Source organism: Ruegeria sp. CJ9 (assembly GCF_056536625.1).
The window spans coordinates 1-57,671 of sequence record NZ_JBQFPY010000013.1; the positions used below are offsets into that span (position 1 = coordinate 1).

Annotated in this window: 47 protein-coding genes and 1 pseudogene (1 of these 48 running past the window's edge); 16 read left to right on the forward strand and 32 right to left on the reverse strand. The window is 54.7% G+C overall.

Annotation, left to right across the window (positions count from 1 at the left end):
• Positions 1–188: 188 nt before the first annotated feature.
• From ACR0AJ_RS19545 to ACR0AJ_RS19590, 10 genes are all read right to left on the reverse strand, one after another.
• Positions 189–1,343 carry a Gfo/Idh/MocA family protein gene (locus ACR0AJ_RS19545; protein WP_217360554.1) on the reverse strand — a complete coding sequence of 385 codons (1,155 nt, stop codon included), beginning with the start codon at positions 1,341–1,343 and terminating at the stop codon, positions 189–191.
• Positions 1,343–2,398 (reverse strand): sugar phosphate isomerase/epimerase family protein, encoded by a 1,056-nt coding sequence (locus ACR0AJ_RS19550; protein WP_170352000.1) that lies wholly within the window; start codon positions 2,396–2,398, stop codon positions 1,343–1,345. Before ACR0AJ_RS19550 ends, ACR0AJ_RS19545 begins: the two co-directional genes overlap by 1 nt.
• A 27-nt stretch (positions 2,399–2,425) precedes the next feature.
• A complete protein-coding gene (locus tag ACR0AJ_RS19555) occupies positions 2,426–3,484 on the reverse strand; it encodes a LacI family DNA-binding transcriptional regulator (RefSeq protein WP_170351999.1) in 1,059 nt (352 codons plus the stop codon).
• Between the two features lie 7 nt (positions 3,485–3,491).
• Positions 3,492–5,114 carry a dihydroxyacetone kinase subunit DhaK gene (locus tag ACR0AJ_RS19560; protein WP_170351998.1) on the reverse strand — a complete coding sequence of 541 codons (1,623 nt, stop codon included), beginning with the start codon at positions 5,112–5,114 and terminating at the stop codon, positions 3,492–3,494.
• A gap of 11 nt (positions 5,115–5,125) precedes the next feature.
• Positions 5,126–6,118 carry an ABC transporter ATP-binding protein gene (locus ACR0AJ_RS19565; protein ID WP_170351997.1) on the reverse strand — a complete coding sequence of 331 codons (993 nt, stop codon included), beginning with the start codon at positions 6,116–6,118 and terminating at the stop codon, positions 5,126–5,128.
• Positions 6,111–7,208, reverse strand: a complete 1,098-nt coding sequence (locus tag ACR0AJ_RS19570) for an ABC transporter ATP-binding protein (RefSeq protein WP_170351996.1) — start codon at positions 7,206–7,208, stop codon at positions 6,111–6,113. The genes ACR0AJ_RS19565 and ACR0AJ_RS19570 overlap by 8 nt, the downstream gene beginning before the upstream one ends.
• Before the next feature lie 2 nt (positions 7,209–7,210).
• A complete protein-coding gene (locus tag ACR0AJ_RS19575) occupies positions 7,211–7,399 on the reverse strand; it encodes a hypothetical protein (RefSeq protein ID WP_010442360.1) in 189 nt (62 codons plus the stop codon).
• Complete coding sequence (locus tag ACR0AJ_RS19580; protein WP_170351995.1) at positions 7,396–8,334, reverse strand: carbohydrate ABC transporter permease; 939 nt, start codon at positions 8,332–8,334, stop codon at positions 7,396–7,398. Before ACR0AJ_RS19580 ends, ACR0AJ_RS19575 begins: the two co-directional genes overlap by 4 nt.
• Entirely contained in the window at positions 8,331–9,278 is a 948-nt protein-coding gene (locus ACR0AJ_RS19585; RefSeq protein WP_170332156.1) for a carbohydrate ABC transporter permease, read from the reverse strand. Before ACR0AJ_RS19585 ends, ACR0AJ_RS19580 begins: the two co-directional genes overlap by 4 nt.
• A 79-nt stretch (positions 9,279–9,357) precedes the next feature.
• Entirely contained in the window at positions 9,358–10,677 is a 1,320-nt protein-coding gene (locus tag ACR0AJ_RS19590) for an ABC transporter substrate-binding protein (RefSeq protein ID WP_170351994.1), read from the reverse strand.
• Between the two features lie 387 nt (positions 10,678–11,064).
• On the opposite strand from ACR0AJ_RS19590, the gene ACR0AJ_RS19595 reads away from it, so the two are divergent.
• The 4 genes from ACR0AJ_RS19595 (at position 11,065) to ACR0AJ_RS19610 (ending at position 15,780) form a co-directional block, all read left to right on the forward strand.
• Complete coding sequence (locus ACR0AJ_RS19595) at positions 11,065–11,844, forward strand: MOSC domain-containing protein (RefSeq protein ID WP_170351993.1); 780 nt, start codon at positions 11,065–11,067, stop codon at positions 11,842–11,844.
• Between the two features lie 231 nt (positions 11,845–12,075).
• Complete coding sequence (xylB, locus tag ACR0AJ_RS19600) at positions 12,076–13,533, forward strand: xylulokinase (protein ID WP_480741685.1); 1,458 nt, start codon at positions 12,076–12,078, stop codon at positions 13,531–13,533.
• A complete protein-coding gene (locus ACR0AJ_RS19605) occupies positions 13,530–14,477 on the forward strand; it encodes an aldose epimerase family protein (RefSeq protein ID WP_480741687.1) in 948 nt (315 codons plus the stop codon). The genes xylB and ACR0AJ_RS19605 overlap by 4 nt, the downstream gene beginning before the upstream one ends.
• A gap of 1 nt (position 14,478) precedes the next feature.
• Entirely contained in the window at positions 14,479–15,780 is a 1,302-nt protein-coding gene (locus tag ACR0AJ_RS19610; RefSeq protein ID WP_480741689.1) for a cytochrome-c peroxidase, read from the forward strand.
• Here the strand turns inward: ACR0AJ_RS19610 and ACR0AJ_RS19615 are convergent, their stop codons facing one another.
• Together ACR0AJ_RS19615 and ACR0AJ_RS19620 are read right to left on the reverse strand one after the other, a co-directional pair.
• Positions 15,781–17,292, reverse strand: a complete 1,512-nt coding sequence (locus tag ACR0AJ_RS19615) for a CRTAC1 family protein (protein WP_480741691.1) — start codon at positions 17,290–17,292, stop codon at positions 15,781–15,783.
• Positions 17,282–18,499 (reverse strand): ROK family transcriptional regulator, encoded by a 1,218-nt coding sequence (locus ACR0AJ_RS19620; protein WP_226689166.1) that lies wholly within the window; start codon positions 18,497–18,499, stop codon positions 17,282–17,284. The genes ACR0AJ_RS19615 and ACR0AJ_RS19620 overlap by 11 nt, the downstream gene beginning before the upstream one ends.
• Positions 18,500–18,650: 151 nt before the next feature.
• On the opposite strand from ACR0AJ_RS19620, the gene xylF reads away from it, so the two are divergent.
• From xylF to xylA, 4 genes are all read left to right on the forward strand, one after another.
• Entirely contained in the window at positions 18,651–19,670 is a 1,020-nt protein-coding gene (gene xylF / locus ACR0AJ_RS19625; protein ID WP_155150139.1) for a D-xylose ABC transporter substrate-binding protein, read from the forward strand.
• A gap of 63 nt (positions 19,671–19,733) precedes the next feature.
• Positions 19,734–21,032, forward strand: coding sequence for a sugar ABC transporter permease (locus ACR0AJ_RS19630; RefSeq protein ID WP_480649263.1), 1,299 nt, complete (start codon positions 19,734–19,736; stop codon positions 21,030–21,032).
• Entirely contained in the window at positions 21,032–21,835 is an 804-nt protein-coding gene (locus tag ACR0AJ_RS19635) for an ATP-binding cassette domain-containing protein (RefSeq protein WP_170351985.1), read from the forward strand. Before ACR0AJ_RS19630 ends, ACR0AJ_RS19635 begins: the two co-directional genes overlap by 1 nt.
• 9 nt (positions 21,836–21,844) lie before the next feature.
• Positions 21,845–23,152, forward strand: a complete 1,308-nt coding sequence (xylA, locus tag ACR0AJ_RS19640; protein ID WP_170379767.1) for a xylose isomerase — start codon at positions 21,845–21,847, stop codon at positions 23,150–23,152.
• Between the two features lie 974 nt (positions 23,153–24,126).
• Here the strand turns inward: xylA and ACR0AJ_RS19645 are convergent.
• From ACR0AJ_RS19645 to ACR0AJ_RS19660, 4 genes and pseudogenes are all read right to left on the reverse strand, one after another.
• Positions 24,127–25,305, reverse strand: a complete 1,179-nt coding sequence (locus ACR0AJ_RS19645; RefSeq protein WP_480649261.1) for an acyl-CoA dehydrogenase family protein — start codon at positions 25,303–25,305, stop codon at positions 24,127–24,129.
• A gap of 192 nt (positions 25,306–25,497) precedes the next feature.
• Positions 25,498–26,517: an AraC family transcriptional regulator gene (locus tag ACR0AJ_RS19650; RefSeq protein WP_170351982.1), complete on the reverse strand. Its 1,020-nt coding sequence runs from the start codon at positions 26,515–26,517 to the stop codon at positions 25,498–25,500.
• 128 nt (positions 26,518–26,645) lie between these two features.
• Positions 26,646–27,431 (reverse strand): annotated as a pseudogene (locus ACR0AJ_RS19655) (acetyl-CoA C-acyltransferase); the annotation flags it as partial.
• 35 nt (positions 27,432–27,466) lie between these two features.
• Positions 27,467–27,676: an enoyl-CoA hydratase/isomerase family protein gene (locus ACR0AJ_RS19660; RefSeq protein ID WP_254440287.1), complete on the reverse strand. Its 210-nt coding sequence runs from the start codon at positions 27,674–27,676 to the stop codon at positions 27,467–27,469.
• 1,670 nt (positions 27,677–29,346) lie between these two features.
• On the opposite strand from ACR0AJ_RS19660, the gene ACR0AJ_RS19665 reads away from it, so the two are divergent.
• The 3 genes from ACR0AJ_RS19665 (at position 29,347) to ACR0AJ_RS19675 (ending at position 32,285) form a co-directional block, all read left to right on the forward strand.
• The gene (locus ACR0AJ_RS19665; protein ID WP_480741693.1) at positions 29,347–30,909 is read left to right on the forward strand and encodes an arylsulfatase; all 1,563 of its coding nucleotides are present in this window, start codon (positions 29,347–29,349) and stop codon (positions 30,907–30,909) included.
• Between the two features lie 127 nt (positions 30,910–31,036).
• Positions 31,037–31,411, forward strand: a complete 375-nt coding sequence (locus tag ACR0AJ_RS19670; RefSeq protein WP_170379775.1) for a DUF4345 domain-containing protein — start codon at positions 31,037–31,039, stop codon at positions 31,409–31,411.
• A 16-nt stretch (positions 31,412–31,427) separates the two neighbouring features.
• A complete protein-coding gene (locus ACR0AJ_RS19675) occupies positions 31,428–32,285 on the forward strand; it encodes a DUF302 domain-containing protein (RefSeq protein ID WP_170414467.1) in 858 nt (285 codons plus the stop codon).
• Positions 32,286–32,447: 162 nt separating this feature from the next.
• Here the strand turns inward: ACR0AJ_RS19675 and ACR0AJ_RS19680 are convergent, their stop codons facing one another.
• A complete protein-coding gene (locus ACR0AJ_RS19680) occupies positions 32,448–33,314 on the reverse strand; it encodes a LysR family transcriptional regulator (protein ID WP_480741695.1) in 867 nt (288 codons plus the stop codon).
• A gap of 95 nt (positions 33,315–33,409) precedes the next feature.
• Between ACR0AJ_RS19680 and ACR0AJ_RS19685 the strand changes: the two genes are divergently transcribed.
• Positions 33,410–34,717, forward strand: a complete 1,308-nt coding sequence (locus ACR0AJ_RS19685; RefSeq protein ID WP_170362755.1) for a serine hydroxymethyltransferase — start codon at positions 33,410–33,412, stop codon at positions 34,715–34,717.
• Between the two features lie 339 nt (positions 34,718–35,056).
• Here ACR0AJ_RS19685 and pcaF read toward each other — a convergent pair whose 3' ends face one another.
• Positions 35,057–36,259: a 3-oxoadipyl-CoA thiolase gene (gene pcaF, locus ACR0AJ_RS19690; protein ID WP_480664400.1), complete on the reverse strand. Its 1,203-nt coding sequence runs from the start codon at positions 36,257–36,259 to the stop codon at positions 35,057–35,059.
• A gap of 378 nt (positions 36,260–36,637) precedes the next feature.
• A complete protein-coding gene (locus ACR0AJ_RS19695; protein ID WP_480741697.1) occupies positions 36,638–38,062 on the reverse strand; it encodes a phage head spike fiber domain-containing protein in 1,425 nt (474 codons plus the stop codon).
• A gap of 597 nt (positions 38,063–38,659) precedes the next feature.
• Here ACR0AJ_RS19695 and ACR0AJ_RS19700 point away from each other — a divergent pair.
• Positions 38,660–40,744 carry a GumC family protein gene (locus ACR0AJ_RS19700; protein WP_480649251.1) on the forward strand — a complete coding sequence of 695 codons (2,085 nt, stop codon included), beginning with the start codon at positions 38,660–38,662 and terminating at the stop codon, positions 40,742–40,744.
• Positions 40,745–40,932: 188 nt separating this feature from the next.
• The gene (locus ACR0AJ_RS19705; RefSeq protein ID WP_480649249.1) at positions 40,933–41,694 is read left to right on the forward strand and encodes a glycosyltransferase family 2 protein; all 762 of its coding nucleotides are present in this window, start codon (positions 40,933–40,935) and stop codon (positions 41,692–41,694) included.
• Between the two features lie 200 nt (positions 41,695–41,894).
• Here ACR0AJ_RS19705 and ACR0AJ_RS19710 read toward each other — a convergent pair whose 3' ends face one another.
• From ACR0AJ_RS19710 to ACR0AJ_RS19735, 6 genes are all read right to left on the reverse strand, one after another.
• Positions 41,895–43,721: a BCCT family transporter gene (locus tag ACR0AJ_RS19710; RefSeq protein WP_170351972.1), complete on the reverse strand. Its 1,827-nt coding sequence runs from the start codon at positions 43,719–43,721 to the stop codon at positions 41,895–41,897.
• Between the two features lie 121 nt (positions 43,722–43,842).
• Complete coding sequence (locus ACR0AJ_RS19715) at positions 43,843–44,850, reverse strand: Ldh family oxidoreductase (protein ID WP_480741712.1); 1,008 nt, start codon at positions 44,848–44,850, stop codon at positions 43,843–43,845.
• A gap of 52 nt (positions 44,851–44,902) precedes the next feature.
• Positions 44,903–45,553, reverse strand: a complete 651-nt coding sequence (locus ACR0AJ_RS19720; RefSeq protein WP_480649247.1) for a DUF3726 domain-containing protein — start codon at positions 45,551–45,553, stop codon at positions 44,903–44,905.
• Complete coding sequence (locus tag ACR0AJ_RS19725) at positions 45,550–47,241, reverse strand: hypothetical protein (protein WP_170351970.1); 1,692 nt, start codon at positions 47,239–47,241, stop codon at positions 45,550–45,552. Before ACR0AJ_RS19725 ends, ACR0AJ_RS19720 begins: the two co-directional genes overlap by 4 nt.
• Positions 47,242–47,255: 14 nt before the next feature.
• Positions 47,256–48,233: a membrane dipeptidase gene (locus tag ACR0AJ_RS19730; RefSeq protein WP_480741700.1), complete on the reverse strand. Its 978-nt coding sequence runs from the start codon at positions 48,231–48,233 to the stop codon at positions 47,256–47,258.
• The gene (locus ACR0AJ_RS19735) at positions 48,233–49,684 is read right to left on the reverse strand and encodes an aldehyde dehydrogenase family protein (protein WP_480741701.1); all 1,452 of its coding nucleotides are present in this window, start codon (positions 49,682–49,684) and stop codon (positions 48,233–48,235) included. The genes ACR0AJ_RS19730 and ACR0AJ_RS19735 overlap by 1 nt, the downstream gene beginning before the upstream one ends.
• A 107-nt stretch (positions 49,685–49,791) precedes the next feature.
• On the opposite strand from ACR0AJ_RS19735, the gene ACR0AJ_RS19740 reads away from it, so the two are divergent.
• The gene (locus ACR0AJ_RS19740) at positions 49,792–50,694 is read left to right on the forward strand and encodes a LysR family transcriptional regulator (RefSeq protein ID WP_170551290.1); all 903 of its coding nucleotides are present in this window, start codon (positions 49,792–49,794) and stop codon (positions 50,692–50,694) included.
• Positions 50,695–50,749: 55 nt separating this feature from the next.
• Positions 50,750–50,887 carry a hypothetical protein gene (locus ACR0AJ_RS19745; protein ID WP_170351966.1) on the forward strand — a complete coding sequence of 46 codons (138 nt, stop codon included), beginning with the start codon at positions 50,750–50,752 and terminating at the stop codon, positions 50,885–50,887.
• A 91-nt stretch (positions 50,888–50,978) separates the two neighbouring features.
• Here ACR0AJ_RS19745 and ACR0AJ_RS19750 read toward each other — a convergent pair whose 3' ends face one another.
• The 7 genes from ACR0AJ_RS19750 to ACR0AJ_RS19780 form a co-directional block, all read right to left on the reverse strand.
• Complete coding sequence (locus ACR0AJ_RS19750) at positions 50,979–51,971, reverse strand: MBL fold metallo-hydrolase (protein WP_170507851.1); 993 nt, start codon at positions 51,969–51,971, stop codon at positions 50,979–50,981.
• Between the two features lie 121 nt (positions 51,972–52,092).
• Complete coding sequence (locus tag ACR0AJ_RS19755; protein WP_480649236.1) at positions 52,093–53,046, reverse strand: LuxR C-terminal-related transcriptional regulator; 954 nt, start codon at positions 53,044–53,046, stop codon at positions 52,093–52,095.
• Between the two features lie 136 nt (positions 53,047–53,182).
• Positions 53,183–54,676 (reverse strand): mannitol dehydrogenase family protein, encoded by a 1,494-nt coding sequence (locus ACR0AJ_RS19760; RefSeq protein ID WP_480741704.1) that lies wholly within the window; start codon positions 54,674–54,676, stop codon positions 53,183–53,185.
• A complete protein-coding gene (locus tag ACR0AJ_RS19765; RefSeq protein ID WP_480741706.1) occupies positions 54,676–55,449 on the reverse strand; it encodes an L-iditol 2-dehydrogenase in 774 nt (257 codons plus the stop codon). Before ACR0AJ_RS19765 ends, ACR0AJ_RS19760 begins: the two co-directional genes overlap by 1 nt.
• The gene (locus tag ACR0AJ_RS19770; RefSeq protein WP_480649232.1) at positions 55,446–56,450 is read right to left on the reverse strand and encodes an ABC transporter ATP-binding protein; all 1,005 of its coding nucleotides are present in this window, start codon (positions 56,448–56,450) and stop codon (positions 55,446–55,448) included. Before ACR0AJ_RS19770 ends, ACR0AJ_RS19765 begins: the two co-directional genes overlap by 4 nt.
• A 12-nt stretch (positions 56,451–56,462) precedes the next feature.
• Positions 56,463–57,293, reverse strand: a complete 831-nt coding sequence (locus ACR0AJ_RS19775) for a carbohydrate ABC transporter permease (protein WP_170351960.1) — start codon at positions 57,291–57,293, stop codon at positions 56,463–56,465.
• A 13-nt stretch (positions 57,294–57,306) separates the two neighbouring features.
• On the reverse strand, positions 57,307–57,671 hold the 3' portion of the coding sequence (locus tag ACR0AJ_RS19780) for a carbohydrate ABC transporter permease (protein ID WP_170351959.1). 502 nt of this gene lie beyond the right edge of the window; the window shows 365 of its 867 coding nt (coding positions 503–867); its start codon lies beyond the right edge, outside the window; its stop codon occupies positions 57,307–57,309.

A 57,671-nucleotide genomic window follows, 5' to 3' on the forward strand; every position in this document is an offset into this window, starting at 1 on the left:
AGACGCGCCATCTGCGCATCCGTCAGCCAGAAAAGATCAGACATGGTCACCGCTCGATTTTCGAACCGTGAATCACGCAGCCAAGCGGAAATCAATGGGTCCTGACCCTAGAGGTTGGGTGCGCTTCGGTTTTTGGCAGATAGCCGTGCTGCCTTCCAAGATTTCTGCCTTATGCCCACAATCAGATTTTAAGTTAAGCTGACCCAAGCCGCATTCCTTGAAGAGCTTTGCACGCATGCGGCCACAAATTTAACACCATTGAGTCCGTCATGAACCGTTGGATAAACAACCGACCCGTCAGGTGAAATCCCATTTCGGAAGGCTTGGATTGCCTCTGCGGCCTCTCCATAGATATTCGCGAACCCCTCAAGATATCCCTCGGGATGTCCCGGAGGAACTCTACTCAACCGATTGGCTGCGTCACCAGCACCAGCACCATTTCGGGTTATCAAACGCTTGGGTTCGTTGTATGGCGTAAACCAAAGATAATTGGGATCTTCCTGGGCCCACTCCAGCCCACCTTTTTCGCCGTAGACCCGCAAACGAAGTGCGTTTTCATTGCCGGGAGCCACCTGAGACGACCACAGCATACCGCGCGCTCCACCTTCAAATCGAAGCAAAACGTGCGCGTTGTCATCGACTTTGCGCCCCGGCACAAAGGCCTGCAAGTCCGCCGCCAAGCTTTCCGCCTTCAGCCCGGTTACAAAGCAAGCGAGGTTGTAAGCATGAGTCCCGATGTCACCGGTTGATCCACCCGCGCCCGAGCGTTCGGGATCGGTTCGCCACTCAGCCTGTTTGAAATCCTGCTGCTCGGTCAGCCAGTCCTGGGGGTATTCAACCTGAACCACGCGGATCTTGCCGATATCTCCGTTAGCGACCATTTCACGTGCCTGCCGGACCATTGGATAGCCCGTATAGTTATGGGTCAGAATGAATAGGGCATTCGCGCTTTCCGCTGCTTTGACCAGCTTTTTTGCATCGGCAAGGGTCGAGGTGAGTGGCTTGTCACAAATTACATGAATACCGCGTTTCAGGAACTCGCGCGCGGCTGCATAGTGAACGTGATTTGGCGTGACAATTGAGACCGCCTCAATCCCGGATTTTAGTCGGGCTTCCCTTATCGCCATTTGTTTGAAATCTCCATAGACCCGTTCGAGCCCCAACGCCCGACCACTTTCAAGAGATTTCTCTGGCGTCGAAGACAAAGCACCGGCAACCAATTCAAACTTGTCGTCCAGTCGCGCCGCTATTCGATGAACGCCACCTATGAAGGCGTCGTTCCCGCCGCCAACCATGCCAAGTCGAATGCGGCCCGAGGTTTCTTCATTGCGTCCTGTGACCATCATTCAATCCCCAGCATTTTACGATTGGCTGCTTCGTCTGCGCCACCATCAGCGAAATCATCAAAGGCTTTCTCGGTAACACGGATAATGTGATCTGACACAAACTTAGCGCCTTCACGCGCTCCATCCTCGGGGTGTTTGAGGCAGCATTCCCATTCGACAACTGCCCAACCATCAAAGTCATTCGCCGCCATTTTTGAAAAGACCGCCCCGAAATCCACTTGGCCATCACCAAGCGACCGGAAGCGCCCGGCACGATCGACCCAGCTTTGATACCCGGAATAAACACCCTGCCGGCCGGTCGGGTTAAACTCGGCATCTTTGACATGGAACATCCGGATCCGATCTTTGTAGATGTCGATATTGTCCAGATAGTCGAGGCATTGCAGCACGTAGTGCGACGGGTCGTACAACATGCAAGCGCGTGGGTGATTGCCTGTCCGTTCAAGAAACATCTCGTACGTCACGCCGTCGTGGAGGTCCTCACCTGGGTGAATTTCGTAACAGACGTCAACGCCGCATTCTTCGGCATGATCTAGTATTGGCACCCAACGACGAGCAAGCTCCTCGAATGCCGTTTCGATCAAGCCAGCAGGGCGCTGCGGCCAAGGATAGACATAGGGCCATGCCAATGCGCCTGAGAATGTCGCATGCGCTGTAATACCCAAGTTTTTCGAAGCAGATAGCGCTTTTTTAACTTGGTCTACCGCCCATTCTTGCCGGGCTTTCGGGTTTCCTCTGACGCTTTCGGCTGCAAAACCATCAAACGCGCTGTCATAGGCCGGGTGAACGGCCACAAGTTGGCCCTGAAGGTGGGTTGAAAGTTCAGTGACTTCGACGCCATTTTCCTTGGCTTTGCCTTTGAAGTCATCGCAATAACTGGCGCTGGATGCGGCTTGTTCCAGGTCGAACAACCGGTCATCCCAACTAGGAACCTGAACGCCCTTGTATCCACAGTCAGCCGCCCATTTAGTGATCGCGTCCCACGAATTGAACGGCGCTTCGTCCCCCGCGAATTGCGCAAGAAACAATGCTGGACCTTTGATTGTTTTCATAAAATTTCCTCCCCAAAACCTGAGCCTCTATGGCGGTAAATTTTCCTTCAGATAGATATCGATACGGATACGTTCCTGTGCTTTGTTGAACGGAACCTTGTCCGAAGTTGCGCGTAATAGACGGACGGCAGAACGAACAATGTGCCCGGTATCTTGCGAGATTAAGGCGTCAAATGTGCCAAGCCTGAGCGCCTCACGACTGAGCGGAGTAAGCTCATGAGCTATGATCACCAGATCTTTGCTGAGTTTGTTCTCTGAAAGAAATTGAATCAGGCCCGCATTGCCCGCTGCTGACGAGTATATTCCGACCAGATCCGGATAGATTTCAAAGATTTCGGGCATCATCCTGTAAATCAGATCCGGGTCATCCCGACCCTCGACAGACGCTACGACTTCCAGGTTCGGAAATTCCTCAGCCACAACAAGGTCAAAGCCTTGACGACGCTCCAGATGGTCACGCGCCAAACGGGATCCTGTAAGAACCAAGACCTTGCCTTCACGATGGACAAATCTTCCCATCAGCTGAGCGGCGGTTCGTCCTGCCGAAACGTTATCAATTCCGACAAAGTGGTCTCGCTCAGAACTTGGCAAGTCAGACACCAAGGCAACAACCGGAACGCCTTTGTCCCTGAGCCTTTTTACAGCGTCGCGGACAGAAGGCGTTTCGGGCCCGAAAACGGCGACTCCGTCAACGTCCAAACTGTCGACAGCATCTAAAATGTTGACGATATCTTGCGGCTCGAACGGAGCAACGTTCTTTACTGCAACGCGCGTCCGTTGGATAAATTGGTCACGTGTTTGTTCAGCGATCTGACTGCTTATTGCCTCCACAAACTCGTTGTCCGTGTCTGGTAAAACAAAGAGGAAATTGTAGACGCGGTTTCGCGCCAGGTTGGCTGCGGCGGTGTCGCGCACATACCCCAGCTGATCAATCGCCTTCTGTACTTTCTGTACAGTCACTGCTCGCACGCCGGGGCGCCTGTTCAAGACCCGATCAACGGTCGCCAGGCTGACACCCGCCACGCGAGCGATGTCATTAACGGTTGGCTTTTTCACCAATTCTATTTTTTGTTTTTGATCTTCCACGTGTTCTTCAGCCCTCAATCTCCCGTGCCAAGCCTTCAAACAACAAAGCAACAGCTTCAGCGCCGGGATCGTTATGTCCAACTAGGTTTTCTTCGGGAACATAGGCCGCGCGGCCCGCCTTCGCACGACGAATATTTGCGGTGTTGTTCGCGCCTTCGCGGGCAGCTTTGGCTGCATGCGTCAAACCAGATGGCAGCGCGGCAAGTGCTGGTGCCAGGGCGTCAATCATTGTCCTGTCACCGACCTTGGCACCCCCAACCTGGCTGACGCGATTCAGGCCTTCGACCAGAGACTTCGATACCGAAGCCCCGCTCGCACAAGCATCACCAGCTGCGTTGAAGAAAATTGCGAGTATCACGCCAGAAGAACCACCCATTGTCTGGCTTAACTCATTTCCTAATGCCGGAAACAGTTGCGTCAGATCAGCAAGCGGCATGCGGTCAAGGCTACCTTGCAATGCTCTTGCGGCCGTCGCCAATGTGCTTCCTGTATCGCCATCTCCGGATTTCGCGTCCAGCTCGTTCAGGTTCTTCTCTGCGTTGATGAGCAGTTCAGACAACCGGGTGATCGTTTCCCTTGTGGCGGGATTGTTCGAAGGAATTGGATCGATAGGAGTCAGCCCATCAGGCAGAGGTGCGACTTTTATCGGGTCGATAGAATTGACGCCGGGCCAAGCCGCCAGGTCAACAGGCGCTTTAAGCGCCGATAAATCGTCCTGATCTACCGTCAGAATGGAAACAGAAAATCCATGCATATCCAGCGATGTCATCATTGGGGCCGGGCCTATGATGTGATGGGCAATACCAGTTTCGGACAAGGCATGCGTGAGGACAGCCATTTCCAACGGCGTTGTAGAACCCAGGTTGTTGACCAACGCCACACAACCCCCGGACCCCACCCGTTGTTTCAGCTTCTCCACAACTGTGGACATGGCCGATACAGCATTTGAGAATTCGACTTGCTGTACACCGGGCTCGCCATGGATACCCAAGCCAAGCTCTGCTTTTCCGGGGGCGATCCTGTCTTCTTTCGGAGATCCCGGAACGGTACAGGTGTCCAGGCTCATACCGATGCTGACGACCTTGGCTATGGTGCGTCTTGCTGCGGCGGTGACGGTGTCCAGATCAGCACCACTTTCTGCAAGCGCTCCGGCTATTTTGTGCACGAACAACGTACCTGCCACGCCACGTGGTTGCGGAAGGTCGGGCAGGGCGATGTCATCATCAACGACGACCATCTCTACCTTGCGACCCAATGCACGGGCGCGTTCAGCCGCTAGTCCAAAGTTCAGCCGGTCACCGGTGTAATTCTTGACGATCAGCAGGCACCCAGCTTCACCCGTGACCGCAAGAATGCCCGCCAAAACCGCTTCGACTGATGGGGATGCAAAGACTTCCCCGCAGACCGCGGCCGTAAGCATACCAGCACCAACAAAGCCCGCATGGGCGGGTTCGTGGCCAGACCCTCCACCAGAAACCAAGGCGACTTTCGACCTGTCCCAATCCGACCGGTAGACAACCTTGATATGCGGGTATCCGTCCAATCGGGTAAGTTGCCCTCCGGAGGAGGCTAGAAGACCATCAATGGCCTCTGTCACCAGGGTTTCTTTTGTGTTGAGGAACTGGGCCATGCTTTTGCTCCTTAATTCACTCGCGCGCCGGACGCGTCAAAATACAATGGGTTGTGTGGGCGGATTTTTATAGATTTTCCAGATGGATAGTCCTGATGGACATCAATCAAGGTCACAACCGGGTGACCGTTTAAGTCCAGGTGCAACCGCGTTTGATCCCCAAGATGTTCAGCGCGTATCACACGCGCTTCACTGCCTTCGCCTTCAATGATGTTTTCCGGGCGCAGGCCAATCTGCGGGCCTTTGTGATCGCCTCCGAACAACTCGGACGGCAAGATGTTGATCCGAGGCAGACCCAACCGGCTGGCTACGTAAACACTGCCCGGGTTTTCATAAATGTCCCGGGGTGTTCCGTACTGCACCAACCGGCCGTTTTCCAAAACCCCGATATGTGTCGCCATTGTCATGGCTTCGACCTGATCATGGGTCACGTACAGCAAAGTCGATCCCAGATCTGCCTGAATTCTCTTCAGTTCTACCCGCAAATCCGCCCGTAGCTTGGCGTCCAGAGAGCTGAGCGGTTCGTCCATCAGAAATATCTGGGGGTCGCGCACAAGCGCCCGTCCAATTGAAACGCGCTGCATTTCACCGCCAGACAATTCAGTGGCTTTGTTGTCCATTTTGTGCGGGATCTGGAGGATCTCAGCGACTTCGTTTACCTTCCTCGTGATCTCATCCTCTGGTGTTTTCAGGATCGGCGACCGCAGAGGGAAAGACAGGTTTTCCCGCACTGTCATATGCGGGTACAGCGAGTATTGCTGGAAGACCATTGCTACATCGCGCTGAGCGGGAGTGTCTATTCCAACGTCACGCCCGGCGATGCGCACTGTTCCTGAGTCCAGTTTCTCAAGCCCTGAAATCAATCTCAGTGTTGTTGTTTTTCCCGCGCCAGTCGGACCCAACAACACCACAAAGGCACCGTTGGGGATCGTCATTGAGATATCATCCACCGCTGTGACGTTGCCGAATGACTTCGAGATGTTCTCCAAAACGACTTCAGCCATTGCTTAGTACCTCGTCGTTCAGAGCGGACCTCAACGCGCGCCCGGTAGATTTTTCAAACAAAGTTACTGCGGGGGAGCGGAACTCCAATCCCACTGTCTCACCGGGACTGACGACCTCGCGTGCATCAATGCGGGCTTTCAGTTCTCCGTTCGGACTTTGCAATGTTACGATCTGGGTGGTTCCAAGGTATTCTGCGGCCAGAACCTTGGCCCTGTATTCGCTCGCATCCGACAGAAAAACATGTTCGGGGCGAACGCCAAAAACCAAGTCACCTTCCGCCCCTTCCATCAATCTCGGTACGGCTTCGTCATGGCCGTTCAGTCGAACCGTTTCCGAGCCGGGTTCGACCTTTCCCTGAAACGGCAGGAAGTTCATCGAAGGAGACCCGATAAAATCCGCCACAAACATCGTCGCCGGTTTGTCGTAGATTTCCTGAGGTGTGCCAAATTGCTCGATCACAGCATTATTCATCACCACGATCTTGTCGCCCATTTGCATGGCTTCCAGCTGATCATGCGTGACGTACACAGTGGTCGCCCCCATGCGATCATGAAGCGCACGCAACTCTTCGGCCATGTGTTCCCGAAACTCAGCATCCAAGGCACCAAGGGGTTCGTCCATCATGAACGCCTTGGGCTCCCGAACAATCGCGCGACCCAGCGCTACGCGCTGTCTATCGCCACCTGAAAGTCCACCCACTGGGCTATCGAGTATGTCGTTGATCCCCAGAATTCCCGCGACTTCCTCTACTTTGGCTTTGACAGCAGCACGCGGCATGCCCTGCGATATCAGGGGGTAGCTGATATTCTTGCGCACGTTCATGTGGGGATACAGCGCGAACATCTGGAACACGAAGGCAATGTCCCGTTCTGATGGCGGCCGCTGGCTGATCTCTTCACCGTCCAGATAGATTTCACCCGACGTTGGAAGCTCCAACCCTGCAATCATCCGCAGTGTCGTCGTCTTTCCGCAGCCAGATGGCCCGAGCAGCATGAAAAACTCACCATCCTCAATCGTGAACGAGCTTTCGCGGACAGCCGTGAAGTCGCCGAACATCTTCTTTACGTTTTTGACTACGATCTGGGCCATTTCTACTCCGGGAAATGGCTGACGATGATGAACATGACGGTTCCGATCAGCGTGACGATGAAAGAGTAGGTGAAGGCCCAAAGGACAAAGGGCTGCATCAGCATAAAGACACCCAGTGCGATAAGGATGGTTGCGACCATCTCCCATGGGCCGCGGCGGAGCCGCATCAATCCGGTTAGAAAGTCGCTCATTTGCGCACGGCTCCGAATGTGATCCCACGCAGCAAATGTTTGCGCATCAGGATGGTGAAAATCATGACGGGGATGAGGAAGATCGTTGCACCGGCCGCCACGGCAGGCCAGTCCAGACCGCCGATACCGATAATGGTCGGGATGAACGGTGGTGCAGTCTGTGCGTTCGCGGATGTCAGCAGCACGGCAAACGCGTACTCATTCCAGGCGAAGATCAGGCAAAAGATTGCTGTTGAGGCTATGCCGGTCGCGGCTTGCGGCAGCACCACTTTGTAGAATGCCTGAAACCTCGTGTAGCCATCTATGAGGGCGGCCTCTTCGTACTCTCTTGGGATTTCGTCGATGAAACCCTTCAGCAACCAGACCGCCAGGGAAATATTCACACCCGTATACAGCAGGATCATTCCCAGATGCGTGTCGCTCAGCCCAAGGTTTCTGAACATCAGGAAGATTGGGATGGCAACAGCGACCGGGGGCATCATCCTTGTACTGAGGATGAAGAACAGCAGGTCGTCCTTTAGTGGGACTTTGAACCTGCTGAACGCGTAGGCGGCCAGCGTGCCAAGAAAGATACTCAAGAACGTCGAGCCGAATCCGATGATAACTGAATTCATAAAGCGCTCACCGAATTTGGATGGTCCGACAATCACCATGTCGTATTGGCGCACGATCTCATCGGCCCAGTTCTGCGGTGGGTTCGCTTCCAGAAATTCCTGCGTCTGCCGCGTGCGTGTGGTGAAGAGATTGACGTAGCCTTCAAGCGTTGGGTCAAAGACAACCTTGGGCGGGTAGCTGATCGCATCGGCTGGAGACTTGAAGCCAGTTAGCAAAATCCAAACCAGCGGGATCATCGTGATCAGCGCGTAAGTAATAACCAAGAAGCCTGCGATCCACTTGGACCGGTTCGAAGGTTCAGTGACGGAAAAATTACTCATCTCTGTTTCACCTTGTTCAGGGCTTTGACGTAGATCGACGCAAGGCCGAACACGGTGACGAAAAGGATGATCGCATAGGCCGAGGCATAGCCCGTACGCCACTTTTCAAAAGCCTCCCGCTTGAGATTGATTGAAGTGAGTTCCGTAACAGAACCGGGCCCTCCACCGGTTAGCTGAACCACTAGGTCGAACATCTTGAAGTTCTCGATCCCTCTAAACAGCACGGCCAGCATCAGGAACGGCAACACCATCGGGATGGTGATCGTAAAGAACTGCCGCAGCTTACTGGCTCGGTCGATCTCAGCTGCCTCGTAGATGTAGTCGGGAATGCTGCGCAGACCGGCCAGACAGATCAGCATCACGAAGGGGGTCCACATCCAGGTGTCGACAATCACGATTGCCCACGGGGCCAACGTGACCGATCCCAGCATTTCAAAGCTCGATGGGTCCTTGCCGGTAAACCAGGACACGATGTAGTTAAACAGGCCGATTTGAGGTTGATACAGGAACTTCCAGAAGTTCCCGACGACTGCAGGAGACAGCATCATCGGCAGCACGATAATCGTGGTCCAAAGATCGTTGCCCTTAAATTTCTTGTTGATCAGCCATGCCAGAGTAAACCCGATCAGGACCTGGAAAAAAATTGTCCAGAACAGGAAATGCGCCGTCGCCTGCATATTCAGCCATGTGTCCGAGTCTGTCAGGATACGCTCGTAATTCCTGAGCCCGACATCTTTGACTTCACGCCCGATCCGGTTGGCCTTGTAGTTGGTAAAGCTTAGTTGGATGGTCCAGATCAACGGAAAGATGTTGATCGCCAGCAATAAGAAAATCGTTGGTGAGATGAATATCCAGGCGATCGCGCGGTCGGATAACCCTCGGATTTTTCGCGCAACTCGCTCGGGCGTTGCCTGCGCAACGCGATCTACGGTCCTGTCAGACATCTCTTTGCCAGTTCTTTTTGGTTTCGGACACACGGGTGAAGGTGGAGCGGGATAGCACCCGCTCCTAGCTGCCTCCAGACTACAGCTTGCCTTCGTCTTCGAAGACTTCCGTCCAATCTTCGATCAGAAGATCTAGCGCTTCTTGAGCTGTGCCTTGGTCGGCAACCACGTAGTCGTGGATACGCTTCTGCATTGCCAGCAGCAGTTCCGCATAGGCGGGCTCTTGCCAGAAATCCTGAACTCCAGCCATTGCTTCCAGAAAGTCACCGGCAAACGGTTGGCTGTCTACGAAACCAGGATCTTCCAGAACCGAGTTATGTGCCGAATAGCCTCCAAGTTCCCACCATTTGGCCTGAACTTCCGGCTGTGCAAACCACTTAATGTACTCAAGTGCGGCGTCCTGTTTGTCAGAGTAGCTGACGACAGAAATACCTTGTCCGCCGAGTGTCGAGCCTGGCTGATTTTGTGGTGGGTTCACGAAGAAGTCGATCTTGTCACCACCTGTATTGGGATCGGCATATAGACCAGGGAAGAACGCAAACCAGTTCATAGCCATAGCGACCTGACCGGACTTAAATGCATCCAAGCTCTCACCCATGTAGGAGTTGGTATATCCAGGAGGCGTCGCCGTTTTGTAGAATTCTTTATAGAACTCCAGCGCCTCAACCGCTTCCGGTGAGTTTACTGCGCCTTCCATATCATATGAGCCCGGGGTGTTTTCGTATTTGAAGCCCCAAGGATACAGTGCTCCGGTCACACCCATGGTGATCCCTTCCGAGCCGCGCTCGGTAAAGATTGCTGCCCCATAGACGGTCTTGCCGTCGATCTCACGACCTTGGAAGAACTGCGCGATCTGCAATAGTTCTTTTTGAGACTCGGGCTCGCGTAAATCCTGACCAGTTGCTTCTTTGTATGCGGCTTGAATTTCGGGGTTTTCGAACCAGTCCTTGCGATAGAACCAGCCATTTGCGTCACCCATCGCAGGCAGCGCGTAGTAATTTGGTGTACCCTTGGGCCAGGTTGAATAAGCGTAAACTGTGGCAGGTGCGAAGTCGTCCATGCTGATGCCTTCAGCGTCGAAAAAGTCGTTCAGTTGGACATAATGACCGTTTTCGGCGCCGCCGCCGATCCATTGGCTGTCACCAATCAGCAGGTCGCAGAGCTTACCTCCAGAGTTCAGTTCATTCAGCATCCGGTCCGCAAAATTTGGCCAGGGAACAAATTCGAAGTTCATCGAGTGGCCGGATTCTGCTTCAAATTCTTTTGATAGCTCAACAAGCGCGTTGGCCGGGTCCCATGCAGCCCAACAGAGTGTCAGATCTTCAGCATTTGCCTTGGTAGAAAGAGTAGTAGCGGCAAAGACTATTGCGCTGGCTGAGGCCAGTTTTGTGTAAGTCATCCATTCCTCCCTTTTTTGCGCCGTCAATCGAGGATGTGCGAATCGCGGCATACATCCAAGGCTATTTGAGGTACGCACCTCAAGTCCAGATATTTTTGAGGTTCGTACCTCAAGAGACCAGTAGAGATCGCAAATTTTGTTTCTTAGCTATTGATTCCTAGAGAAATTGTTCTTTGAACTTGATGCGCATGTATTTTTGGCAGCGAAGTATTGAATGGTCATATCGACTTAAATGGGCGCAGCCGTCATGCGGCCAACAGGTTCAGAGAACCCGCTTCTGAAGCGTTCAATGATTATTTGGTCGATACCTTTGAGAATTCGAGATAGCGTCAAACAGCGCGGACAACTCGGGACCGTGCATAACTCTTTTTGGTTAGGTGTTGACGTATGAGCAATCCCTCCATCGTCCGATTGAACCGCTACCCTATTAAAGGCTTGAGTTCCGAGCCTATGCGAACTGTGACGCTGCGAGCAGGAGAGGGCATTCCGGGCGATCGCCTGTTCGGATTTGCTCGCTACAACTCCGGTTTCGACATGCAGAACCCAATGCCACTGCCGAAAGATCGTTTTGTCGTTTTGTTGAACGAGGCTGCACTGGCAGGCATTCAGACCGGTTTTGAAATTGAATCTCAGGCACTTGAGATCAATGCGAACGGAAAGACACGACGCTTTGATATGCGAGAGTCTGAAGATCGGGAGAAGGCGGCAGAGTTCCTTTCTTCAGAGATCGACTTAAAAGATCCAGAGCTGCCAAAGTTTGTTTCTTCTACTCCTCATAGGTTTACAGATGTATCTGTCGTATCGCCGCAAATGATGAACGCGATATCCGTTTTGAATCTGGCCTCTGTGAAAAAGTTGGGCGAACAACTGAACGCAGAAATTCACCCGGCGCGCTTCCGAGCGAATATTGAGATAGACGGATTACCTTCGTTTGCTGAGCTGGATGCAGTTGGATCAGTTTTAAGATTTGGCGATGTCGAGTTGAAGATACTCTCACGTACGAAAAGGTGTGCAGCAACTGAAGTGAACCCGAAAACGGCCGAGCGCGACTTGAAATTACCCTACCTTATTCGGAAATTGATGGGCCATATGGATATGGGCGTCTATGTCGAAGTGGTTAGTGGTGGAACGCTAACGGTCGGTCAAACCGGGAAAATACTCGCTTAAACCTTGCCTCCTGCCAAAGTGGCTTTTCTAAGAGGTTTGAGCCATGTTCGGTCAGACGATTAAACTCAACTCTTGCTCTGACTTTCTTTTGGCTATCCGGGGTATCGAAGGACGTCGCATTCGAGCGTTCTGATCCAGAAACGATTGGAAGGCACTCCTTTGACGGAGCCTTGACAAGATCTCTGTTTCAAATAATTTTAGTCATTAAAATATTTAGACAGGTGGTGCTCAATGTATCTGGGCTTAGATTTGGGAACGTCAGGTCTCCGCGGGATTCTGGTAGATGACTCAGGACACGTTGTCGGTGATGCCGAAGTCAGCATTTCCACCTCGACGCCCAAGCCTGGCTGGTCTGAGCAGGATCCTTTGGATTGGACCAACGCTTGCGACGAGGTTGTTGGGAAGCTTCGCGTCGGCAACCAGCAAGCATTCTCAAAATTGCGAGGTATTGGCCTAAGCGGACACATGCACGGCGCTACACTACTGGATTCTGATGGCGAAATATTGAGGCCCTGTATTCTTTGGAACGATACACGGTCAGCTGATGAGGCGAGGATACTGGATCAATCGCCAGAGATGCGCGCAATATCGGGAAACATCGTATTCCCCGGGTTTACGGCGCCGAAACTCGAGTGGTTGCGCAGCCACGAGCCGGATGTGTTTTCAAAGGTAGACAAGGTGCTGCTGCCGAAAGATTATTTGCGGTTTTGGCTTACTGGCGAATATATCTCAGACATGTCTGACAGCGCAGGAACATCCTGGCTTGACGTTGACACTCGGCAGTGGTCCGAAAGGGCGCTGGCCATAGGTCACATGCGTGTCGAGCAGATGCCGCGCTTGGTCGAAGGTAGTGATCCGGGTGGAGAGTTGAAGGTCCGTTTGAGGCAGGAGTGGGGGCTTTCGAATCCGGTTGTCGTGGCTGGAGGTGCTGGCGACAATGCTGCCGCAGCTTGCGGGATCGGGAGCATCAACGACGGCATCGGTTTTGTCTCACTCGGAACGTCTGGCGTGTTGCTTGTTGCGCGGGAAGCCTATGCTCCTGATCCGGAAACAGCCGTACACTGTTTTTGTCATGCGGTTCCTGATCGGTGGATACAAATGGGTGTCATGCTTTCTGCAACGAACAGCATGAACTGGCTTGCTCGCAATCTAGGCGAACCCGTGGAAAGACTTGCTGCAGCTATGCCAGGAGAATTAAATGGACCTTCTGCGATCACCTTCCTGCCATATCTGTCAGGAGAACGGACGCCGCATAACAATAGCCATATTCGAGGCGCGTTTTTGGGCGTGGACATCTCGTCGGAATCCGCTGAGTTGACCCAGTCCGTAATGGAGGGTGTTTCTTTCGGAATGAGAGATTGCCTGGAAGCACTGAAGAGCACCGGAACCCAGCCAAATAGCCTTATGGCAGTTGGAGGAGGTGCTCGATCTCGGTTCTGGCTGGAAACCTTGGCTACTGTTTTGCAAGTTCCGCTGGAATTGCCAAAAGGCAGCGAATTCGGTGCCGCAATGGGCGCTGCACGACTCGCGATATGTGCTGCCAACGGCGCTGAACCGGCGCAAGTCATGACGCCGCCGGAAATTCAGGAACGCATTGAACCACGCGGCGATCTGATTGACGCCTACGAAAACGAATACCGGAGATACAAGCAATTCTATCAGGCGCTTGCGCCGCTGGCAGTAAGATGAAACCAGAAACGGGTAAAGCCTCTGGCATTGAAAATGCTATTCTCATCGATGGAAACATGCGTGTTTCGATCCTGAACTATGGGGCTATTACGCAGGGTTGGTGGTACAAGGACGTCCCGCTCATCCTTGGGTTCGAGGACCCAAATGAGTATCTCGCCGATACGCGTTACCTGGGCGCTATTGTTGGGCGCGTTGCCAACCGGATCAGAGGCGCGACGTTTGAATTGGATGGTGCCAGTTTTGAACTGAACGCCAATGAGGGCAAAAACACCCTGCATGGCGGCGACGATGGGCTGTCTAAACAGTTCTGGGAATTCGAACAGATTGCACAGAATGAGGCCCTGTTGAGTTACGTTTCTCGCGATGGGGAGAGCGGCTTTCCAGGGGAAATCAGGTTCGAGGTCAGGATCTGCCTACAGGGTTCACGCTTGGTCTATTCAGTAGCTGCACAACCTGACCGGCCGACGCCGATAAGCATTGCGCAACACAACTACTACACTTTGGGTGCCGCAGAAGGCGTAGACCAGCATACGCTTAAACTAACTTCAAATCGGTATCTGGACATCGACGATCAGGGTATTCTGTCGGGCAGAGTGCTTGCGACCAACGAAAACGGGTTGGATTTTTCAACGCCCAATATGATTGGAAGTGTGCCTGATGGGATTGATCACTATTTCTGCTTTGATCATGATCGCGGCCCAAAGGCTCCGGTGGCGGAACTCACTTCACCCTCTGGCCTTGCGTTGACAGTCTACTCTGACCAGCCCGGAGCACAGGTTTATTCGGGTTATGAGCTGACGAAACCACGTCGCGCTTCGCGTGGTGTGTGTATCGAGCCATCGGGTTATCCCAACGCACCGAATATCTCTTCGTTTCCCTCAATAATCTATACTCCGGAGAACCCGTATCGGCAGGAACTTATTCTAGAAGTTTCTAAGGAATGACATGAGAGCAGTTTCGCTATTCTTGATTATAGGCTCAACAATCTCAATGGTGGACGGTGCGCGTGCCCAATCGCTTGGTCCTTTGCCAGAGTTCCTCGATCCTGACTTTGTAAGTGCTGAGCTGGGGCGTTTGCTGTTCTATGACCCGATTTTGTCTGGCAACAAGAATATCAGCTGCGCGACCTGTCATCATCCCAGGCTTGGCACGTCCGACGGTGTTTCCCTTGGTATAGGGGAAGGGGGAATTGGGTTGGGTCCAGAGCGGACATTGGACCCAGAGAATACCCCGGAACAACGTATTCCTCGAAACTCACCGGGGCTTTGGAATCTTGGAGCCACTGAGTTCACGACGTTTTTTCATGATGGGCGACTAGAGGTAGACACAACGCAACCTGATGGTATCAGAACCCCGTTGGGTACTCATATGCGGTCTGGTTTCAAGTCCGCGCTGGCCGCACAGGCGATGTTCCCGGTTTTGTCGCCAGACGAAATGGCGGGTCACTATTCTGAGAATGTCGTGAGCAAAGCGGTTCGCCTCGGATTTCTGACACAGCAAGGCGGTGCGTGGGATTTGATTGCAGAACGTGTTGCGGCCATTCCAGAGTACGAGCAGAGGTTTGAGGACTTAGCGCCGGATGATGAAATTACGTTCACGGCAATTGCCAACGTAATCGCGGACTTTATCGCGTTCGAGTGGCGCGCGGATAACAGCCTCTTCGATCGCGCGATGCGAGGTGAGGCTGAATTGCCAGAAGAGGCCGAAGTTGGCATGGGCCTGTTCTACGGAAAAGCTGGCTGCAGCAACTGCCATTCGGGCTGGTTTCAGACCGATCACAAGTTTCATTCGATTGCACTGCCGCAGATCGGTCCGGGAAAGGCGGCGCGATTTGAAAACCATGTCAGGGACGATGGGCGTCTTCGCGTAACCGGCGATTCCGAAGACGCGTTTGCTTTTCGTACGCCATCTCTGCGCAACGTGACCCTGACTGCGCCATACGGACACAACGGAGCCTATGCTGAACTTGAGGACATAGTACGCCATCATCTGGACCCGGTGGCGTCCTTGCGAAACTACTCGATCGAGATGGCCACCTTGCCGGACTTCCCCGGCTCTGACGACCAAAGGGCAATGTCGGATAATCAGCACTTGGGTGCGATTGCCCAAAGCAACAGCTTGTCGAAAGTAAGCCTGACGGATCAGGAAATCGACGTTCTTCTCAGATTTCTGGCAAGCCTTGAAGACCCGGCAGAGCGGTTAGGTGTGCCCGACCAAGTTCCAAGTGGGTTACCGGTTGAAAAGTAATCAGCGGTGAAGACGTATGATTTGGTTGGGCTGATAGTCCAACCACTCGTCTTTCGAACCATCCGGCCAGATCATACGAACCTGCACCTGGTCCTCACTCCCGAGCCCAAAATGCTGAAACCCAGCGATGCCACCAGCGTGACCGCCGCCGATTGTTAGCTCTCGGGTCTGAACACCCAGCGAGGTTTTGACTTCAACAAATCCACCAATCGCTACGTGATTGGATTGATCCTGAGTGACATCCAGCAATAGCCAGTTGCCACCTTGAGAAGTGTTCTGGCTGACTTCTAGCTCAGAACCTCGGTTGACGACCACCAGATCCAGCTTCCCATCGTTGTTCAGGTCAGCAATCGCCGCACCACGAGACTTAGCCATCGAGGCAGCACCGGCATCTGCTGCAGCTTCAATAAACTGTCCGTCGGAGTTCTGTAGTAGTAGGTTATTGGGGTCGTTCAGAGCTGCATCGGGCATCTGTTCTACGTTTCCCTTGGCCACGAATATATCGTCCCGGCCGTCGTTGTTGACGTCGCCAAACTGTGCGTGCCACCCGGTGGATGGCCTTCCGTCTCCGCCGATATGCGGTCTATGAGCGGTCGTACCCTTTTCGTAAGTCGCATCGAGCCAGGTCGGGCCGTTTGTCACTGGGTCAAAAATCTGGAGTTTCTGGTCACCCATCGAGGTCAGATAAACTTCGGGAAATCCGTCTCCTGTAAGGTCGCGAGAGGCGATCCCCATTCCCCAGATCGAAAATGGAAGCCAGCCTTCGTCTTCCGAGTATTGCCGAGGCTCGGGTTCCATCGCCCATAACTGCTCGTGACCGCCGCGAACATAGTAGTGACGGTCGTTGCTGACGCGAAGATCAGCACGGCCAGTTCGGGCCCAGTCCGAAAATAAAATAGAAAGTGAGCAGTAGCCGGGCTCAAGATGCAATGGCTCGTGATACAAGTCGCCTTCTGGGCGGTACAAAAGGGTTGGCCCGCAGGATTCAAAAGGACCTTCGGGATCAAATCGATCAACATAAGTGCCAAACGCCAAGGTCGGTAAAGTTTGCCCGCTTTCCCATGTTGCTGAGAAACCTGTGGTCCAGTGATCCTCGGACTGAAACCCGAGTTCAGTGAAAGGGCTGAATTGGCAGTCGGTATCGCCCCGAAGAAGCAGGTCTGGGCCAACACGCAAAATCGCCAAATCCACTATGCCGTCGCTATCAACGTCGAGAGGGTAGGCGCCGGTCACACCGGCCAGCGAAAGATCTTCAGGCGTCTTTGCCTGAAATGCTATCTGTTCCTTCGAGGTATTGATGAACAGTTGAGACCGGTTGGAACCGCCAGCCAAAAAGAGTTCTGGCAGCGAGTCCCCATTGCAATCGAAAACGGCCACACCACCGCCGACAAAATGCTCCCACCCGCCATCATAGGCATGTTTTGGTACATCCACATTTGTAAACTGGGGAATAACAGTGTCCGCATTCGCAACTGTGGCCAAAGTCGCAAATATCGCAAACTCAAGACGCATTCGCCGTCAGCTCCTTGACCTTGAGAATTGAGATTTGTTCAATTCCATAGGCTGCCGCCCCCTTGGCCCACATCATGTCACCCCAGTGATGAACTTTGATCTGGGGCAAAGGTGCATCGACATTCACAACGCCGTTTTGAATGCGGGTCATAACTTCGTTGGAACACAAATGCTCAAAGCTCATTTGTGCCCCCGAGACGATAATGCACTCTGGGTCATACAAGTTGATCAGGTTGGAAATCCCGAGGCCAAACATCTGACCTGCGCGGGCAAGCACTGATGAGGCTCTGTCGTCACCTGAGTTGGCGCGGTCATGTATGTCGGAAACGGTTTCCATGTCGTTGGTATGACCGGTGACTGTCATCTCACGGATCAAAGCATAGTCGCCCACATAGGCTTCTAGACATCCGCGTTGACCGCATTGGCAAAGGGCTCCGTCAAGTTGAACTTTGGTGTGCCCAAACTCAGCGCCGCAGCCTCGTTCTCCACGGTATAGTTTGCCATCCAATACGATGCCAAGGCCAACACCGTGTTCGATCGTAACAACGAGGAAGTTCTTTAAACCCTTACCCAAGCCAAAAAGCTGTTCGGCCTTGGCGACAAGATTGGCGTCGTTGTCGACGAATACGGGGCAGGGCAGCTCATTTGAAAGCAAGTGGCTGAAATCAATATTTCTCTCAGCAATCGAGGATGACCAGTGGACAAAATTCTTGTTTGCATCGACCAGTCCAGCCACCCCGATAGAAACACCTGCCAAATGAGCGACAGTACGATCGATCTGACTGCAGGTTTCTTCAAGAGCTTCGCGGATCGCCGAAACAAATACTTGCGGCGACATTCTGGCGTGATCCAGAGCATATTTATGGGATGCGACTTCGTTACCTTCAAAGTCGACCAAGATAACGGAGATTACTTGCCGAGCCACCTTGAGGCCGGCCACAAGGTGCATCTGGCCGTCCAATTGCAGCAATACTCTGGGTCTGCCTCTCTTCCCCGACTTTGACTGTGCTTGGCTTTCAGTCTCCTTCACCAGCCCGGCCGAGATGAGATCAGCCGTGGCGGCGGTGACAGTCGCAGGGCTGGTTTGCAAGGCGGATGCAATATCGATCCGCGAGACGGACCCCTTGGCTCTGATGTGCTCCAATACCCGTAAGCGGGTCGTATTTCTTTGTTCCAAAGAAACCGGAGAGGCTTTGCTTTTCAGCATCTTGTCCTCGCGAATCTTGCTGTTGATCCAATCTATTTGAATTTGGGTGCGTCTTGTAGAGTAAATATTTTACCGGCTGAAATAAATATGGTATTCAAATTTGTGAGAGCCGCGAATCGAAATGCGATGGCTCGGCAAATGGGAGGAAATCATGAAGAGAATTCTCAGCTTTTCGGCTGTGGCCACTTTGTTGGCTTCGACCGCATTCGCAGAGCCAGTGGTCGGCGTAAGCTGGTCGAACTTTCAGGAAGAGCGTTGGAAAACAGACGAAGCGGCCATCAAATCGGCGCTTGAAGCAGGGGGTGCCGAGTACATCTCGGCAGACGCGCAGTCGTCTTCCGCAAAGCAGCTTTCGGACATTGAAAGCCTGATCGCCCAGGGTGTAGACGCGCTTATTATTCTGGCCCAGGACGCGCAGGCAATCGGACCGGCTGTTCAGGCTGCGGCGGACGAAGGTATTCCAGTCATTGCCTATGATCGCCTGATTGAGGACGACCGTGCGTTCTATCTGACCTTTGACAATGTGGAAGTCGGCAGAATGCAGGCCCGGGCTGTTTTTGAAGCCATGCCCAAGGGCAACTACGTGATGATCAAAGGCTCTCCTACTGATCCGAACGCAGATTTCCTGCGCGGTGGTCAGCAAGAGATCATCGGAGCAGCCGTCGACAGCGGTGACATCGTAATCGTTGGTGAGGCCTATACGGATGGCTGGTTGCCGGCGAACGCGCAGCGAAACATGGAGCAGATCCTGACCGCGAATGAGAACAACGTGGATGCGGTTGTTGCGTCAAATGACGGTACTGCAGGCGGTGTTGTTGCTGCGCTGACCGCACAGGGCATGGAAGGCATCCCGGTTTCCGGTCAGGACGGCGACCACGCAGCATTGAACCGTGTCGCACTGGGAACGCAGACGGTTTCGGTTTGGAAGGATGCTCGCGAACTTGGAAAGGCCGCTGGCGAAATCGCTGTCGCATTGAGCGGTGGGACAAGCCCTGCTGATGTCGAAGGCGCAGTTAGCTGGACATCACCGGGTGGGACCGAGATGAACTCGGTTTTCCTAGCGCCTGTTCCAATCACTAAGGACAACTTGTCCGTGGTTGTGGATGCCGGATGGATCCCGCTGGAAGATCTTTGCCAAGGCGTTGAAAACGGACCTGCGCCTTGTAACTAAACCACTCAGCCCTGGGCCTCTTAGTCTGGGCCTGGGGCAAATGCTGAATATGAAAGATCGGAAATGACCGAAACTTCGTCTCAGCCGATACCTGAAAAAGCGAAACCCAGCCTGTTCCAGCAACTGGAACTGGACATGCGACTTTTGGGAATGATCGGCGCGTTTGTCATCCTGTGCATCGGATTCAACATCTTCACAGATGGAAGGTTCCTGACGCCGCGCAATCTATTCAACCTGTCCATCCAGACGGTTTCAGTGGCCATTATGGCTTGCGGAATGGTGTTCATTATCGTCACGCGACACATCGACTTGTCGGTTGGCGCACTATTGGCAACAACCTCGGCTGTGATGGCAATGACGCAAACCGAGCTTTTGCCGCAGGTACTTGGTATGGGTTTGAACAACCCGGCAACCTGGGCGATCACAATCGTTGTCGGGTTGTTTGTCGGCACACTGATTGGTGCGTTTCATGGCTGGATGGTTGGTTATCTGACGATACCAGCGTTCATCGTTACGCTTGGTGGATTTCTGGTTTGGCGAAACGTGGCGTGGTATTTGACCAGCGGCCAGACGATTGGTCCTCTGGATAGTACATTCCTGATGTTTGGCGGGACCAACGGGACATTGGGAACGACGACAAGCTGGCTGTTCGGCTTGTTTGCTACTGCGATTGCCATCTGGGCTTTGTGGAGTGGGCGACGCGCAAAAGCGTCACATGGTTTCCCGGTAAAACCTGTTTGGGCCGAGGCCACTCTGGCGGGGATAATCGCAATTGCTATCCTTGGGTACGTTTACATCGTAAACAGCTACGCCATTCCGACGCGCCGGCTGCAACGTATGTTCGAAGCGCGCGGCGAGACAATGCCAGAAGGGCTGGTTGTAGGATACGGCATACCGATTTCTGTCCTCATACTAATCATAGTAGCGGTTACCCTGACGATCGTGGCACGGAAAACCCGGTTTGGTCGATACATCTTTGCCACTGGTGGCAACCCGGATGCGGCAGAGCTTTCAGGTATCAACACTCGGCTGCTGACCGTGAAAATCTTTGCTTTGATGGGTTTCTTGTGCGCCGTGTCCGCGGTGGTCGCCTCGGCCCGCTTGGCAAACCACTCGAACGACATTGGTACGCTGGACGAACTTCGGGTCATCGCCGCTGCAGTGATCGGAGGAACCGCATTGTCGGGCGGCATCGGTACCATCTATGGCGCGATCCTTGGTGCATTGATCATGCAGGCGCTGCAATCGGGCATGGCAATGGTTGGCGTTGACGCGCCGTTTCAGAACATCGTCGTCGGCAGCGTCCTCGTGTTGGCCGTCTATATCGACATCGTTTACCGCAAGCGACTGGGGGCCAAGTGATGCAAGCTCAGGATACTCAGAAAAAAACTTCCGGCACTGGGCGTGGGTCAGGCGCGCCGCCATTGGTCGAGATGCGCGATATTTCGATTTCCTTCGGTGGGATCAAGGCCGTCGACCATGTGTCGGTCGATCTCTATCCGGGTGAAGTCGTTGGCCTGCTTGGCCATAACGGGGCCGGGAAGTCCACTCTGATCAAGGTTCTGTCCGGCGCCTATCAGATGGATCACGGTGAGATCCTGATTGATGGCAAGCCAGTCGAGATTGGCAATCCCCGTGACGCCCGGGCGAATAACATCGAAACGATATATCAGACGCTCGCCTTGGCCGACAATCTGGACGCGACATCGAACCTGTTCCTGGGGCGTGAGATGACGACGCCTTTTGGTTTGGTCAACGACGCAGCCATGGAGGCCGAGTGCCGAAAGATCATGGCTCAGCTCAACCCGAACTTTCAGAAGTTCAATGACCCGGTCTCCGCCTTGTCGGGCGGGCAAAGACAATCAGTGGCGATCGCTCGGGCTGTCTACTTCAACGCACGTATTCTGATCATGGATGAGCCGACAGCAGCGCTCGGGCCGCATGAAACTCAGATGGTGGCGGATCTGATCCACCAGCTAAAGGCGCAAGGCATCGGGATATTTCTGATCGATCACGACGTGCATGCCGTCATGGAACTGTGCGACCGCGCCTCGGTCATGAAGAACGGAAAACTGGTTGGGACGGTCGATATCGCAGACGTAACTGATGACGATCTATTGTCGATGATCATTCTCGGCAAGCAGCCAGCACAAAAAGCAGAGTAGGGGGCAGAAATGCCAAGTGGATTTTTTGAAGGGATCGAGAAGGTCCAGTTTGAAGGCGTGGACAGCAAGAACCCGTTGGCCTTTCGTCACTACGACCCGGATGAAATCATCATGGGCAAGCGTATGGAGGACCATCTGCGGTTTGCGGTGGCTTGGTGGCATTCATTCGCGTGGGAGGGTGGAGACCCCTTTGGTGGACCTACGTTCGAACGCCCATGGTATCCTCAGGACGATATGGGCCGGGCCCGCCAGAAGGCAGATATTGCATTCGAATTGTTTGAGCTTTTGGGGCAGCCATTCTTTTGCTGGCACGACGCTGATATCCGGCCTGAACAGGGAAATTTTGCCGATAACCTGCGCACATTGGAAGAAATCACCGATTATATCGGTGAAAAGATGCAAGTTTCTGGCACGAAACTGCTTTGGGGTACGGCCAATATGTTCAGTCATCGTCGCTGGATGTCTGGCGCCAGTACCAATCCTGATCCCGACGTTTTTGCGTTCGCTGCAGCGACAGTAAAATCCTGTATGGATGCAACTCACAAACTAGGCGGTGAAAACTATGTTCTGTGGGGAGGTCGTGAGGGCTACGAAACCCTTCTGAACACGGACCTGAAAACTGAATTGGACCACATGGGCCGTTTTCTGAACATGGTCGTAGAGTACAAACATAAGATCGGGTTCAAAGGCACCATTCTTGTGGAGCCGAAACCTCAGGAGCCTTCCAAGCACCAATACGACTATGACGCAGCTACTTGCATCGGTTTTCTCAGGAAGTATGGGTTGGAGAACGAAGTGAAACTAAATCTCGAGCAGGGCCACGCGATCCTTGCCGGGCATAGCTTTGAGCATGAAATTGCGGTTGCGGCTGCTGAAGGGATGCTGGGTTCGATTGATATGAACCGCAACGACTACCAATCCGGATGGGATACAGACCAGTTCCCGAACAATACACCGGAAGTTGCCCTAGCTTACTATTACATCCTGAAAGCTGGTGGTTTTACCACCGGGGGCACAAATTTCGACGCCAAAATTCGCAGGCAATCGATTGACGCTGTCGATCTGGCGGCGGCTCATATCGGCGGAATGGATATATGCGCACGTGGTTTGAAAGCAGCGGCTGCAATGATTGAAGATGGAGGTTTGGAAAACGCGCTTTCGCAACGCTACTCCGGTTGGAAGTCTCCCAAAGCGGAGTCCATGTTAGGCAGTAGTCTGGATGAAATTTCCGCTCGCGTTTTAAATGAAGGAATAAACCCAGAGCCGCAATCTGGACGCCAGGAAATACTAGAGAATTATGTGAACAGATTTGTCTAACTGCCAAACTTGGGTGTTTTCCACTGCTGTCAAAAGTCATGCCAAGCCGTCTTTGGTGCTGAGGGCACGAATGGAGGTTTTGTTCATAACCCGTCCATATAGACAAAACCCCTCCTTAATATGGTTGAATGGCCTCAATTCGTTTTGGGTCACAAATGATTGACGTTTGGGTCGCTAATGAGTGACGTAAATTACCGATTTATTAAAGTTTTATCTGTCGATTGAGTCAAATATCAGTGGCGTTCCACATTTCCTGTTGGACGTCACACGAACCTGACCCAACCGTCATAGTTGGACTAGATACTAGGTGAACGTTCGACATCAGAAGGCACCCCCCCAATGTTGGACATCAGTTGAATTTGATCTGACTTCCCTTTCGGAAAATCAGAGCTGATTTGCAGGTCAGACAGCGAAGCTGCCTGTGCCTGCTAATCTGCCACGTGGCGATCGCGGGAGGGGGCGAGGCAACGCTATTCGACAATAGTGGTGCGGCCCGCAGGCGCAGCCGAGGACACGGTGTTGTCTAATAGGGTTGCCCGAGGGGGAAGGCAGTGTCTTACCCCTGATGGCCAGGGGCGTTTGGCTTGTCCAAATCCCGTTGTCTCACAAAACAAAAGCATGAGCGCAGTACGCTATGCCACCGTTGGGAACGTTTACCTCAACACTCAATGGTCGGCAAAAAGTTTGATGTAACTGTTCTTAGTTCAGAGCGTCGTTAGAGGCTTTGAGCCCTTACCAGGCCTTCTCCCATTCCAATAACTTTTGCTCATGCAGCAAGCCACGAACCGCAATATGCGGACAGTCTGAGTGGCTTAGTTAGAGGCAGAGAAGCGGACAAAGGTTGAATTCGCTGCGGTTGCACCAAGGTCTGCAATATCGAGTAACCGGCCGCATATGCGCGGCTGGTCTTTCAATTTTACCGCTCTCTGAGGAGATTTTCAGGTCGGTTCCGTTTCTCCGGCGGGTTGGAATGTTCAGACAGTCTCACCAAATCCTTTCGGTACTGGCAGATCAGGCAAGGACGCCGCTCGTTTTTGCAGGGCCCGCCCGATAACTACACGGCTGATTTCGGTTGTCCCGTCCACAATCCGCAGCATTTGCGCGAGGCGGGACAAACGATCCAGACCATAAGGCTGCAGCAGACCCATGCCGCCCAGCACTTGCGTGCAGGTATTTGCAGCCTTCACTGCGGCATCTGGCACAAACCGTTTGGCATGGGCGGCCATCAGTGGGCCCTCGGGCGTGCCAAGGGCCTCTGCCGCCTTGCGGTACAGTAGCTTCGAGGCTTCAAGATCGGTCGCAACCTCGCCCAGCATCCACTGGATCCCGTCCAGATCGAGGTTCCTGCCACCAAACATCTTGCGGTTCTTGGAATAGGACAGCGCCGTATCTAATGCAGCTTGCATCAATCCACAGCATCCTGACGCAATCGAAACGCGGGCAATATCGATCGCCATGAGTGAGCCTTGCAGGCCCTGGCCAATGGGCAGGATGATATTGTCTTCGCTCACCACGACATTGTCCATGTACATCTCGGCCAGAGGCAGGAAGTTGTAGGACGGGGTGTCGTAGAGCGGGCCAAAACTGAGGCCCGGAGCGTCGGCGGGAATGGCGATCATCGCCATATCCTTGTGGCCGGGTGCATCACTGGTTTTGACCACGGTGAAATAGATATCAGCCTCGGTCGCCAAGCTGACCCATGCCTTCGCACCGCTGATCGTCCATGTGCCGTCATCATTGATCACGGCTCGCGAATACATGTTTGTGGCATCCGATCCCGATTGCGGTTCGGTCAGCGCAAAGTTCGCCAGTTTGCGGCCAGAGGTCAGATCCCGCGCCCACTTTTCCTTGAAGGCATCTGTGCCATAGCCGCAGCCCGCGAAGGTGCAGATGTTATGCATCGACAGGGCAAAGGCATAAGCGCCATCTCCGAGCCCCAGTTGTTCGTAGACCTGAATGCCCTCTGAAAGTGGCAAGCCCTGGCCGCCAAACTCTTCGGGGGCGTACAGCCCAGTCAGGCCAGCGGCCCCGGCCTTGTCCGACGCATCACGGGGCCATGTCTTCGTGGCGTTCCAGGCGTCCACATTTGGCAGGATGACCTGCTCGGCGTGGTCGCGTGCGGCCTGGAGTATGGTGGCGAGTTTGTCTGACATTGGTGGATCCTTTCAAGGGCGATTGTTCTCAGATGACGCCACAACCCGGCAATCGTGGATGGCCAGACTGATGAGCTATGAAGGCGAAACTTCAGCTGAAAATGCTTCTCTGCGGCAAGATTTAGCGAGCCAGCCCGTTAAGCTCTATCTCGTGCGCTGACAGATAATTGTCCAAAAGTGACAAATGGCCGCTTATGTTTGTGATTTGCGGTATGAGCTGGGCGTGCTTCCGGTCCAGCGTTGAAAGGCCCGGTGGAAATTGGCCGCCGACGAAAATCCGACATCATGTGCGATGGCTTCAACGCTTTTGCGCCCCGCCTGAAGATCACGGATTGCGATGTCGCGCCGCAGGGCATCCTTTATGGCCTGAAACGACGTGCCATCCGCGTGTAGCCTGCGGATCAGGGTGCGCGGGGTCATGTGCATTGCGGATGCTGTCTGTGTTAAGGTCGCCGAATCCCAACCTGTCTGACCCAGATACGTGCGCACCCGCAGCGATTGGGTGTGTTCGCGGGAAGAGGTAAAAATCCAGTCTCGCGGCGCGTTTTGCAAAAACCGGTCAAGATCAGCTGTGCTTCGAGTCTGCACAGGGCCCATTACATTCGGATCAAACGCGATGGCGGTGGCGGGTTGGCCAAACCGCAGCGGTGCAGGAAAGATAATCGCGTAATCCTGATCAAAGTCCGGGCGATCAAACGCGAAATCAACGGCCTTAACCGGAACCTCATGCCCTGCCAGCCAAGACATGAGCCCGTGGGCAAGTTTGAGGATCAGCATATGTCCAAACCGCTGAAGCGGCACTTCGCCTTGTGGTTTCAGGGTAAGCACCAACGCGTTGTCGGCGTCCTCCAGATCAAACTGATAATCATCCAGCAACAAGTTCCAGAACGTTGAAAACCGGTAGAGCGCCGATGCAAGAGACGTGGCTTCCCTGACAGTGGTCAGAAGATGTTGTAGGGCCCTCGGCCGGACGGGTCTGCTCCAAAGCCCCATCATCTCATCACCGGTCTCGACTGCGGCAAGTTGATAGAGGCAAACGATCTGATCCAGCGTGACGCGACCATTCGGCGAGCGCGTATCCGCGTTCAGACCGGACCGGCTAAGCAGCGACGCCATCTGCGCCTCTGGGCACAGGGCACGCAGCGCCGCCAGCCAGTCATCGACAAACTGGCTGGAAACCGTGGAAAGGATCGTTGGCGTGACATTGGTCATAACGCTTCAGGAGGTATCACCAATTCCGGTCGACATGAAATGCAGGCTTGCAGATGGCGGCTTTCGCAGATGACAGAATGTCAATGACTCAACCAGATAACGCTCTGCTTGAACTCATTTCAGTGTGGTCAGGCGACTTCGAACAGTGCTGCGGCGCCCATGCCTCCGCCGACACACATGGAGGTCACCACGTATTTCACGCCACGACGCCTCCCCTCAATCAGAGCATGCCCGACTTGTCTCGCACCTGTCATGCCGTAGGGGTGGCCAATCGATATTGCACCGCCGTTCACGTTGTAGATTTCGGGATTGATCCCAAGATGGTCACGGCAATACAGAACCTGGCAGGCAAAGACTTGGTTAAGCTCCCAAAGGCCGATGTCTTCAATGCGAAGACCTGCATTCTTAAGCAGCTTTGGAATTGCAAAGATCGGGCCAACCCCCATCTCTTCCGGTGCGTTTCCTGCAACAGCCATGCCGCGATAGATACCTAGCGGTGTGAGGCCCTGCTGCTCAGCCACTTTGCCTTCCATGAGCACGCAAGCCGAGGCACCGTCAGAGAGTTGGCTTGCGTTTCCGGCAGTAATCACGCCTCCTTCGACAACCGGGTTCAATGCCCCAAGTGTTTCAGCCGTCGTGCCCGGCCGGTTGCCTCCGTCTTTTGACAAGGTCACCTCGTCCAGGGTTTCCTCTCCGGTTTCGCGGTTCTTGACCCGCTTTATCGCAGTGATCGGAACGATCTCGTCACCAAAGGCGCCAGCGGCCTGAGCCCGGGCGGTCCGACCTTGGGAAAGTGCAGCGTATTCATCCTGGGCGTCACGACTGATCCCATAGGTCCGCGCCACATTTTCCGCCGTCATCAGCATCGGCATATAGGCATGTTCAGATTGGTCGAAAACGTTTGGATCATTTGCGTTGCCGCTTCCAGCCCGGCAATCCGTGGCAGCCTTTAGGTGCCCCCGGCGCCTGGCAGCAGCCCCAGCTTGATCTCTGGCAGCCCCATCAATGCATCCGGCGTGGCGACACGGTAATCACAGGCAAGTGCGATCTCCAGCGCGCCGCCCATCGCGGGACCTGCTATCGTGGCGATAATGGGTTTCTTCCTGGTTTTAATCGTTACACACAGGTCTGGCAGGTCCGGCTTGTCCCAACCAGCCATATGTACCCGTCAAAAACGCAAACAACGCCAACAGGTAAAGGGCAGCGAATACGATGGTGGTTATTCTACAAACCAAGTCGAGCTTTACACAGAACGAGTCAGTGCTGCGCAACCGTACTCAGCTACGCACCAAACTGGTCACAGAGCGCCTTCGTCGCCAAGGAACTCGATACCAGCTGTCGCGCCATCACTGTAAGCAATACAATTCCAAGGAGCACGGTCCTCGCCAACGCCGACGGTTACTTGTGTTCCCGCCTCGCTAAACGCAGACGACAGCACCACAACTTGCGAATTGTTCGTCGTATTGGCGACATCTCGCAGACATGCCTGCTGGGCAGGAGTCAGTTCTGAGGACGCAGTAGAGCTGCCAGTATCTTCACATGCTGCAACGGTTAGAGACCCAATTAGTACAGCTGTGGGGGTCATAAATCTCTTCATTTTTTTTCCCTCGTTGGTTCTGCCTAACATTTGGTCAAAGATGCACTACAAAATCAACTATTCGATTGTGTCGACATTTCTGCGCGATAGCGGGCGCTAAACGGGAATGATCTCTTTCGATGGCAAGAGTCTTTCGGGCGGCAGGTCCATTCAAGCTTCCGTTTTGGGCACGATGCATGCCGTAGCTGAAGCACTCTAGAATGACGATAACGCGGGACTAAGCCGCCTTTTACACGGCCGTCAATTTAAGCCGGAAAACCTCGTCTCATGATCAGAGCTTTTTGCATTTACTAACTTTCTGAACGGTGTTGTGAATTTTGGCGTAAAATCACAAGCCGTTTTGCGGAATATCTTTATATCGGCTGTGTTCCTGCGCGGGCGTAAAGTCCCGAACAGACAAATAGACTGGTCTGTCCCATGACCAGACTATCCCCGCGTTGCCAATCATCCCAGATTAGGGTGACGCGGGGAACTTTAAATCCAAGCGGCGGTCCTTGCCGTATTGAGCTTAACCCAATCCAATAGTGATTTGTGAGGGGGTAACGAGTTACGGCCTCGCCATTGTGCGGGGCCTTTTTTGTTAAAGGTAAAAAAGGCCAGCTTCACAATGCGGATCCACTCACACACTTGCATTGCGAAGCTGGCAAACAACTCTCCTACAGGGGGATGGTTAGTAGGAGGTGGCAGCACAATTATGGGACTGTGCAAGGCGAAATAACTACAGAATGACAGGATGCGCTAGGCGTTCATCGGTATAGGTTGGGTATCCGAAAGTATAGTTACACTCGAACAAGCTTAATCTGCGGTGCCAGCTTCGAAACACCCTCTCCGCACGGTGCAAAAAAGCTATACACCAGAACTTGCGGAAGGAGATGCCCGCCGGAGACGGCGGCATAGATAGGATATCTGACGTATTTTATGAAAACTGGAAGCGCCCAAAGCAGCTAGATACCCATTTTTTTCGGTTTTTCCGAGAGTTTACTACTGATGGCTTGGCCTAACTCACAATTCTGGCTCTTTTGGTAGGCGCCAAACTTGACACAAAAGGAAGGTCTGTATTGGGCTCGAACCCGTTGTTCGCTAAATCGCGACGAGTGTATGTTTGCAGACTTTGCGGCCGAAGATGTTTTAACACAAGATATGTTTGGCCTGATAAGTTAACGAATTAAACTGTTCCTCCAAGCCGATGTTTTTCCTATCGTTGGTGAGAAATTGCGTGTCGGGAGGTCTTAATGAACAAGCTTATCTCAGTAGCGGGTGCGGTCTGCTTTGCTTTAACAGGAGCTTGGGCCGACGAGCATGCCCCGCCCAACATTCTTGTCATCATGGCAGATGACGTGGGTTGGGCGAGCGTCGGCGTTTACCACGGAGGTGTCAAAAGCATCGAGACGCCGAACTTGGATCGCCTCTCGTCTGAGGGCGCTCGTCTCACAGATTATTATGCCGAGCCAAGTTGTACTGCCGGTCGATCAGCTTTCATGACCGGACAGTTGCCTATTCGGACTGGTATGCACACGGTAGGGCTGCCGGGGGATCCGATAGGGTTAAACCCAGATGATCCGACGCTTCCGATGTTCTTGAAAAAGTTGGGATACACGACGGGCCAGTTCGGTAAAAACCACTTGGGCGATCTCAACGAGTTCCTACCGACTACAAAAGGTTTCGACGAGTATTGGGGTTGGCTTTATCACTTGAATGCCATGGAATATACGTCTGATCCGGATTGGCCAGACGACCCAGAATTCAACGCGCAATTCGCGCCGCGCAACATCATTCATTCTTTCGCCACAGACGAGGAGGACGAAACAGTCGATCCGCGATTTGGAAAAGTCGGGAAGCAGCGCATCATTGACGATGGGCCTGCGCCGCCGGAACGCCAAAAGACTTTGGACGACGAAGTGACATCTTACACAAAGGACTTCATTTCTCGAGCAGTAGAGTCGGATACCCCCTTCTTTGTCTGGATGGCACCTGCCCGGGCACATGTCTGGACTCACCTCAGCCCCGAATACGAAGCTATGTTGGGCAATGGGCGCGGACTTCAGGATGTGGTTATGAAGGAGTTGGACAACAACGTTGGTAACGTTCTCGACCACCTTGAGGATCTAGGAGTTGCTGAAAATACAATAGTGATGTTCACCGCCGACAATGGCCCGGAAACACTAACGTGGCCCGACGGTGGTACGACTCCTTTTCACGGGGAAAAGGGTACTACCTGGGAAGGTGGATTTAGGGTTCCTGCGATTATTCGCTGGCCGGGCAAAATTCCTGAAGGACAGGTTTTGAACGGTATCTTCAGCGGCATGGACTGGATGCCAACACTTGTAGCTGCGGCTGGAGGTCCCACAGACCTGAGAGAAAAACTCCTAAAGGGCTATGAAGGCTACAAAGTGCACCTCGATGGTTACAACCAGCTATCTTACCTCACCGGTGAGGATGAAGAGAGCAACCGCCGCGAGTTGATTTACTATCAGGGTACGGACCTCCAAGCCGTACGCTACAACGATTGGAAGGCGCATTTTGTCGTTCAAAACCACGGCTGGTCAGGACCGAAGGAAGAATTGGTCGCCCCCTTGCTTTTCAACCTTCGCCGCGATCCTTACGAGAAAGCTGCGGAGGAAAGCGGGATGTACGTCCGCTGGATGGGTGAGAAAATGTGGGCATTCGGCCCGGCCGCCCGACTAGTGCAGGCACATCTCGCTACCTTCGAGGAGTTCCCTCCGCGCGGGAAACCGGTCGCCAATCAAGACCATGTTGAAGAACAGACATCAACCGAAGGCGGCATCTCTCAGTAGAGGAAGCGAGGCAACCAATACGCCTTTCTCACTGCGGCGTGGGCATCCGGCTCGGATCATCGGATGCCCCAGAAAACCGATTAGGAATTTTGCAAAAAAGCGAAACCTCTACGAGAAGGATTCCTCCATGAGTGTTAGATTAGTCCTTCTGCTTGCTGCCGTTGGCCTCGTGCCAATCGCGTTATCATACGGTCTGATACCCGGCAGTTCGATTCCAGCTTTGCTGGGATTTCCGGTGGAAGGGACCAACCAAACCCACGTGTTCCGCGCGATTATGGGTCTTTACCTCGCAAACGCGTTGTTTTGGTTGGCGGCCGCTTTGAAACCAGAATTACAACGCCCCGCGCTGTGGGTTCTTTTTTTGTTTATGTCGGGACTGGCCGTTGGACGCATACTAAGCATTCTTATCGATGGAGTTCCAAACGGGTTACTTCTATTTTATCTTGCGGCCGAGATAGCTTTTGCAGCTCTGGCGGCGGTTTCCCTGAGAAAAGTACAATGAAACAGGAAGTGTTAAAGTGCTGAGGTTTTTCTTTGTTCTCTCGATGATTACAACTGCGTCGGTTTCGACATCCGGTCTGGCACAATCGTCATCTGTCCAGACTGCGGTGGACAAAAATTTTTTAGAACTTGAGACTGCCGTTGACGAGGCGGGGCCTACTCCAATCGCATCGATAGACCACTCGCGTCTGGCTAAAGCCGAAGGTGTAGAAATGCCCGCGTCTCGTGTGCTCATTTTCTCTGATCCTGAGATAAACACACCCATTCTGAAAGAGACCGTGCGAGCAGGTTTGGACCTTCCTTTTCGCGTTCTTTCCTTCGATCAGGATGATCGCCCGCAGATTACCTACACGGACTCCCAGTTTCTCAAAATCCGGCATGGGCTCACGGACGCGTCTTCGGTGCGTGTATTTCAGAGCAAGATGCTCGAAGTTTTAAACGACTTGGATGCAACACCAGCGCCGACCAACGGGTTGTTTGCCGACTATGGCGTCATCGAACTGCGATCTCAGCTCAGCGTACCAGAGGCAGTCGAACGTCTCAGGACAGCTGTGATGGGACAGGACGATACTGTCTGGTTTGGGGAAATCGATTTTGCGACCGAAGCATCCCAACTAGGGGTGGAACTGCCGGATGCAGTTCTCTTACTGTTCGGCGGACCAGCACCCGGTGGCGTAGCTATGGCGGGCTTTCCGGCAATTGGTTTGGATGCCTTTTGCCAAAAACTTTTGGTTTACGCGAATGAAGAAGGCGGCTCCGTAGTCATATTCAATGACATCGCTGCCCTCGCGGAGTTGCACTACGGTTTTTCAGCCGAACCTCATCACGGATTGAACAAACGGCTTACCGCAACATTTCGCACGGCAATTGAGTAGCCGCTGTTTGGAAAACGCACTAGAAACCCGTTACCGATTGGCCATCTTTTCGTCGTCCGCTTTGGGCTCTTCTTCCTCTTGGGACACATCGCAGAGAAAGGCCGGTGCGAGCCCAAACCTACGAAATGCTGCACCACGCTCGAATGGGGGCCTTGGGAACTTCTAGTAAAGCAGCGAAACGACTTGATCAGTTTCGGGTCTTCGCCTCGAGTCTTCGGGCAGTCGAGCGCACAAATGACGCCCCGTATGGCAGGTACGCTCGCTGGTACGTTTCAGCGAACCGTTCGCGAGCGCTTCTTCGATCAGGCACAGGTGCCCGATCAAGACGCCGGCACCGGCTTTGGCCTCTTCCACGGCAAGGCTGTAGAGGGAAAACTTCGGACCGTGTATCGGATCGCTTGTGGGCGTGGATGTCGCCTTTGACCAAACGGCCCAGTCATCTGCCCATGTCTGGTCGTGCAGAAGCGTCGTTGTCTCGAAGTCTACGACCCGTTCATGAAGCGCGGGCGCGCACACCGGTACAATCTCATCGGCACAAATTGAGACCTGATCGGGCGATCCATCGGGCACATCGAAGAAAATCGCCAAATCGAACAGTTCTCTCGACAGGCTCGGCGGGGTTTCCATGGCGGTGACCGAGAAGTTGATCATGGGCAATTGCGCTCTGACCTTGCTCAGTCTTTTCGGCAACCAAAGCTGAGCGACGGAAGGAAGGGCTGCGATGTGAAAATCCACGTCTGGGCCAAGATTGCGCAAGGCGCGCGTTGCATCCGCCAACGCGTCAAAGGCAGATGTGAACCTTGAGATCAGCGATGCTCCGGCCTTCGTCAACTCCACCCCTTGGGCGTTACGGCGAAAGAGTGACATGCCTGCCCAATCTTCCAACGTCTTGATATGCTGAGAGATCGCGCCGGGAGTGACGCAAAGCTCATCCGCAGCCGCAACAAAACTCACATGTCGCGCAGCAGCTTCAAATGCCCGCATGGCGTTCAGCGGTGGGCCCTTCGGGCGTTTGGGGGCGACGCTCATTTCTTAGCCTTAGTTTTTCTACGCCCAGAAATAGCAAATCTGCTTTGCGCTGTCACGCTCAAGGCGCCAGATTGGAGCAAACAGGAGGATGGCGTATGACACTTGCACAACGAAACTGGGTTCCCATAACAAGTGAAACTCTGGTTCAGGACATTGCCAACAAGGCTGCGTCCACGTCCTCGGCCGATCTTCTGGCCCGGGTTCAGACACTCGCTGAGCGGAACCGTGTGATCCACGAGGAAGAATGCTTCAACCTCAATCCGGCGACCAATGTTATGAACCCCAAGGCAGAGGCGCTCTTGTCGTCAGGTATCGGATCGCGTCCGTCCTTGGGCTATCCCGGTGACAAGTATGAAATGGGATTGGAGGCGATCGAAGAAATCGAGGTTATCACCGCCCAGCTTTGCGCAGAGGTGTTCGATGCCAGTTTCGCAGAGGTCCGCGTGCCCTCTGGCGCGATTGCCAACCTGTATGGCTTCATGGCGACCTGCAAACCGGGTGACACGATTATCGCTCCGCCCGCGTCGATTGGCGGGCATGTGACGCACCATATCGCGGGCTGTGCGGGGCTTTATGGCCTGCGCACGGTCGAGGCTCCCGTAAACAAGGATGGCTACACGGTCGATCTGGATCAGCTTCGCGCATTGGCCCTGGCCGAACGACCCAAGCTGATCACCATCGGCGGCAGTCTGAACTTGTTTGAGCACCCCGTGGCCGACATTCGTACCATCGCGGACGAAGTCGGCGCTAAGGTCATGTTCGACGCTGCCCACCAATGCGGGATCATAGCGGGGCGGGCGTGGTCGAACCCGCTGAAGGAAGGCGCGCATTTCATGACGATGAGTACCTACAAAAGCCTTGGGGGACCGGCCGGGGGACTGATCGTCACCAACGATGCCGAGATCGCAAAGGCGCTGGATGCCATCGCGTTCCCCGGGATGACTGCCAACTTCGATGCTGCGAAGACGGCCGCTCTTGCGGTGACCATGCTGGATTGGAGGGACTTTGGGAAAGCCTATGCCAGGGGGATGATCGCAATGTCGCAAGCATTGGCGACCGCATTGGACACAGAGGGCGTTCCGGTCTTTGCTGGGGCCGAAGGCTTTACGAACTCCCACCAGTTCGCCGTATTGGCCGAACCCTTTGGAGGCGGTCAGGCGGCGTCGAAAAAGCTGCGCCCGAATGGGTTTCTAGCTTGCGGCATCGGACTGCCATTGGCCGTGGTTGACGGCGATATGAACGGATTGCGCATTGGCACGCCAGAACTGGTCCGTTGGGGCATTACGACGGCCGATGCAGGTCAGCTTGCCGCGCTAATTAAACGCGGTCTCAACGGCGAATATGTTGGAGAAGAGGTGGCGTCTTGGAGGCGAAACTTTGACACTCTCTGCTTTGTTCACTGAGACAGAAAGCGGACATTTGTGCATTCTTGGCGAACGTCAAGAAAGTTCGCGTCTCGTTGGTCCGATCGGCTTGCGGCGAATGCTTTTGGTTACATTCCTTCCGGAATTGTCACTGTTCCTCCCGAAGATGCTTATGGGCTTCCAATAGTGACGCAATAATCTGGAAGCTGGTTGCGCCGGAGTCGAAAGGCTCCGGCGTTATTCTATTTTGAAACATCTATTTAGTGTTGGATCGCCCCGAGGTTGAGGCAAAGGAGTTACGCACCGGACACCTGCATTGAAACCTCCATCGGCCAGTTTTTCCTACGTCCTCAGCTCTACCGAGCTTTCGTAAATCGATCAGACGGCTTCCAGCGCGATGGCGATACCCTGACCAACACCAACGCACATGGTGGCCAGCGCGCGTTTGTGGCCACCTAACGACAGCTCCAGTGCCGCCGTTCCAGCGATCCGGGCCCCGGTCATGCCCAGCGGGTGCCCTAAAGCAATGGCTCCGCCATTTGGATTCACATGCGCGCTATCCTCGGCCAGACCTAGGGCGCGCAGAACTGCGATACCTTGCGCGGCAAAAGCCTCATTCAGTTCAACCACGTCGAAGTCTTCGGGATTCAGGCCCAAACGGGCGCACAGCTTTTGCGTGGCCGGGATCGGACCGATACCCATAATCCGAGGTGCCACACCCGCCGACGCCCCGCCAACGATGCGGGCCATCGGGGTCAGTCCGTATGTCCTGGCGGCCTCAGCCGAGGCGATGATCAGCGCGGCAGCCCCGTCATTGACGCCCGAGGCGTTGCCAGCCGTGACTGTTCCACCATTACGGAAAGGCGCGGGCAGGTTGGTCAATTTTTCCAGCGTCGTGCTGCGGGGATGCTCATCGGTTGCAAACAGAACTGGATCGCCTTTTCGCTGCGGCAGTTCGACCGGAGTAATTTCCTGTGCCAGCCGACCCGACGCGATAGCTTTGGCCGCGCGCTCTTGACTGCGAAGCGCGAATGCGTCCTGCGCGTCACGCGTCACATTGAAATCCTCGGCGACGTTCTCAGCAGTTTCCGGCATGGAGTCGACACCGTACTGTGACTTGATCACCGGGTTGATAAAACGCCAGCCAATGGTGGTGTCATAAACAGCATTCGCTCGTGAAAAGGCGCTTTCGGCCTTGGGCATAACAAAGGGTGCGCGCGACATGCTCTCAACCCCGCCAGCGACCACCAGGTCGGCATCACCACAGCGGATCGCCCGCGCGGCATTGATCACAGCATCCATACTGGACCCACACAGGCGGTTAATGGTCGTACCGGGGACAGCCACAGGCATGCCCGCAAGCAGCAATGACATGCGCGCCACGTTGCGATTATCTTCACCGGCCTGGTTGGCGCAACCGAATATCACGTCATCGACAGCATCCCAGTCAACGCGTGGATTGCGCGCCATCAAGGCACGTATAGGAACCGCGCCCAAATCGTCAGGGCGTACCGGGGCCAGAGTACCACCAAAACGGCCGATCGGCGTTCGTGTATAATCGCAGATATAGGCTTCGGTCATTGAGTTCACTTTCCTGCATGAGCCGTGGCGACATGGGAAACGGGTCGTTCGAAACGTAGGCTCGAGAGTATTTAAAAACAGTTTGAAAAAAATGGGAAATCCGAAATTTAACTTGTCCAGAATTTCTGGGCTGGTCATTCGATTACATAGAGAGGTGGCGCGGCCGTCTGACATTCGGCTGCACTTGTCTTGTTTCGGCCGACAAACAAGAGCGCTGACCGATCCCAGACCTGGCCAATCAGCGGACGGCAATTCGCCCAACCATGGCCCGAGTTTAAACCCGCGCATTGGTTTCGGTTTGGCGGAATACCTCCTGCGGTCAACCGCAAGAGGTGATTTCTAAGCAAATCCACTCATCGTAGAGTACCAGTTTGCGCTTTAACTCCTGACCGCCGCCCTCAGCTCAAGAAATTTCCGCAATTGTTCCGTTTCCGGTCCTGACAATGCGCGTCCAATTGCGCCATAGGCATAAAGAGACGCACCACCCGGCACCACCCTGTTACCCGCCCCGATGAGCTGGCCGCCACGGATCGTGACCCCGTTCTCATCTGCCCAAAATTCAGTGACGTCCGATCCCAGGTCAGGGAACTCAACGACAAGTTCGTCGTCAATTTGATCACTCGAAAGATACCAGAAAGCGCGCTGTCCAGATTCAGTGACGTCATACTGATTGATACGGTTCTGGTACGGTGTCGGTGCGGATCCGATTTCAAGCTGAGCCTGTGCAAGCAGAATGCCCTTCACACCATCCCCCAGAACATCGACCCCCATTTCCTCTCGGGGTCGAAGATAGAGGTTTTTGTTGCCCGTGCCGTTGTAGTCCAATTGTGTGGATACCCGGAAAAGACCGCTGCCAAGGCTTTCAACATAAGCTGAACCGGACAGGATTGCGCCCGTCGTCAAATCGACTTCGAAGGCCGCGCGCGACGCAGCAAACCCGTCGCCACCGATAAAGTGCAGGATTGGATATTCCGCCGCCGAGGCGACAACAGAGAATGTAACAGTCTGTTTGGCTTGGACAGCCGAAGGCAGGGCAACAAATGTCAGACCACTTTGGCCGACCCTCGCGGCCAGTTTCACCATCTCTATTTCTGGCAATCCCAGTGCAGTCGCAGTAAGAGATCCAGCACTATCGTTCCACCCTGCGAAACTCGCAGAGTTGTCCATCAAGTTCCTGATCCCACTCATCGGGTGCCGGGCAAGAAAAGGGCGCTGGTCGTCATTAAATTTCTGCGCGGCGTGGTATCCGGGAATGCTACGGGCCGCTATATCAGCAATGGTTATATCCGTCGGTCCCGATCGCCGCTTGATGCTAAGGTATTCTACCTTCGATTGTATAATAACGCTGTGCCGGCCTATTGTGGTAGGCAAGGGCGGGTTGCCCGTCACACCGCTGATAGACAGGCCACCAAAGCCATATGCGGTCACTGTATATTCTAGTCGGTACCATTCTCCGACCGTTAAAATATCAGTCTGCACGACGTTTGAATACGACCCATCGGGTGAGTGGATGCGCACTTGTCCGTTTGAAATGGTTGCATCACCGTTCGTATTCCAATGAGCCTCACCATCGTTTAACCCCCCGTCCGTGACAGCGTCAGGGCCAGGTTTAAGATCGTTCGATTTATCCAGCATCAACCCCACCGGTTGACCCGGACCCAGTATGGGCATCGTCCCTGCCCAGTTCTGAAACAGTGAGCGCATATCGGCGGGGTCGAGCCAAAGCGACGGGTTCAAGTTTTTAATACCGCCAGGACCATTGCGCGTCGCCAATGATGTGATGGAAAGGCCAAGATTAATCATTATTAACAACCCCTTTCACTTCATCGGTTGTTTGATGCCTGGGTTGATTGACAAAGGCTGGTTCAGCCTTGCTGGCAATTACTGCGCGGGACATTCTGTTGATCTCCAACTTATTGGATTGGTGCGACTTCATTGGATGAGATGCCAATTTGCCCTCAGATTTCCGTAGCTGCGTGTTCAGAAACCCGGGCTTTGCGGGTACTCATTCTCACTTGATGCATGACGTTAGCATTCAGTCATGGGTTGAGACTTGATCGTTCTTCACCCGGAATAATTTTCTAAGATTATTGATTTTTAATTAGGCGACCGTACGGGTTGATCGGAAGTCATGCGCCCATAGTCAGATAAGGGGGAAGTGGCTAGAAGCCTGGTTTGAACCGACCCAAACAGCAGTCATGAAATGCAGGGGCAAGGTGGTTTTCACCGCGGCTTTTTGAACTGGCAGTTTGGCATACGGGCGGGCCTTTATTTATGCGCTGGAACCTTGTAGAGAGCGGCTTCAAACGCGTTTCGCGTGTATCCGGCATTTGGGATAAATTATTTGATATGAAGCAATCTCCAATACACGAAGCACAGTTCAATTCGAGCCGGTCACCAATGGGTGACGCGCCAGAAGATGACGTGGTCGATTTAGGAGTTTTGATAGGCACATTATGGCGTGGAAAGTGGATCATTGCCCTGGCCACCGCCATAGCCATTTTGATCGGAGGGTATTACGCCTTTGTCGTCGCCGTGCCACTATACAGGTCGACTGCGGTGGTCATGCTGGAAACCGATCAAGCCAGCGTGGTTGACCTTCAAAGCGTAGTGGGCGGTCTGGCCGGAGACACCGCTGAAGTCAATTCCGAATTGGAAGTGCTGCAGTCCCGCGGCCTGATAGGCAAGGTCGTGGACAAGCTGGACCTCGTTTCTGATCCCGAGTTCAATTCCGATCTTCTGCCGGACTCGGCACTCGATGGAGTCAAACAGTTCGTAAAATTAGTGCTTGGCGCCGGAAGCGACCCCGAGCAGGTGGCCGAGGAATTGACCCAGCAGAAAACCCGGGACAGCGTGATTACTGCCCTGCTCAAGAAGCTCTCGGTCAAAATCGTGCCGCAAAGCTTGGTGTTCGAAGTTACGGTCGAGACGGAATCGGCACGCAAGTCAGCTCTGATAGCCGACACGATCGTCGAACTATACGTACTGAACCAGATCGAGGTAAAGTTTGAGGCCACCGAACAGGCGACGGCGTGGCTGACCGACCGTGTGGCCGAGCTGCAAGTCGAATTGGAAACGGCTGAGGCAAAAGTCAGCGACTTCAATGGGACGACTGCGCTGATCTCACCCGAAGCTCTACAGTTGCAGGAAGTGCAATTGAAAGATCTTCGTGAACGTCGTGTATCTGCCGAGGCAACCCGTGTCACGGCACAGTCCCGGTATGACGCACTGTCTTCCGCAGACAACCGCGCGGCTCAGGCTGAAGCCAGCCAGGACCCGCAGTTGCAACGTCTTTTCACGCAAATCGAGGATTCCGGTACGGGCGAGACAGTCTTTGACACCGCTTTTCAACGCCTTCTCGCGCGCACAGCGCTTGAAGTGCGGCGGTCGACGCAGCAGGTTCAGGCCCTGACACAATCGGCAGAAGACCTTGGGCAAAAGATCGCGCAGCAGAATGCGGACCTGATTACGCTGCAGCAATTGGTGCGTGAGGCCGAAGCGGTTCGGCTGCTTTATGAGTATTTTCTGGCACGGCTGAAAGAGACATCGGCGCAGGAAGGGATTCAAAAGGCGGATAGTCGGCAATTGTCACGCGCCGTTATTCCCAGCATCCCGACTTCGCCCCGAAAATCCCGAATGCTAATGCTCTCGGCCATACTGGGCCTCATGCTGGGCGGCGGGTTCGTCTTGTTGGCTGAAGCGCGACGCAAAGGCTATCGCTCTGCGCAGGATTTGGAACGCAAGACCGGCTACAGCGTTTTGGGTCAGATCCCGATCTTTCCTGCACGCGGGCGCCGCAAGGTTCTGGAATATCTGGCCGACAAGCCGTCCTCTGCCACGGCCGAGGCGGTGCGCAACCTGAGAACTTCGCTGATGCTGTCCAACGTGGACCGCCCGCCACAAGTTGTGGTTATGACCTCATCGCTGCCGGGCGAGGGGAAGACGACAAATTCACTGGCGTTGGCCCAGAACTTTGTCGGTATCGGCAAAAAGGTCTTGCTGGTCGAAGGCGATATCCGACGCCTGACCATGACAGCGCAGCTCAAGGGCGCACCCCAAAAAGGGATCGTGTCGGTTCTGTCCGGGGACGCCACGCCACAAGAGGTCATCTTTCAGGACCCGTTGCTGAACTGCGATATTCTGGCTGGTGAAGAGACCTCGGTGAATGCGGCGGACCTATTTGCATCAGAACGGTTCAAGGTTTTTCTGGACGACATGCGCAAGCTCTATGACGTCATACTGATCGACACGCCGCCAACATTGCTGGTATCCGACGCACGCCTGATTGCACGCAATGCGGATGCGGTGCTGCTGACCATCAAGTGGAATGACACATCCGCGCAAGACATCACCGAGGCAATGCGCCTGTTCCACACCGATAATCAGCGCTTAACCGGTCTTATTCTGGGTCAGATCAATGTCCAAAGCGCCAAGCATTACGGATATTCCTACGGAAGATATGCGTCCAAATATTACAGCGATTAAGGCTGTCAAAACGTCTTGGTTTAACGTGCGATTGACGTTTCAGTCGTTGCTGGCAGGACGGATCATTGCGGGGATGCAAAAAGGTAACCAGCCTCGCTTTCTGGTCGAACCTCAGCAAGGCTAAGTACGCTGCGGTTACGACGTTGTGAAAGATTGATATTCACGTTTGTTATTCTTTGGAATTATGCATGAAATTTTCTATCCTTACAGCAGTTTGGAACCGTGCGGCCACCCTTCCAGATGCCTTGCAAAGCCTGGATACACAAACCTACGACAACTACGAACATGTGGTTCAGGACGGAGGCTCTAGTGATGGCACGCTAGAGCTGCTCAATGCCCGAAACGATCCGCGTATGCGGCTGGTCAGTGAAACAGATCGGGGCCTTTACGACGCACTGAACCGCGCCACGGACCGAGCAACCGGTGATGTGGTCGGGTTGCTGCATTCTGATGACTTTTTTGCACATGCAGAGGTTTTGAATCGTGTTGCACAGGTCTTTGAGGAAACCGGCGCAGACGCGGTCTATGGTGATCTGGAATATGTGTCCGCGCGGGATTCCAACAAGGTGGTGCGCCATTGGGTTTCTGGACCCTATGGCCCGCACAATCTGAAACGTGGATGGATGCCACCACATCCGAGCTTATTTATCAAACGCGATGTCATCACGCGGTGGGGTGGTTATGATGACAGCTTCCAGATTTCAGCAGATTATGACAGCATACTGCGTTATTTCGGCCAGGGCCGCATTTCAGCAGCCTATCTTCCGGAAGTTTTGGCCAAGATGCGCCTTGGCGGGGCCAGCAACGGCAGCGTCCGTCGAATTTTCAGGAAATCGACGGAAGATTATAAGGCAATCCGGCGCAATCAGGTTGGCGGTGCGCCCACTCTGATCATGAAAAACGCGCGGAAGGTGCCGCAGCTATTTATGAATAAGCTGAGATCAAACTAGGCTTGCACAGCTCATGCTTCGGGGCGGGCAAAGTGATTTGGTTGACCACGTCTAGGTCCACGCGGGCGACCTACGCAGCCCTGTCGATACTGAACCCACCGCAAATTTACGATAGTTCCAGACCCATAATAAGAGCTGGACAGACGCAAAAAAAACGCCGCCCTAGGGGGCGGCGTTGCTGATTGGTTTATTGGCTTAGGTTATTCAGCTGCCTGTGTTCCGGCGTCTTCGTGCCTGTCCCGCTGCCCGTCGCGATAAAGCGCCTTGGCCAGAGAAATACACATCAAACCCATCACCATAGTGAACGGCAGCGCGCCGATGATCATCGCATTGCGCAATGCGTCCATCGGGTTGTTCTCACCCGCTGCCAAGATCAGCGCACCGATTACGGCGGTCAGAATCACACCCCAAATGATGCGATGTTTGACGCCGGTCTCCTGACTGCCACCCGACATGATTGTGTTCATCACCAAAATCCCGGAGTCCGCAGAGGTAACCAGGAAGGTCATGATCAGGATCACGCACATGACGTTCAGCATTGACAACAACCCACCGTCGATCATGTAGGACAAAGTCACGAACAGCTTGTTGGTGTTCGACGCCCCAATGATCGCGCCCTCGGCCGCGCCTGCCAGTTCCAGATCGATCGCGGTGCCGCCCAGGACTGTCATCCAGGCAAAGCACACCAATGCCGGTGCGAACACGCAACCCAGGATGAACTCACGCACGGTACGACCCTTTGAGATGCGTGCCAGGAACAAGCCAACGAACGGCGAGAACGCGATCCACCAAGCCCAATAGAACGTGGTCCAGCCCGACTGCCAACCAAACTGACGGCCCTGTTCACCGGCTGCATAAGCTGCGGCCAGAGTTGCTTCGTCCAGTTCAGCTGCTGCACCTTCCAGACCGCTCTTGAAGCCGTCAAAGCTGCCCCAGGCGTTGGTAGCACCCCCCATCAGGTCTGCCGCATGGGCCTGTGCTTCTGCGGGCAGTGCTGCAGCAAAAGCTTCTGCCGACAGCGGCCCATAGGCGCCAAAGCTCAGCGAGATGAAGTGGAAGATATAGTCGACCATCGCCGAACCATAGGTGGTCATTGCAAAGACAAACGAGCCGAACACCACAAAAGTTCCCAGCAGGATAATCGACAACACAAGGTTCAGGTTTGATAGATACTTAACCCCGCGGCCGACACCCGAAACCGCCGAAATGATCGAAAGTGCCATGATAACGACCAGACCCGCGATCAAGCCCACCTTGGATGGTGCCGGAACGTCTCCGCTCAGGTCCATTACCCATTGCATACCGGTGATCGCATAGACCCCGTCGATAAACTGGCTGACACCAAAACCAATGGTGACCGAAACACCCAGGATGGTCGCAACCACGCCCAAAACGTCAACCACATGACCAAGAAAACCGTTCATCAGCTTGCCGAACAGCGGCGTCAGCGCCGCGCGGATCGTCAGTGGCATGTTACGCGTATAGGCGTAGTAGGCCAGAGACAGGCCCGTCACCACATAGATCGCCCAGGCGTGAAAACCATAGTGCAGGAACGTATAGCGATAGGCCGATTGGATCGCCTCGGGTTCATTGCCCGGAACATCCCCGGCAACCACAACGGGGTTTGAGCCCCACAACCCCAACGGTTCGGCCGTTGCAAACACCATCAGGCCCACGCCAAGACCGGCCCCGAACATCATCGAGAACCACGAAAAGTTCGAAAACTCGGGCTTTTCTCCGGGTGTGCCCATGACACGCTTACCGGTGCCCGGAAGGATGGCCACCACCGCCAGAAACAAAAAGAAAAAGCCCACGATGATGACGTAAAAGCCGTTGAAGCTCTCCAGTAATTTGCCGTTCCAGCTGCCCAGGGTGCCGTTGGCATTGGCCGGAAAGACCAAAGCCCAAAGCACCAGAGCAACCATGATCGCCTTGCTTATCAGCGCAATCGGGACGCTGTAGTTCTCATAAAAACCATCATCCGCGGTCTTTATTTCTAAGTCCGTAAACGGTTCCTTTATCGACATCTCTGTTCTCCCTTGTCGGTAAATGGCCTTTTTTATTTTTCGAAGTGCGCCATTCCCGCCAAATCTATAGGGGGTGCGCATATCAGTTTGTTATTCTCCGTCCGTTTATTGCCCTTTCGCGTCACAAAAGCGCACGGATCTTTTCAAGAAGGGCAGCGTTCACTGCGACACCTTCCTTTGCAGCCCCTTCTCTGTATGTCGTGCGACCGTCGCCTGGCAGGCGGGCACCGTCTTGCGAGCGGACCGACTCGATAAGAGCGGCCAGCTTGTCCTGAAACAGCCCGCCCGAAGTCGCCTGTGGGTCAATGGCAATAAAGAATTGACCGGTTTTCGGCGGGCCACCAGCCGTACCCGAGAATGGGCTGGCCACGGAACCCAACGTCGCACCCGCCATCGCAGCAGCCATCAGTTCGACGGTCAGGGCAATGCCGACACCCTTGTAACCGCCCGATGGCACCATCGAGCCTTTCAGACCAGCCTCGGGGTCGGTGGTGGGTTGGCCATTGGCGTCCAGCACCCAGCCTTCGGGCACAGATTTGCCTTCGCGGGCGTGCTTCATCACCTCGCTCTTGGCAATTGTGCTGGCGGACTGATCGATCAGCAGCGCGGCATTGCCATCGGCATCGGGGGCGGAAATCGAAAATGGATTGGTGCCGACAACGGGTTTCGCGCCACCCGACGGGGCAATCGAGGCAGGGGCATTGGTAAATCCGATCCCAAGCAGCCCGGCCTGCGCCAACCGCTGTGTATGCACGCCCAGAACACCGCAATTATACGAGTTGTTGACAGCCAGAACTGCAACGCCTTGTTCACGCGCTAGCGGGATCAGTTTCTCGAACCCCAAATCAATAGCACTATGGGCAAAGCCAGTGGCGGCATCCACTGTGACAACGGCAGGGCGAGGCTGTGTGACCACCGGTTTTGCAGTGCCGTCCACCTTGCCACATTCGACATGCTGAGCGTAGATCGGAATATAAGCCAACCCGTGTGACGCCACCCCATCCGCTTCGGTCATTGCAGTGGCGACCGCCAAAGGACGCGCGTTTTCCTCGGATGTTCCGGCTTTGACAAGCGCGCGAAAGGCCAGGTCTTCAATCTCGGACAGTGACAGGGTTTCAGTGGCGATCATCATATATTCCCGTTCGTAAGAGTTGTAAGCGCCCCGGTGCAGGAGCCGCATTTCAGTCGTTGTCGCTCAATCCCGCACCGGCGCCGCGCAAACGGCTTTCCTCGGTTGCGGGGGCGAACGTGCGATGGGCAAAGCCGCTGAGCCTGTTCCAGTTTTCCTCTGACACATCGGCGCGCAGCACCGGTTCACGACGCCCGGTCATTTCGGCGGGCGCGGAAAAGACCAGCTTGTTTGCGTGGTGCGCCTCAAGCGCATCGGGCGTTGCTTGTACGCAAACCTGTCGTCCGTCGGTGGCCAAGCGGGCCCCCTGCCATTCGGCAGAAACCGGCACGCCCAGACGCAACGCGGCACCGCCCATGAACGGCACTGCCAACAGGGGCAGGCTGACGTTCTCCATGGTGATCGATCCCCGATTCATCAGCCGCACGGCACAATCGCTCAGCGATGCCCCGGCGATCAGCGGACTCATACGCCGTGTGGGAGCATGCCATACTTCGGCGCTAAGAGAGACGGGCGACACGTCAATCGATGGAATGCGGTCGTTCATTTCCAGCAGATCGGCCAACATCCCAGCCCCCGAGAACCCGAAAGCCGACAGCCAGCGCGTGCCTTTGGCCGCCTCTTCGGCCAGCCCCCATGACAGGCCGGCACCGCGCGCGGCGCGTTTGCTCATGGCTTCGATTTCATTCAACGAATGGCTCATGCCACGGCCTCTTCAAGTTCGGGGAATACCCAGAAATCGGCGTTTTCAGAAGCCAATTCGTAGGGCAGGGGAGCATTCCCATACATGCAGATCCGAACCCAGCGGTCCGAGCGAGGATCAAACTTGGTCGCGCCAAAGAAGGACAGCTTGCAACGCAACATGTCGATGGGAAGTACTCGATCCGAGATCGTATTGTCCCGAATTTCAGCATAGGGTGCGCGACCTACGATCTGGACCCGACGCAGGACGTGGCGGTGTTCAGGGTGGCGCAGAAGAAAATCCGCAACCTGTGCCTCGTCCGACCAATGAGCCAGAGCCTGATACAACATTGCGGCATCCCGCCCGGGGGCCAGAGGCTGTTCATATTCCTCTATAGGTTCTTCAAAGCGTTCACCTAGGCGCGGTTCCAGCTTTTCCTCGGAAACATACCAAGCGCGAGCCTTGCTGGCCGGAGTGGTCCAATCTGTCTCGATCGCCCAGCCATAAATGTCCTTCAGCAGCGTCCGCAAATCGCCGATCTTCATCGCACCCGCTATCCGGAAGGTCGCGGTGTTATCTGCCGCCATACTTTCGGCAAACCCGTCTACCAGGTCCCCGTAAGGTTCCAGAATAAGCGAGGCAATCCATTCCTGCCCTTCCAGGGTCAGGTTCGTCTCGGCCCATGTGTAAAGCGTATTCCAGGGATAATCCGCATCAAGATTGGCACTGGCCAGATAATCGGTAACCTTGGCGACATCCCCACGAAGGGCCGCCAGTTTCTCAATCTGGATCGGGTGTTCCGAATGCCAGGTTTCGACGATCTGCGTGTTGCGCGTCAGCATTTCCCGGAACAGGGTGATTTCAGCCTCGGTTGCCTTTTGAACCGCACGGACGGCCTGAATGGCCCGTTCGCGGGCGGCCATCCAATTGTTGAACAGCACCGGGTGGTTCAGCAGAAACGGCGCCATGCCCAGACCTGTCGAGTTGCCGATGCCAATCGAACGGGCAATCCCTGGGTCCAGCCGCGCCGCGCGGGTTCCGTCTTTTGCCGCGCGCAGGTCTGCCATGTATTGCACCAGATCGGTCACGAACCAGCGCGTCAGATAGACCGACAACATCTCAACCTGGAAAGGCGCACGAAATTCGGGGCGGTCGGCGATCATCTCACGATCCGCAGCACCCAGTTTGCCCGAGCCGTAAACGGCTGTCGTGCGCATCAGGTAACCGACGTCTTCGATTTTCGCGACGGACGGCTGGCGTCCGCCAGCCAGTTCGCTGACGACATGCTCCCACAGGCGCACCGACCGGTTCGCGCGCGAGACCGATAGTTCTGTGCCGGTCACGCGCCCTGCTTCCTGAACCGGGATATTATGCGACAGGCGTTCGATGTCATCCGCAGTCGGCACACCATCGAACAATGTGAATGTGGCGTCCCAGGCTTCGGCAATCACCCGATCAGACCGTTTTTCAGGCGGCAGGTCATGGGCATAGGCGATCAACGAATATGACGCATCAGGCCCGTGCGCTGTATAAACAGCATGGCCGACGCCGTTTTCATCAATCTCGAAAGCAGTCTGCTCGAACCGCCAGTTTTCTCGGGCCAGACGCCGTGTCAAAACACGCATGAAGGATAGGCGCGACTGGTGCATCGATCCAAGGCGCGCAAGGCGCATCACCAGCTTAGGGTCGCGTTGGGAAACGTCAGTCATTCGGCCATGCCTCCTCAGTTTTCCGGCGGCCCGAAGTTGTCATTAAAGAAGCGATACCAGTTGCCTCCCATTATTCCGGCGATTTCGTCGGCGTTCAGGCCGGTCTTGCCCAAGCCATTCCTGATATTTCCAAAGTCACGATTGTCCCGGAACCAATCTGGCATGGGCGGGAAACCGGGGGCTGAGGCAGAGCCCTCACCATAGTCGATCTCTTTGGTCCAGCGACCGACACGCATCCATTCCACGATGCTGTCGGGTTGATCCTGGCACAGGTCGGTACCGATCCCCAAATGCTGAGCGCCGTATTTGTCCGCAGTCCGCGCGATCATTTCGCAGAAACTCTCAAGCGTGCAGTCGGATTTGTCCTTGAGGTGATGAGGATAGACCGAAAAGCCCAGCATCCCACCGTTTTCTGTTACGGCCCGAATAACCATGTCCCGCTTGTTGCGAAGGGCAGGCGACCACTCATGCGGATTGGCATGGGTGATGGCGACGGGACGTTCGGAAATCTCAGCCGCCTCGATGGTTGAACGATCTGCCGAATGGCTCATGTCCACCACAAGACCAACGCGGTTCATCTCTTTGATGACCTGCTTGCCCATGCGGGTGATGCCGGTGTCTTCGGCCTCGTAACAGCCCGTCGCCAGCAACGACTGGTTATTATAGGTCAGCTGCATGAACCGCGCGCCCAGATCGTGCAGGATTTCGACCAGACCAATATCGTCTTCGATGGGCGAGGGGTTCTGGAAGCCAAAGAACACCGCCGTCCGCCCCGTTTCTCGGGCCACGTCAATGTCGCTGGCCCAGCGGCCTTTCATGATGAGGTCGGGGTATTTCTCGAACCAACGGTTCCATTTCTCAAAATTCAGAACCGTTTCGCGGAAGTTTTCGTGATAGGCGATGGTGACGTGGATCGCGTCCACGCCCCCTTCGCGCAATTGACGGAATATTTTCTCCGACCAGTTGGCGTATTGCAGGCAATCGATCAGCATCAATCCGGCTTTCCGGCGCTGATATAGGCGGTCTTGACCGTTGTGTAGAACTCAGCCGCGGCTTTGCCTTGTTCGCGCGGGCCGTACGAACTGTCGCCGCGGCCACCGAACGGCACATGATAATCGGTGCCTGCGGTGGGCAGGTTCACCGTGACAACGCCGGTGCGTGCGTTGCGGCGGAAATGCGTGGCCCGAGCCAGCGATTTGGTCACGATACCCGAGGTCAGGCCGAAATTAGTGTCATTGACGACGCTCAGCGCTTCATCATAGCTGCCAACCTTGATGACGCTGGTCAGTGGCGCGAACATTTCTTCGCGGTTGATGCGCATATCGTTGCGCGTGTTCAGGAACACGCCGGGCGACATGTAAAAGCCGTCATGCGGCATATCCAAACGCTGCCCGCCACAAGCCAGTTCGGCGCCTTCGGATTTGCCCAGATCGACATAGGCCAAATTTTCAGCCAACTGCTGCTGGCTGACGACCGGACCCATCTGAACCCCTTCCTCCAGCGCGTGGCCGACTTTCATCGCCTGCGCACCCGCAACCAGCTTTTCTACAAACGCGTCGTGAATGCCTGCGTGAACCACGAGGCGGGAGGAGGCCGTGCATTTTTGCCCTGTGCCACCGAACGCCCCGCCAAGGGCCAGCGTTACCGCCAGATCCAGATCGGCGTCGTCCATAACGGCCAGAGCGTTTTTCGACCCCATTTCCATCTGAACCTTGGTTAGGTTCTGGATGGCCGCCGTCGCGATACCCTTGCCGACCGGAACCGAGCCGGTGAAAGAAATCGCGTTGACCTTAGGGCTTTCGACAAGACGCTGACCGATTGATCGGCCCGATCCCATCACAAGACTGAACAGACCCTTAGGGATATCCTGACGATTGATGATCTCGGTCAGGGCCACCGCCGAGGCGGGCGTAATGTTGGCAGGTTTCCACACAACGGCGTTGCCATAACACAACGCCGGAGCGATTTTCCACGAAGCGGTTGCCGTGGGGAAGTTCCACGGGCTGATGATGGCTACAATGCCTACGGCCTCGCGACGCACATCAACCTCGATGTCGGGACGTACTGAATCAGCGTTCTCACCAATCTGGCGCAGACATTCAGCAGCGTAATAGGTAAAGAACTGACCGGCGCGATAGACTTCGCCCTTGCCTTCGGCCAGTGGTTTACCTTCTTCCCGGCTGAGCAGGGTGCCCAGTTCTTCGGCACGGGACATCAATTCGTTGCCGATGGCGTTCAGAACCGCCTGTTTGCGCTCAAGCCCATAAGCCGCCCATTCGGCTTGTGCGACACGCGCCTGATCCAGCGTTGTCTCTAGCTGATCGGCGCTGGCCTGAGCAAACATACCAACCAAGTCGCTCAGATCAGATGGGTTGCGGTTTTCGATTTCGCTTTCACCTGCCAGCCACTCGCCAGCGATCAGGTTCTTTTGGATGTCAGCCATAGCTGTGTCGCCTCATTCAGAAAGTATCGATCAGGTATGGACCTCTTTGGGGTAATCAATCAAACTAAAATTATTGAACATTACTTCAGATAAGTTGAAATGATCGGATGACACTCAAAATCGAATTGCTTCGTGGCTTTGTCGCCGTCGCGCGTTGTGGCAACCTGACGGACGCGGCTTTGGTCCTGAAACGAACACCTTCTGCGGTGTCGATGATGATGAAACAGCTGGAAACCCATCTTGGGGAACCGCTGTTCGAAACGGACCGGAAAAACAAGCTCACCGCACTAGGAGAATTTGTTCTCGAACAATCAGAGCAGGAAGTTCAGCATTTCGACAATACTGTACGGGCCATCGAAAATTTCGCTGACGCCAGTTTGGGACATGTTCGAATTGCCACAGTACCATCAGTGGCTGGCACAATCATTCCGCAGGTTTTTGCCCGTAAAATAGACACATATGACAAAGTCCGGATCGACCTGCGCGATATGGATTCAAAATCGGTTTTGCATGAATTGTCACGCGGTCGAATTGATATCGGTATCGCAACACTGGGCGTCAACGGGTCCAGTCTGCACAGCCAGCTTTTGCTGACCGACCGGTTCGGCGTTCTGGTCGCCCCAGATCATCCGTTGGCCACGGGCACCGGCCCCGTCAACTGGAAAGCGCTGGAAAATGAACGTCTGATCGCCAATAGCTTATCCGACGGCATTCCGGGTCCAGAATCCGAAAAGATACACGCCAAATCGCGTTTATCGGCCCATAACCTGACCTCCATTCTGGGGATGGTCAGGGCCGGTATTGGCGTGACCATCCTGCCTGAAATGGCTGCAATCTCTTCAGGTCCGAGCGACCTTGTGTTCCGTCCACTGGCCGATGAGACCTTAAAGCGCCACATTCATCTGTTGCGCAAAGCGGGATCGGCGCTGTCACCCGCCGCGCGCAAATTGGAGAAGGACATCATTGAAACGGTCGAAGCTCTGACAACAGAGCATCTTTGTTTTCGATAAGAAAACGCCCCTGGACAACGAAATCGGGTTTTAACCGCGCAACGTGTCGTCCCGGTTGCTCAGAAAAGCGACCCGTGCCGAGGCCGAGGAATTGGCGGTGATGCCGGAATTGGCGGATGGTTGGAAAAGGGCGTTCAAGCGGATGGCGGCGGGTGAATACGACGAAGATGTTCAGCGGCGGTTAAACGGCTGAAGGTGAATTCGCCCTGAGGCTACGTCAGCTTTACGTGAGTTTGTGGCAGGGCGGCCTGCGCGAAGCTAACCGCCCTACCGGCCTGCCTAGGTCAGGCTGTGTGTGCGTTGTGCCCAAAATACAGGAACTCGCGATCCATTCCGGCCACATCACCCGATTCGAGAGACAGGCTGGCCGAATCCAGCATCTTGTAGCTTTTCTGCGATTTCACCCATTCATCCGCATTCTGAAGCGTGGTCAGCGTATAGCTTGTGGTCTCGCTCAGGTAATGCGTTGGAATGATGATCTTGGGCTTCAGCTTTTCGACGATGTCGTTGCCTTGTTTATAGTCCAGAATGTGCTGCGACCCGTCGACGGGCAATGTCAGAACATCAACCTGGCCAATCGCATCCCAGAATTCCTGTGGCGGATCGTGCCGGTTGTCGCCCCAGATCAGTGTGCGGATGCCGCCGGTTTCAATCAGATAAACCACCATGTCCATGTGGCTGACATTGTCCGGCGGGCAGGCTTGCACTCCGAACTCGCCCAGTGCGTTGGTCCAGTCGTACCAGCCCGGCGCGCGGCACACGTGTTTGTCCGCAAAACCGGTGATCTTGATGTCGGCGAATTCAAAGTTCCCGACCATCCGGTCCAGAACCATGGTCGAAACCGGGCGGTGAATGGCGTCATGGTCGAAATGCGTATGCGTGGACATGCAGATATCGACCGGCGTTTCCGGGAATTCATTCTTGAACCACAGACCCCACGCACCCGAAGGGTCGTCGCGCCAGGGGTCGAACAGAACGGTGGCACCACCGGGTGATGTGATCTTGATGGCGCAGTGACCGTAATAGTCGATCCCGACGGTCCCGTCCACGGATTGTCCCGTGGTTTTCTGCAATTCGATCACGCCGTTATTGTTGCCGGGTTGTGTCCAGTCGGTGGATTGCGCCTTGGCAGATGTCGTGGTCAGCAGCGAGGCCGCCCCACCAACACCGGCAGCACCCGCCGCCATAAAAAAGGATCGCCGCGACAGGCCCGGCGTCAACTCATCCTTGTCACCACGCAATACCGTTGGCTTAAGGTCCAGGTCATCTCTTTCCATTTTTGGTGTTCCCTGTTGTCTCTCGTTCCGGTCTTTGCCGGAACAGAAACAGGGTACCAAGCCGGTTTATTAAACAGTGCATCGAAAATCTACGGGGGAAACATGGGGGGATTCCCCATGTTCACTGGATCGACAACAGCAGGCTGCGCAGGTTCTTACCGCTGCGTTTCAATCCAAGCTTTGCGCGTATGTTGTTGCGGTGAAACTCGATCGTGCTGGGTTCGCGTGACAGCGTTCTCGCAATATCCTTGGTCGTCTGCCCCCGCATGATCAACTGTGCGATTTCCTGTTCGGTTGGTGTCAGGGATTCAAAGATCGTGGTCAGTTGCCCACTCATCTCAGAGGTGATGGATTTCAAGCTTTCTTCAGCAAGGTCCAGATAAATCCGACCGGCAGGGTCGCTGTCCATTCGGCCACGCAGCTTTGCCAGATGCGGAACGACTAACCCCTTTATCTGACTTAGAATCTTGGCATCATATTCCTGCCGCGAAGTTTCGACACTGCTCAGCAAAACCCGCAACGCGGCATTTGCCTCTTCCAGATCTGCGGTCCGGTTGGCCACGCGCTGTTCCAGTTGATCCAGCGTGGTTTGCAATTCGGCCTCAAGCGCGGTGCGGCGGTCAATCTCAACCAGCAACGAAAGATCGGATTCTATGACCCTCGCGAATTCCTGCAGGCCCTCGCGGAACAGCATTGCGCGTTGGTTACGGCGCGAATCCAAAACGCAAATTGTTCCAAAAATCGTACCGTCGGGCCATTTGAGCGGATAGCCGATATAGAAACTCATCCCGTGTTCTAGGTCGTCATTGTCACACCATTCCGGGTCTTGGGTTGCATTTTCGACCGTCAGTTCGCCATCGCGTTTCAGAACGCCATAGCAATAAAGTTTCTCACTCAGGGTAAAACCGCATCCCACCTCATAGGGGTTGTTGTTACTTCTGCTTGTGACAAAAACAGAATGATGAGGCGCATGTGTCCGCATCACGAGACTTGCAGGGACATCGGCAACCCGGGCAATCAGATCGACGATCCGCTGCCATTTGGCGATGGTTTCCTGCGAAATTGTGGGTTTCAAGCCAACCTCCGAGCGCAACATAGGTTACCCGATGAAACCTATTTGCAGACATTGCCAGTATTTTTGCCCGAATTTGCCCGATATTCAAAATTTATCGCGAGTATTTGACCTCGAAAGCCGAAGGCCAGCCACCGGATTACCCGAGGTATCGCGCAATTGCCGCCCGGCTTCCCCGTTGCCATATGGTCCTGAGCCATTGGGAAAACGCTGTTGCAAAACCTTCTTCCTGGCCGATATCTCCGTAGAATTTGCTTTGTGCGATCCAGATCAAGGGGTCCGATTTCGCGGCTAGAGCAGCGTCATGCAATTCGGTCCAAAAGGGGTCATTTTCCGCGATTTCGCTTCCGTCTTCGCGAAGGCCCGCGCACATCCGGCACCAGAACGCCTCGGCCAGGGCGAGCCCGTCTACTGGCGATCCTGACGCCAGTGCGTCACGCAGCGATGGCAGCAAAAATCCGGGATGGCGGGACGAGCCGTCAAAGGCAACCCGGCGTGTCGTGTCGTGAATGGCAGTATTCGCAAAACGTCTCGCGACCAGTTCAAGATAGTCAGCAGGTGGTGTTCCAGGCACCGGCGCGACATGAGGTAATATACCCTCAGCCTGAACCTTTTTGAAAAAGGCTGTGATATCGTCGTCCTGCATACAGTCGGCAATCGTCGGGACATTCAGTATTTCCCCAACATTCGCAAGCAGTTGATGGCCGCCATTCAGAACACGCAGCTTCATGGCCTCGTACGTATGTACATTGCGGGTCAGTGTCACACCAACCTTTTCAAGCGCGGGACGATCAGCGCAGAAATCATCCTCGATCACCCATTGGCGAAAATTCTCATGCGAAACCGGGGCGCGGTCTTCGATACCCAGGGCGCGGCATTGCGAGATCACCTGATGTGTTGTGGCCGGCACGATGCAATCCACCATCGAATTCGGAAATGCCCCGTTCTGTTCGATCCAGTCGGCCAGATCAGGGTCAGACAACCGCGCCAATCCGACGATACAGTTACGCAGGATCGTTCCGTTGCCTTGCAGATTATCGCAGCTGAGCGCGGTAAAAGGTTTCAAGCCATGCGCTCGACGCTGCCCAAGCGCCGCAACGATGGCGCCGAAAGCTGTACAAGGTTGGTCAGGGTTTTGCGCATCGTGGCGGATATCTTGGTGGGTAGTGTCGAACGCCCCGGTATTGGCGTCCAGGAAATACCCCCCTTCGGTGATGGTCAGGGACACGATGCGGATCGCTGGATCGGACATTTGTTGGATCAACGGCGCGTTCCCGGGTTCGATCGGCAGATAGTCAATCATCGGGGCAATGATTTCAGCGGACATGCCGGACGGGTCAAGTTCGATCAGCGTTGTCAGACAATCCTGGCTGACCAGCTTTTCCCGCATTCCGGCATCATAGGCCCGAACCCCTGCGCCGATAATCGCCCAGTCCTTTGCCAGGCCCTGCTGCATCAAACGGTGGATGTACCAAGCCTGATGTGCGCGGTGGAAATTGCCAAGACCGATATGCACGATACCCGGTCGCAATTCAGCGTGGCGATACGATGGCCTTCTGACTGCTGCGGGCAAGTCCGCAAGGGCATCACAACCCAGCGGTACCGGAGGTTTTGCGTTCGCCAGAGGATCCATCAGCTCATCCAGTTTCCGCCATCGACATTATAGGTTTGCGCGACGATGTATTTGGCCTCTTCCGAAGCCAGAAAAACGGCCATTCCGGTCAAATCTTCGGCGCGGCCCATACGGCCATAGGGAACAGCCGCCGCCACTTCGCGCTTTTTCTGCCCGGGGGCTTTGCCTTCGTGTTTGGCAAAGAACGCATCAACACCGTCCCAGTGTTCGCCGTCAACAACGCCCGGTGCGATGGCGTTCACGTTAATCCCGTGTTGGATCAGGTTCAGCCCTGCCGATTGCGTCAGCGAGATAATCGCCGCCTTGCTGGCGCAATAGACCGAAACCAGAGGTTCACCACGCCGTCCGGCCTGAGAGGCCATGTTTATGATGCGGCCTTTGACCCCGTGCGCGATCATGTGTCGTGCAACCGCCTGCATGGTGAAAAGGGTTCCGGCGACGTTGATGTCAAAAACGCGGTTGAAATCGGCGCGCTCGATCTCGGTGATCGGAGCGGCAGTGAATATCGCGGCGTTGTTGATCAGAATGTCGATGGGTCCGAAATGCGCGAGTGTTTGCGCGACTGCTTGGTCGATGCTGGACTGGTTGGTTACGTCCATCTCGATGGCTAGCGCAGGATCACCGATTTCGGCTGCGGCCTTTCGCGCACGGGTAATGTCGACATCGGCAATCGCAACACGCGCGCCCTCGGCAACATAGGCTTTGGCAAAGGCTAGGCCGATACCACGCGCGGCCCCCGTAATTAGGGTTGTTTTGCCGGCCAAACGCGTCATTCGATGCGCAATCCCTGTGCGTCAAACCGATGAATGACATCTGCACGTGGGGCCAGATGGACACGATCTCCATGACGGAAGCCGACCTCTCCATCCGCGCGCACGGTGATGGTTTCGGCCAACCCGGTTTCGTGGATATGAAAGAAGGTGTCCGACCCCAGATGTTCGGATACGCCAACGACACCAGACCATGGCCCGTCGCTTTCGGATACCGTGATATGTTCAGGGCGCACACCAATGGTGTGGGCCCCGTGTTTCGCGGCCTCTTCACCCTCGATAAAATTCATTTTGGGCGAGCCGATGAAGCCTGCAACAAACAAATTGCGCGGAGTGCGGTACAGCTCTAGTGGGCTGCCGACCTGTTCGATGACACCGGCCTGAAGCACCACGATCTTATCGGCCATGGTCATCGCCTCGACCTGATCGTGAGTCACGTAGATCATTGTTGTGGCCAGACGTTCGTGCAACTCGCTGATCTCAAGCCGCATGCCCACCCGCAACGCCGCATCGAGATTGGACAGCGGTTCGTCGAACAGAAACGCCGCAGGTTCACGCACAATGGCGCGGCCAATGGCAACGCGCTGACGCTGCCCACCAGACAACTGGCCAGGTCGACGATCCAGATAGTCTGCAAGGTTCAGTACACCTGCAGCGCCTTCGACGCGCTTGTCGATTTCCGCCTGATCCAGTTTGGCCATGCGCAGCGGGAATGCGATATTCTTGCGCACCGTCATATGCGGGTACAGAGCGTAAGATTGGAACACCATCGCCAGGCCACGTTTGGCGGGGGGCACGTCAGTGGCATCTGCCCCGTCAATATCGATAGAGCCCGAGGTGATATCCTCCAACCCCGCGATCAAGCGCAGCAAGGTGGACTTGCCACACCCCGAAGGGCCGACAAAGACCGTGAACTCGCCGTCCTCGATGGTCAGATCCAGAGGCGGAATGACCTGCACGTCGCCGAAGCTTTTGGTCACGGATTTAAGTTGAATACGTCCCATACGTCGTCTTCCTTATTTCACAGCGCCGAAGGTCAGGCCGCGGACAAGTTGTTTCTGGCTGAACCAGCCAAGGATGAGGATTGGTGCGATCGCCATGGTCGAGGCCGCGCTGAGCTTGGCAAAGAACAGGCCCTCGGGGCTGGAGTAGCTGGCAATGAAGGCAGTTAGCGGTGCCGCGTCGACGGCGGTCAGGTTGAGGGTCCAGAACGCTTCGTTCCACGCCAGAATGAAGTTCAGGAGAACTGTCGAGGCGATGCCGGGGATGGCCATGGGCGTCAATACGTAAAGGATTTCTTCTTTCAGTGTCGCCCCGTCCATCCGTGCGGCTTCCAGAATTTCACCGGGGATTTCGCGGAAATATGTGTAGAGCATCCAGACGATGATCGGCAGGTTGATCAGCATCAGCACCACGACCAGTCCACCGCGTGTGTCTAGCAGTCCCAGACGGATGAACAGCAGGTAGATCGGATACAATACGCCAACGGCAGGTAGCATTTTGGTGGAGAGCATCCACAACAGGATGTCCTTTGTGCGCTTGGACGGTACAAAGGCCATCGCCCATGCGGCGGGGACCGCGATGATTACGCCAAGAATGGTCGATCCGCCTGCGATGATGACGGAATTCCACAGGAACCGCATATAGTCTGACCGTTCTTGCACGATGGCATAGTTCTCAAGTGTCCAGTCGAAGTTCAGGAACAGGGGCGGGCTGGCAATCGCCTGTGCCTCGGTCTTGAAACTGGTCAGAATGGTCCAGAGGATCGGGAAAAAGATCAGCAGTCCAACGGCCCAGGCAAGGGCGGTGTTCAGCGATTTGCGGCGGGGTGTGACGGTGCGGGCCATGGGTCTTATCTCCTCACGCGTCCAGGTTTTTGCCAACGATGCGCATCAGGAAGATGGCAACGATATTGGCAAGGATGATGGCGTAGACACCTCCGGCTGATCCAAGGCCAACGTTTTGGCTTTCCAACACGCGCTGGAAGATCAGGTAGGTGAGTGTGCGGGTGCCGAATGCACCGCCGGTGGTCACGAAAATCTCGGCGAAGATCGACAATAGAAAGATCGTCTGGATCAGGATCACAATCGTGATTGCGCGGCTCAGATGCGGCAAGACGATATGGTAAAAGCGCTTCAGAACTGGCGCGCCGTCCATCTCAGCTGCTTCCAGCTGTTCGCTGTCCAGCGACTGGATGGCAGTCAGCAGGATCAGCGTGGCGAAGG

Bases quoted from the DNA above. Each gene is read 5' to 3' on its own strand.
- ACR0AJ_RS19570 (WP_170351996.1), bottom strand. From the start codon at position 7,208: ATGGCCCAGATCGTAGTCAAAAACGTAAAGAAGATGTTCGGCGACTTC.
- xylA (WP_170379767.1), top strand. From the start codon at position 21,845: ATGCCAAGTGGATTTTTTGAAGGGATCGAGAAGGTCCAGTTTGAAGGC.
- ACR0AJ_RS19660 (WP_254440287.1), bottom strand. From the start codon at position 27,676: ATGGCTGGTTGGGACAAGCCGGACCTGCCAGACCTGTGTGTAACGATT.
- ACR0AJ_RS19685 (WP_170362755.1), top strand. From the start codon at position 33,410: ATGACACTTGCACAACGAAACTGGGTTCCCATAACAAGTGAAACTCTG.
- ACR0AJ_RS19550 (WP_170352000.1), bottom strand. From the start codon at position 2,398: ATGAAAACAATCAAAGGTCCAGCATTGTTTCTTGCGCAATTCGCGGGG.
- ACR0AJ_RS19545 (WP_217360554.1), bottom strand. From the start codon at position 1,343: ATGGTCACAGGACGCAATGAAGAAACCTCGGGCCGCATTCGACTTGGC.
- ACR0AJ_RS19575 (WP_010442360.1), bottom strand. From the start codon at position 7,399: ATGAGCGACTTTCTAACCGGATTGATGCGGCTCCGCCGCGGCCCATGG.
- ACR0AJ_RS19775 (WP_170351960.1), bottom strand. From the start codon at position 57,293: ATGGCCCGCACCGTCACACCCCGCCGCAAATCGCTGAACACCGCCCTT.
- ACR0AJ_RS19760 (WP_480741704.1), bottom strand. From the start codon at position 54,676: ATGGATCCTCTGGCGAACGCAAAACCTCCGGTACCGCTGGGTTGTGAT.
- ACR0AJ_RS19670 (WP_170379775.1), top strand. From the start codon at position 31,037: ATGAGTGTTAGATTAGTCCTTCTGCTTGCTGCCGTTGGCCTCGTGCCA.
- ACR0AJ_RS19645 (WP_480649261.1), bottom strand. From the start codon at position 25,305: ATGTCAGACAAACTCGCCACCATACTCCAGGCCGCACGCGACCACGCC.
- ACR0AJ_RS19590 (WP_170351994.1), bottom strand. From the start codon at position 10,677: ATGACTTACACAAAACTGGCCTCAGCCAGCGCAATAGTCTTTGCCGCT.
- ACR0AJ_RS19765 (WP_480741706.1), bottom strand. From the start codon at position 55,449: ATGACGCGTTTGGCCGGCAAAACAACCCTAATTACGGGGGCCGCGCGT.
- ACR0AJ_RS19710 (WP_170351972.1), bottom strand. From the start codon at position 43,721: ATGTCGATAAAGGAACCGTTTACGGACTTAGAAATAAAGACCGCGGAT.
- ACR0AJ_RS19715 (WP_480741712.1), bottom strand. From the start codon at position 44,850: ATGATCGCCACTGAAACCCTGTCACTGTCCGAGATTGAAGACCTGGCC.
- ACR0AJ_RS19595 (WP_170351993.1), top strand. From the start codon at position 11,065: ATGAGCAATCCCTCCATCGTCCGATTGAACCGCTACCCTATTAAAGGC.
- xylB (WP_480741685.1), top strand. From the start codon at position 12,076: ATGTATCTGGGCTTAGATTTGGGAACGTCAGGTCTCCGCGGGATTCTG.
- ACR0AJ_RS19770 (WP_480649232.1), bottom strand. From the start codon at position 56,450: ATGGGACGTATTCAACTTAAATCCGTGACCAAAAGCTTCGGCGACGTG.
- ACR0AJ_RS19605 (WP_480741687.1), top strand. From the start codon at position 13,530: ATGAAACCAGAAACGGGTAAAGCCTCTGGCATTGAAAATGCTATTCTC.
- ACR0AJ_RS19620 (WP_226689166.1), bottom strand. From the start codon at position 18,499: ATGCTGAAAAGCAAAGCCTCTCCGGTTTCTTTGGAACAAAGAAATACG.
- ACR0AJ_RS19580 (WP_170351995.1), bottom strand. From the start codon at position 8,334: ATGAGTAATTTTTCCGTCACTGAACCTTCGAACCGGTCCAAGTGGATC.
- ACR0AJ_RS19735 (WP_480741701.1), bottom strand. From the start codon at position 49,684: ATGGCTGACATCCAAAAGAACCTGATCGCTGGCGAGTGGCTGGCAGGT.
- ACR0AJ_RS19615 (WP_480741691.1), bottom strand. From the start codon at position 17,292: ATGCGTCTTGAGTTTGCGATATTTGCGACTTTGGCCACAGTTGCGAAT.
- ACR0AJ_RS19695 (WP_480741697.1), bottom strand. From the start codon at position 38,062: ATGATTAATCTTGGCCTTTCCATCACATCATTGGCGACGCGCAATGGT.
- ACR0AJ_RS19720 (WP_480649247.1), bottom strand. From the start codon at position 45,553: ATGAGCCATTCGTTGAATGAAATCGAAGCCATGAGCAAACGCGCCGCG.
- ACR0AJ_RS19610 (WP_480741689.1), top strand. From the start codon at position 14,479: ATGAGAGCAGTTTCGCTATTCTTGATTATAGGCTCAACAATCTCAATG.
- ACR0AJ_RS19635 (WP_170351985.1), top strand. From the start codon at position 21,032: ATGCAAGCTCAGGATACTCAGAAAAAAACTTCCGGCACTGGGCGTGGG.
- ACR0AJ_RS19650 (WP_170351982.1), bottom strand. From the start codon at position 26,517: ATGACCAATGTCACGCCAACGATCCTTTCCACGGTTTCCAGCCAGTTT.
- ACR0AJ_RS19750 (WP_170507851.1), bottom strand. From the start codon at position 51,971: ATGGAAAGAGATGACCTGGACCTTAAGCCAACGGTATTGCGTGGTGAC.
- xylF (WP_155150139.1), top strand. From the start codon at position 18,651: ATGAAGAGAATTCTCAGCTTTTCGGCTGTGGCCACTTTGTTGGCTTCG.
- ACR0AJ_RS19725 (WP_170351970.1), bottom strand. From the start codon at position 47,241: ATGACTGACGTTTCCCAACGCGACCCTAAGCTGGTGATGCGCCTTGCG.
- ACR0AJ_RS19730 (WP_480741700.1), bottom strand. From the start codon at position 48,233: ATGCTGATCGATTGCCTGCAATACGCCAACTGGTCGGAGAAAATATTC.
- ACR0AJ_RS19560 (WP_170351998.1), bottom strand. From the start codon at position 5,114: ATGGCCCAGTTCCTCAACACAAAAGAAACCCTGGTGACAGAGGCCATT.
- ACR0AJ_RS19565 (WP_170351997.1), bottom strand. From the start codon at position 6,118: ATGGCTGAAGTCGTTTTGGAGAACATCTCGAAGTCATTCGGCAACGTC.
- ACR0AJ_RS19680 (WP_480741695.1), bottom strand. From the start codon at position 33,314: ATGAGCGTCGCCCCCAAACGCCCGAAGGGCCCACCGCTGAACGCCATG.
- pcaF (WP_480664400.1), bottom strand. From the start codon at position 36,259: ATGACCGAAGCCTATATCTGCGATTATACACGAACGCCGATCGGCCGT.
- ACR0AJ_RS19630 (WP_480649263.1), top strand. From the start codon at position 19,734: ATGACCGAAACTTCGTCTCAGCCGATACCTGAAAAAGCGAAACCCAGC.
- ACR0AJ_RS19705 (WP_480649249.1), top strand. From the start codon at position 40,933: ATGAAATTTTCTATCCTTACAGCAGTTTGGAACCGTGCGGCCACCCTT.
- ACR0AJ_RS19740 (WP_170551290.1), top strand. From the start codon at position 49,792: ATGACACTCAAAATCGAATTGCTTCGTGGCTTTGTCGCCGTCGCGCGT.
- ACR0AJ_RS19585 (WP_170332156.1), bottom strand. From the start codon at position 9,278: ATGTCTGACAGGACCGTAGATCGCGTTGCGCAGGCAACGCCCGAGCGA.
- ACR0AJ_RS19665 (WP_480741693.1), top strand. From the start codon at position 29,347: ATGAACAAGCTTATCTCAGTAGCGGGTGCGGTCTGCTTTGCTTTAACA.
- ACR0AJ_RS19700 (WP_480649251.1), top strand. From the start codon at position 38,660: ATGGGTGACGCGCCAGAAGATGACGTGGTCGATTTAGGAGTTTTGATA.